The organism is Mesorhizobium sp. LSJC280B00, from assembly GCF_000502835.1.
GTDB lineage: Bacteria > Pseudomonadota > Alphaproteobacteria > Rhizobiales > Rhizobiaceae > Mesorhizobium.
Map to the genome: position 1 here is coordinate 228,782 of NZ_AYVL01000008.1, position 55,103 is coordinate 283,884.

General features: G+C 63.7%; 58 protein-coding genes, 1 tRNA gene and 1 riboswitch (2 of these 60 running past the window's edge). Of the genes, 26 read left to right on the plus strand and 33 right to left on the minus strand.

The genetic code is table 11. From position 1 onward, the window contains the following. The 20 genes from proS to X773_RS53540 form a co-directional block, all read right to left on the minus strand. On the minus strand, window positions 1–47 hold the beginning of the coding sequence (gene proS, locus X773_RS53445; protein ID WP_023676612.1) for a proline--tRNA ligase. Its footprint begins 1,282 nt before the window's first position; only the first 47 of its 1,329 coding nucleotides appear in the window; it begins with the start codon at window positions 45–47; the stop codon falls past the left edge of the window. A 560-nt stretch (window positions 48–607) separates the two neighbouring features. Then, entirely contained in the window at window positions 608–892 is a 285-nt protein-coding gene (locus X773_RS53450) for a DUF1467 family protein (protein ID WP_023676613.1), read from the minus strand. Further along, on the minus strand, window positions 889–1,293 hold the full coding sequence (gene mce, locus X773_RS53455) for a methylmalonyl-CoA epimerase (RefSeq protein ID WP_023676614.1): 405 nt from the start codon (window positions 1,291–1,293) through the stop codon (window positions 889–891). The genes X773_RS53450 and mce overlap by 4 nt, the downstream gene beginning before the upstream one ends. Before the next feature lie 140 nt (window positions 1,294–1,433). Continuing rightward, window positions 1,434–3,104, minus strand: coding sequence for a ribonuclease J (locus X773_RS53460; RefSeq protein WP_023676615.1), 1,671 nt, complete (start codon window positions 3,102–3,104; stop codon window positions 1,434–1,436). Window positions 3,105–3,223: 119 nt separating this feature from the next. After that, window positions 3,224–4,045 carry a biotin--[acetyl-CoA-carboxylase] ligase gene (locus X773_RS53465; RefSeq protein ID WP_023676616.1) on the minus strand — a complete coding sequence of 274 codons (822 nt, stop codon included), beginning with the start codon at window positions 4,043–4,045 and terminating at the stop codon, window positions 3,224–3,226. A gap of 4 nt (window positions 4,046–4,049) precedes the next feature. After that, window positions 4,050–5,486 (minus strand): NADH-quinone oxidoreductase subunit NuoN, encoded by a 1,437-nt coding sequence (nuoN, locus tag X773_RS53470; RefSeq protein ID WP_023676617.1) that lies wholly within the window; start codon window positions 5,484–5,486, stop codon window positions 4,050–4,052. A gap of 18 nt (window positions 5,487–5,504) precedes the next feature. After that, window positions 5,505–7,010 (minus strand): NADH-quinone oxidoreductase subunit M, encoded by a 1,506-nt coding sequence (locus X773_RS53475; protein ID WP_023676618.1) that lies wholly within the window; start codon window positions 7,008–7,010, stop codon window positions 5,505–5,507. After that, a complete protein-coding gene (gene nuoL, locus X773_RS53480) occupies window positions 7,010–8,983 on the minus strand; it encodes an NADH-quinone oxidoreductase subunit L (protein WP_023676619.1) in 1,974 nt (657 codons plus the stop codon). The genes X773_RS53475 and nuoL overlap by 1 nt, the downstream gene beginning before the upstream one ends. 10 nt (window positions 8,984–8,993) lie before the next feature. Next, on the minus strand, window positions 8,994–9,302 hold the full coding sequence (nuoK, locus tag X773_RS53485; RefSeq protein ID WP_023676620.1) for an NADH-quinone oxidoreductase subunit NuoK: 309 nt from the start codon (window positions 9,300–9,302) through the stop codon (window positions 8,994–8,996). Window position 9,303: 1 nt separating this feature from the next. Beyond that, the gene (locus tag X773_RS53490; protein WP_023676621.1) at window positions 9,304–9,924 is read right to left on the minus strand and encodes an NADH-quinone oxidoreductase subunit J; all 621 of its coding nucleotides are present in this window, start codon (window positions 9,922–9,924) and stop codon (window positions 9,304–9,306) included. Window positions 9,925–10,042: 118 nt separating this feature from the next. Further along, complete coding sequence (gene nuoI / locus X773_RS53495; RefSeq protein ID WP_023676622.1) at window positions 10,043–10,534, minus strand: NADH-quinone oxidoreductase subunit NuoI; 492 nt, start codon at window positions 10,532–10,534, stop codon at window positions 10,043–10,045. After that, on the minus strand, window positions 10,534–11,577 hold the full coding sequence (gene nuoH / locus X773_RS53500) for an NADH-quinone oxidoreductase subunit NuoH (RefSeq protein WP_023676623.1): 1,044 nt from the start codon (window positions 11,575–11,577) through the stop codon (window positions 10,534–10,536). Before nuoH ends, nuoI begins: the two co-directional genes overlap by 1 nt. A 2-nt stretch (window positions 11,578–11,579) precedes the next feature. Continuing rightward, complete coding sequence (gene nuoG / locus X773_RS53505; protein WP_023676624.1) at window positions 11,580–13,661, minus strand: NADH-quinone oxidoreductase subunit NuoG; 2,082 nt, start codon at window positions 13,659–13,661, stop codon at window positions 11,580–11,582. A gap of 74 nt (window positions 13,662–13,735) precedes the next feature. Beyond that, window positions 13,736–14,431 (minus strand): NADH-ubiquinone dehydrogenase subunit, encoded by a 696-nt coding sequence (locus X773_RS53510; RefSeq protein WP_023676625.1) that lies wholly within the window; start codon window positions 14,429–14,431, stop codon window positions 13,736–13,738. An 80-nt stretch (window positions 14,432–14,511) separates the two neighbouring features. Then, window positions 14,512–15,816: an NADH-quinone oxidoreductase subunit NuoF gene (nuoF, locus tag X773_RS53515; RefSeq protein WP_023676626.1), complete on the minus strand. Its 1,305-nt coding sequence runs from the start codon at window positions 15,814–15,816 to the stop codon at window positions 14,512–14,514. Window positions 15,817–15,826: 10 nt separating this feature from the next. Then, window positions 15,827–16,882 carry an NADH-quinone oxidoreductase subunit NuoE gene (gene nuoE, locus X773_RS53520; protein ID WP_023676627.1) on the minus strand — a complete coding sequence of 352 codons (1,056 nt, stop codon included), beginning with the start codon at window positions 16,880–16,882 and terminating at the stop codon, window positions 15,827–15,829. Between the two features lie 434 nt (window positions 16,883–17,316). Further along, the gene (locus X773_RS53525) at window positions 17,317–18,507 is read right to left on the minus strand and encodes an NADH-quinone oxidoreductase subunit D (RefSeq protein WP_023676629.1); all 1,191 of its coding nucleotides are present in this window, start codon (window positions 18,505–18,507) and stop codon (window positions 17,317–17,319) included. After that, complete coding sequence (locus tag X773_RS53530; protein ID WP_023676630.1) at window positions 18,508–19,110, minus strand: NADH-quinone oxidoreductase subunit C; 603 nt, start codon at window positions 19,108–19,110, stop codon at window positions 18,508–18,510. Window positions 19,111–19,115: 5 nt separating this feature from the next. Further along, window positions 19,116–19,697 (minus strand): NADH-quinone oxidoreductase subunit B, encoded by a 582-nt coding sequence (locus X773_RS53535; protein WP_023670824.1) that lies wholly within the window; start codon window positions 19,695–19,697, stop codon window positions 19,116–19,118. Beyond that, window positions 19,688–20,053 (minus strand): NADH-quinone oxidoreductase subunit A, encoded by a 366-nt coding sequence (locus tag X773_RS53540; protein WP_023676631.1) that lies wholly within the window; start codon window positions 20,051–20,053, stop codon window positions 19,688–19,690. Before X773_RS53540 ends, X773_RS53535 begins: the two co-directional genes overlap by 10 nt. Window positions 20,054–20,388: 335 nt before the next feature. On the opposite strand from X773_RS53540, the gene X773_RS53545 reads away from it, so the two are divergent. The 8 genes from X773_RS53545 to X773_RS53580 all read left to right on the plus strand — a co-directional run bounded on the left by X773_RS53545 (window position 20,389) and on the right by X773_RS53580 (window position 30,623). Beyond that, the gene (locus tag X773_RS53545) at window positions 20,389–21,588 is read left to right on the plus strand and encodes a winged helix-turn-helix domain-containing protein (RefSeq protein ID WP_023676632.1); all 1,200 of its coding nucleotides are present in this window, start codon (window positions 20,389–20,391) and stop codon (window positions 21,586–21,588) included. A gap of 29 nt (window positions 21,589–21,617) precedes the next feature. Then, a riboswitch (cobalamin riboswitch) is annotated at window positions 21,618–21,822 on the plus strand. A gap of 37 nt (window positions 21,823–21,859) precedes the next feature. Next, a complete protein-coding gene (locus X773_RS53550) occupies window positions 21,860–22,294 on the plus strand; it encodes a DUF1636 family protein (protein ID WP_023676633.1) in 435 nt (144 codons plus the stop codon). Then, on the plus strand, window positions 22,291–23,331 hold the full coding sequence (cobW, locus tag X773_RS53555) for a cobalamin biosynthesis protein CobW (protein WP_023676634.1): 1,041 nt from the start codon (window positions 22,291–22,293) through the stop codon (window positions 23,329–23,331). The genes X773_RS53550 and cobW overlap by 4 nt, the downstream gene beginning before the upstream one ends. Before the next feature lie 18 nt (window positions 23,332–23,349). Next, window positions 23,350–26,997 (plus strand): cobaltochelatase subunit CobN, encoded by a 3,648-nt coding sequence (locus tag X773_RS53560; protein ID WP_023676635.1) that lies wholly within the window; start codon window positions 23,350–23,352, stop codon window positions 26,995–26,997. Then, window positions 26,994–28,463, plus strand: a complete 1,470-nt coding sequence (gene cobG, locus X773_RS53565; protein WP_023676636.1) for a precorrin-3B synthase — start codon at window positions 26,994–26,996, stop codon at window positions 28,461–28,463. The genes X773_RS53560 and cobG overlap by 4 nt, the downstream gene beginning before the upstream one ends. A 2-nt stretch (window positions 28,464–28,465) precedes the next feature. Next, window positions 28,466–29,107: a precorrin-8X methylmutase gene (locus tag X773_RS53570; RefSeq protein WP_023676637.1), complete on the plus strand. Its 642-nt coding sequence runs from the start codon at window positions 28,466–28,468 to the stop codon at window positions 29,105–29,107. After that, the gene (locus X773_RS53575) at window positions 29,104–29,862 is read left to right on the plus strand and encodes a precorrin-2 C(20)-methyltransferase (RefSeq protein WP_023676638.1); all 759 of its coding nucleotides are present in this window, start codon (window positions 29,104–29,106) and stop codon (window positions 29,860–29,862) included. The genes X773_RS53570 and X773_RS53575 overlap by 4 nt, the downstream gene beginning before the upstream one ends. Then, window positions 29,859–30,623 carry a precorrin-3B C(17)-methyltransferase gene (locus tag X773_RS53580; RefSeq protein ID WP_023676639.1) on the plus strand — a complete coding sequence of 255 codons (765 nt, stop codon included), beginning with the start codon at window positions 29,859–29,861 and terminating at the stop codon, window positions 30,621–30,623. Before X773_RS53575 ends, X773_RS53580 begins: the two co-directional genes overlap by 4 nt. On the opposite strand, the gene X773_RS53585 is transcribed toward X773_RS53580, so the two are convergent. Beyond that, window positions 30,587–31,369 (minus strand): cobalt-precorrin-6A reductase, encoded by a 783-nt coding sequence (locus X773_RS53585; protein ID WP_023676640.1) that lies wholly within the window; start codon window positions 31,367–31,369, stop codon window positions 30,587–30,589. The two genes, X773_RS53580 and X773_RS53585, sit on opposite strands and share 37 nt — an antisense overlap. Window position 31,370: 1 nt before the next feature. On the opposite strand from X773_RS53585, the gene X773_RS53590 reads away from it, so the two are divergent. The 8 genes from X773_RS53590 to X773_RS53625 are packed head-to-tail and all read left to right on the plus strand — an operon-like array spanning window position 31,371 to window position 38,423. Beyond that, window positions 31,371–32,612 (plus strand): bifunctional cobalt-precorrin-7 (C(5))-methyltransferase/cobalt-precorrin-6B (C(15))-methyltransferase, encoded by a 1,242-nt coding sequence (locus X773_RS53590; protein WP_023676641.1) that lies wholly within the window; start codon window positions 31,371–31,373, stop codon window positions 32,610–32,612. Then, on the plus strand, window positions 32,609–32,989 hold the full coding sequence (locus X773_RS53595; RefSeq protein ID WP_023676642.1) for a cobalamin biosynthesis protein: 381 nt from the start codon (window positions 32,609–32,611) through the stop codon (window positions 32,987–32,989). The genes X773_RS53590 and X773_RS53595 overlap by 4 nt, the downstream gene beginning before the upstream one ends. Then, window positions 32,986–33,750 (plus strand): precorrin-4 C(11)-methyltransferase, encoded by a 765-nt coding sequence (cobM, locus tag X773_RS53600; protein ID WP_023676643.1) that lies wholly within the window; start codon window positions 32,986–32,988, stop codon window positions 33,748–33,750. Before X773_RS53595 ends, cobM begins: the two co-directional genes overlap by 4 nt. Continuing rightward, window positions 33,747–34,553: a uroporphyrinogen-III C-methyltransferase gene (gene cobA / locus X773_RS53605; RefSeq protein ID WP_023676644.1), complete on the plus strand. Its 807-nt coding sequence runs from the start codon at window positions 33,747–33,749 to the stop codon at window positions 34,551–34,553. Before cobM ends, cobA begins: the two co-directional genes overlap by 4 nt. Then, window positions 34,550–35,863, plus strand: a complete 1,314-nt coding sequence (locus tag X773_RS53610) for a cobyrinate a,c-diamide synthase (RefSeq protein ID WP_023676645.1) — start codon at window positions 34,550–34,552, stop codon at window positions 35,861–35,863. The genes cobA and X773_RS53610 overlap by 4 nt, the downstream gene beginning before the upstream one ends. Further along, a complete protein-coding gene (cobS, locus tag X773_RS53615; protein ID WP_023676646.1) occupies window positions 35,860–36,621 on the plus strand; it encodes an adenosylcobinamide-GDP ribazoletransferase in 762 nt (253 codons plus the stop codon). Before X773_RS53610 ends, cobS begins: the two co-directional genes overlap by 4 nt. 24 nt (window positions 36,622–36,645) lie before the next feature. Further along, window positions 36,646–37,656, plus strand: coding sequence for a nicotinate-nucleotide--dimethylbenzimidazole phosphoribosyltransferase (cobT, locus tag X773_RS53620; RefSeq protein WP_023676647.1), 1,011 nt, complete (start codon window positions 36,646–36,648; stop codon window positions 37,654–37,656). Between the two features lie 26 nt (window positions 37,657–37,682). Next, the gene (locus X773_RS53625) at window positions 37,683–38,423 is read left to right on the plus strand and encodes a hypothetical protein (protein ID WP_023676648.1); all 741 of its coding nucleotides are present in this window, start codon (window positions 37,683–37,685) and stop codon (window positions 38,421–38,423) included. Between the two features lie 101 nt (window positions 38,424–38,524). On the opposite strand, the gene X773_RS53630 is transcribed toward X773_RS53625, so the two are convergent. Together X773_RS53630 and X773_RS53635 are read right to left on the minus strand one after the other, a co-directional pair. Next, window positions 38,525–38,600: transfer RNA gene (locus X773_RS53630), tRNA-Lys, on the minus strand. A gap of 344 nt (window positions 38,601–38,944) precedes the next feature. Beyond that, window positions 38,945–39,850 carry a PhzF family phenazine biosynthesis protein gene (locus tag X773_RS53635; protein ID WP_023676649.1) on the minus strand — a complete coding sequence of 302 codons (906 nt, stop codon included), beginning with the start codon at window positions 39,848–39,850 and terminating at the stop codon, window positions 38,945–38,947. A 111-nt stretch (window positions 39,851–39,961) separates the two neighbouring features. Here X773_RS53635 and X773_RS53640 point away from each other — a divergent pair, with 111 nt between their 5' ends. The 4 genes from X773_RS53640 to X773_RS53655 all read left to right on the plus strand — a co-directional run bounded on the left by X773_RS53640 (window position 39,962) and on the right by X773_RS53655 (window position 43,540). Continuing rightward, window positions 39,962–41,254 carry an efflux RND transporter periplasmic adaptor subunit gene (locus X773_RS53640; protein WP_023676650.1) on the plus strand — a complete coding sequence of 431 codons (1,293 nt, stop codon included), beginning with the start codon at window positions 39,962–39,964 and terminating at the stop codon, window positions 41,252–41,254. Window positions 41,255–41,256: 2 nt separating this feature from the next. Beyond that, complete coding sequence (locus tag X773_RS53645; protein WP_031211754.1) at window positions 41,257–41,964, plus strand: ABC transporter ATP-binding protein; 708 nt, start codon at window positions 41,257–41,259, stop codon at window positions 41,962–41,964. Between the two features lie 2 nt (window positions 41,965–41,966). Beyond that, on the plus strand, window positions 41,967–43,184 hold the full coding sequence (locus tag X773_RS53650; protein WP_023676652.1) for an ABC transporter permease: 1,218 nt from the start codon (window positions 41,967–41,969) through the stop codon (window positions 43,182–43,184). Between the two features lie 113 nt (window positions 43,185–43,297). Further along, window positions 43,298–43,540: a hypothetical protein gene (locus X773_RS53655; RefSeq protein ID WP_023676653.1), complete on the plus strand. Its 243-nt coding sequence runs from the start codon at window positions 43,298–43,300 to the stop codon at window positions 43,538–43,540. Here X773_RS53655 and X773_RS53660 read toward each other — a convergent pair. Further along, on the minus strand, window positions 43,537–44,265 hold the full coding sequence (locus tag X773_RS53660) for a hypothetical protein (protein ID WP_023676654.1): 729 nt from the start codon (window positions 44,263–44,265) through the stop codon (window positions 43,537–43,539). The genes X773_RS53655 and X773_RS53660 overlap by 4 nt on opposite strands. A 7-nt stretch (window positions 44,266–44,272) precedes the next feature. Continuing rightward, entirely contained in the window at window positions 44,273–45,385 is a 1,113-nt protein-coding gene (locus tag X773_RS53665) for an endonuclease/exonuclease/phosphatase family protein (RefSeq protein ID WP_023676655.1), read from the minus strand. Here X773_RS53665 and X773_RS76370 point away from each other — a divergent pair. The 3 genes from X773_RS76370 (at window position 45,384) to X773_RS53675 (ending at window position 46,618) form a co-directional block, all read left to right on the plus strand. Then, window positions 45,384–45,521 (plus strand): hypothetical protein, encoded by a 138-nt coding sequence (locus X773_RS76370; protein ID WP_156937338.1) that lies wholly within the window; start codon window positions 45,384–45,386, stop codon window positions 45,519–45,521. The genes X773_RS53665 and X773_RS76370 overlap by 2 nt on opposite strands. Before the next feature lie 51 nt (window positions 45,522–45,572). Continuing rightward, window positions 45,573–46,157, plus strand: a complete 585-nt coding sequence (locus tag X773_RS53670) for a BA14K family protein (protein WP_023676656.1) — start codon at window positions 45,573–45,575, stop codon at window positions 46,155–46,157. Window positions 46,158–46,333: 176 nt separating this feature from the next. Continuing rightward, window positions 46,334–46,618: a PilZ domain-containing protein gene (locus X773_RS53675; protein WP_023676657.1), complete on the plus strand. Its 285-nt coding sequence runs from the start codon at window positions 46,334–46,336 to the stop codon at window positions 46,616–46,618. Window positions 46,619–46,630: 12 nt separating this feature from the next. Here the strand turns inward: X773_RS53675 and X773_RS53680 are convergent, their stop codons facing one another. From X773_RS53680 to X773_RS53705, 5 genes are all read right to left on the minus strand, one after another. Beyond that, the gene (locus tag X773_RS53680; RefSeq protein WP_023676658.1) at window positions 46,631–47,254 is read right to left on the minus strand and encodes a hypothetical protein; all 624 of its coding nucleotides are present in this window, start codon (window positions 47,252–47,254) and stop codon (window positions 46,631–46,633) included. Next, the gene (locus tag X773_RS53685; protein ID WP_023676659.1) at window positions 47,247–47,768 is read right to left on the minus strand and encodes a hypothetical protein; all 522 of its coding nucleotides are present in this window, start codon (window positions 47,766–47,768) and stop codon (window positions 47,247–47,249) included. The genes X773_RS53680 and X773_RS53685 overlap by 8 nt, the downstream gene beginning before the upstream one ends. Window positions 47,769–48,267: 499 nt before the next feature. Next, complete coding sequence (locus X773_RS53695; protein ID WP_023676661.1) at window positions 48,268–49,245, minus strand: DUF3592 domain-containing protein; 978 nt, start codon at window positions 49,243–49,245, stop codon at window positions 48,268–48,270. Window positions 49,246–49,502: 257 nt separating this feature from the next. Beyond that, window positions 49,503–50,522 carry a ketol-acid reductoisomerase gene (gene ilvC, locus X773_RS53700; protein WP_023676662.1) on the minus strand — a complete coding sequence of 340 codons (1,020 nt, stop codon included), beginning with the start codon at window positions 50,520–50,522 and terminating at the stop codon, window positions 49,503–49,505. 135 nt (window positions 50,523–50,657) lie between these two features. Further along, window positions 50,658–51,311 (minus strand): TetR/AcrR family transcriptional regulator, encoded by a 654-nt coding sequence (locus X773_RS53705; protein ID WP_023676663.1) that lies wholly within the window; start codon window positions 51,309–51,311, stop codon window positions 50,658–50,660. A 153-nt stretch (window positions 51,312–51,464) separates the two neighbouring features. Here X773_RS53705 and X773_RS53710 point away from each other — a divergent pair, with 153 nt between their 5' ends. Further along, complete coding sequence (locus tag X773_RS53710; protein ID WP_023676664.1) at window positions 51,465–51,893, plus strand: DUF1772 domain-containing protein; 429 nt, start codon at window positions 51,465–51,467, stop codon at window positions 51,891–51,893. Between the two features lie 37 nt (window positions 51,894–51,930). On the opposite strand, the gene X773_RS53715 is transcribed toward X773_RS53710, so the two are convergent. Beyond that, complete coding sequence (locus tag X773_RS53715) at window positions 51,931–52,383, minus strand: MarR family winged helix-turn-helix transcriptional regulator (protein WP_023676665.1); 453 nt, start codon at window positions 52,381–52,383, stop codon at window positions 51,931–51,933. Between the two features lie 100 nt (window positions 52,384–52,483). Between X773_RS53715 and X773_RS53720 the strand changes: the two genes are divergently transcribed. Beyond that, the gene (locus X773_RS53720; RefSeq protein WP_023676666.1) at window positions 52,484–52,789 is read left to right on the plus strand and encodes a Rieske (2Fe-2S) protein; all 306 of its coding nucleotides are present in this window, start codon (window positions 52,484–52,486) and stop codon (window positions 52,787–52,789) included. 1 nt (window position 52,790) lies between these two features. Next, window positions 52,791–53,516 (plus strand): glutathione S-transferase family protein, encoded by a 726-nt coding sequence (locus X773_RS53725; RefSeq protein WP_023676667.1) that lies wholly within the window; start codon window positions 52,791–52,793, stop codon window positions 53,514–53,516. Here the strand turns inward: X773_RS53725 and X773_RS53730 are convergent. Continuing rightward, window positions 53,464–54,702: an NAD(P)/FAD-dependent oxidoreductase gene (locus X773_RS53730; protein ID WP_023676668.1), complete on the minus strand. Its 1,239-nt coding sequence runs from the start codon at window positions 54,700–54,702 to the stop codon at window positions 53,464–53,466. The genes X773_RS53725 and X773_RS53730 overlap by 53 nt on opposite strands. Window positions 54,703–54,776: 74 nt before the next feature. Then, window positions 54,777–55,103, minus strand: the 3' portion of a protein-coding gene (locus X773_RS53735) for a helix-turn-helix domain-containing protein (RefSeq protein ID WP_023676669.1). It continues 84 nt past the right edge of the window; only the last 327 of its 411 coding nucleotides appear in the window; its start codon lies off the right edge, out of view; the stop codon is at window positions 54,777–54,779.

Genomic DNA, 55,103 nt, shown 5'->3' on the forward strand with positions numbered 1-55,103 from the left:
CGCGGATTTTCTTTGAGAATGGGCAGGAAATAGCGCGACAAACGCATGGACTGGTCCGTGAGAGAGGATGGCGGCGCCGGAATCGGCGCAGCGCAGGCTTGCTTGCCCCGGCTTCATAGCCATTTCATGGCGGAATGGAAACCCGGCCCAGGCGCTGCATAGACGCCGCAATTGCCGCACACGGCTTGCTGGGCGTTTCGCAAGCAACGCCTGCCGTACTATTGTGCACTGCAGCACGAGATTGCCTGTTTCCGGGCAAAATTCTTCGTGACATTTTCACCCGCCTTAGGCTAGTGTGCCCCCATAACCGAGAGGGCGGAGAAAAATCTGCCCTCCTACGCGGTCAAAGTCTTGGGAGGATGCGATCTAGGCGCGGTAACCCGCTGCCGCCGGACACCGGAAACAGATCGGACGCGTTTAAATTGCAAGGCCTCGCGCCTTGCATTTTTTTTGTGCAATCATTTGGTTAGCACGACAGATTACCAAACTACATGACGTTGCGTCAGCCCAAACCCGCCCCGGCCTTTACTTTGGATTGACCTTGCTGGCTCAGCTTGATTTCAGAGCCTCGGCTAGGCTGGGATAGTCGGACACGGTAGGTAGCCGGCTAATGCGCTGGGCTCTGGTTGAAATCCGGCACGATGTGCGGGATGTCGTCGATACCGAGGCCAAGCCCTCTCGTGATGCCGTAGAAGATACCCATGAGGACCAGCGTGACGATCGTCGTGCGCAGCGCCGCGCGCAGCATGTGCGGTCCGCGCGGTGCGCTCGGAACCGTGCCAAGCGTCACGTCCCGATCCTCGTCCTGCGTCCGCATGCTGAACGGCAGGACGGCGAACAACACCACCCACCATGTGGCGAAGAACAGGGCGACAAACGAAACCCAACTCATGCTTGCTCCAGTTCGACCAGCGTGCCGAAGAAATCCTTGGGGTGCAGAAACAATACCGGCTTGCCATGTGCGCCGATCTTCGGATTGCCGTCGCCCAGCACGCGCGCGCCGCTGGCCTTGAGACGGTCGTGCGCCGCAACAATGTCGTCCACCTCATAGCAGACATGGTGCATGCCGCCGGACGGATTCTTCGCGAGGAATGCGGCGATCGGCGAGGCTTCGCCGAGCGGCTCGAGCAACTCGATCCTGGTGTTGCCGACGTCGACGAACACCACCGTAACGCCATGCTCCGGCAGCGCCTGCGGCGCGGTCACGCGAGCGCCAAGCGTATCGCGATAGACCGCCGCAGCCGCGGCCAGATCCGGCACCGCAAGCGCGACATGGTTGAGGCGTCCGAGCATAGCGTACTCCCGGGTTAGGGGAGTAGGGGAGTAAGGCAGTAGGGGAGTAGGGAAAAAAGGATCTAGAAGTGCATCTGTTTGCGCTCCTACCTCCTACTTCCCTACTCCCTTACTGCCCTACTCCCCTACTCCCTTGTTCGTCACCTCGTGACGAACACCGTCACCAGCGGCTTCTTGCCCCAGGCTTCGTTGGCCGCGCCGCGCACCGCGCGCCGCACTGCCTCCTGGACCAGGTCGAGGTCTTTTCGGCGCTGGCGGGGGATGGAGTCCACGGCGCCGATTGCCGCATCGATCATCAGGTCTTCCAGGCTCTCGCCGCTGCCGTCGGCCTCGGCGACGCCGATGGCGACGAGATCGGGATCGCCGGCAAGCTCGTATTTGTCGTCGAGCACGACATTGACGGCGACATGGCCGGCAAAGGACAGCTTGCGGCGGTCGCGAATGCCCATCGCCTGGTCGGTGCCGATCAGCCTTCCGTCCTTGTAGATGCGGCCGAACGGCACCTGGTCGATGATGGCGGCGGCACCCGGATACAGCCTGAGCATGTCGCCGTCGCGCACCTGCGCGACCTGGCCGATGCCGGACGTCGACATCAGCGAGCCCTGCGCCACCAGATGCGCCGCTTCGCCATGCACGGGAACGCCGATCTGCGGCCGCACCCATTCATACATCTTGCGCAATTCGCTGCGGCGTGGATGGCCGGAGACATGCACCAGCGCATCGCCGTCCTCGATGATCTTGATGCCGAGATCGATCAGGCGGTTCTTGATTTCGAGGATCGCCTTCTCGTTGCCGGGAATGGTGCGCGAGGAAAACACCACCGTGTCGCCGGCCGTCAGCGCCACCGACTTCATCTCGTCGCGCGACAGCTTGGCAAGTGCGGCAAGCGGCTCGCCCTGGCTGCCGGTGCAGATGATGACGAGGTTTTCGCGCGGGATGAAGCCGTAATCCTCCTCGGCGATGAATTCCGGCAACCCGTCCATATAGCCGAGTTCATCAGCCACATCGATGACGCGCTTCATCGAGCGGCCAATCACCAGGCACTGGCGGCCGGCATCCCGCGCCGCCTTGGCGATGGAGACGATACGCCCGACATTGGAGGAGAAGCTGGTGACGGCGACCCGGCCCTTGGCGTTCTGGATGACGCTCTTGAGGCCCTCGCCCACCGCCACTTCGGACGGCGATTCCCCTTCCCGCATCGCATTGGTGGAATCGCAGACCAGCGCCAGCACACCCTTGTCGCCATAGGCTCGGAAGCGCGCCTCGTCGGTCATCGGCCCGACCGTCGGCGCCGGATCGATCTTCCAGTCGCCGGTATGGATGACGACGCCGGCCGGCGTCGTGATCGCCAGCGACATCGGTTCGGGAATGGAGTGCGCAACAGGGATGGCCTCGATCTCGAACGGGCCGACGGTGAATTTCTCGCCGGCCCGGTAGATCGTCACCGGGATCTTCGGCGCCCCTTGCTCGCCCTGCCGCTTGGCTTCCAGCAGGCCGGCGCTGAACGGCGTCATCCACACCGGCGCCTTGAGCTTCGGCCAGATGTCGTGGAGCGCGCCGTAATGGTCCTCATGCGCATGGGTGATGACGATGCCGCGCAGATTGGCGACATTCTCCTCGATGAAACGCGTGTCGGGCAGAACCAGGTCGACGCCGGGCAGGGTTGCATCGGGAAAAGTGACGCCGACGTCGACGACGATCCATTCGCGCGCTTTGGCCGGCCCATAGCCGTAGAGGGCGAAGTTCATGCCGATCTCGCCGACACCGCCGAGCGGCACGAAGACAAGTTCGGCGTTTTCCGCTATCGCCATGGTCTTTCCTTCCTTGCCGGTCAAAATTGTGGGCCGGTCAAAATTGTGGGCCGGTCAAAATTGTCGGCCGGTCAAATTCAAGCTGGTCAAATACCTGGCCAGTCAAACGTATTGGCCAGTCAAACGCCGGCCGAGGCAACCGCGCCGAAATGCACGTCGCCGGCGGCGATTGTCAGAACCGAACCTTGATCGTCGCGGATCACGAAACGGCAGTCCTCGTCAATGGTCTCGAAGGTGCCGCGCACCACATTACCGTCAATTCTGACAGCAACCTGCCCGCCAAGCCCCGCCGCACGCGCCAGCCAGCGCCGCCTGACGGCGGCAAGCCCACGCCCTTCGTTCCACAGCCGCGCATTCTCGCTCCAGGCATCCGACAGCGCCAGAAACAGCGTCTCGGCATCGCAAGCAGACCCCAGCGCGCTTAGCGACGTCGCTGGATAAGGCAAATCCTGAGGGTATGCCACCACGTTGACGCCGATACCGACAGCCACCGCCGAACGGTCGCCATCCAGCATCGCCGATTCCAGCAGGATGCCGGCGAGCTTGGCGCCCGAGGCAAGCACATCGTTCGGCCATTTCAGTTCGAAACGGTTCTTGCCTTGGCTCGCACCATCGAGGCCGATCGCGATCCTGCCTTTCGGCACGACGGCGTCGAGCGCGTCGGCCAGCGCCAGTCCGGCAACGAAGCCGAGCGTCGCGGCAAGTCGAAGCTCGGTGTTGGTGATCACCAGCAACGTCGCTGCCAGATTGCCCTCGGGCGTCGCCCAGGCGCGGCCACGGCGGCCACGCCCGGCTTCCTGCTTTTTGGAGACGACCCAGAGTTTGCCCGGATCGCCGGCCCGTGCGTGCTCCAGCGCCAGCGCGTTGGTGGAGCCGACCGTGTCGTGCGCCTCGAGCCGGAACCCGTCCGAAGCCGCGGTTGGGGCCAGCCTGAACGTCATTCCGTTAGAAGAAGGTCTTGGCCGCGGCTGCCGCGTAGGTTCCGATCGGACCGCCGATCAGCACGTAGAACAGCACGAAGGCGCCACAGACACCGAGCACGACGCGCAGTTCGGACGCCATCGGCACGAAGCCGCCGACCGGTTCGTCGAACCACATGATCTTGATGATACGCAGATAATAGTAGGCGCCCACCACAGAGGCGAGCACGCCGATGATCGCCAGCGCGTAGAGGTTGGCATTGATGGCGGCGAGGAACACGTACCATTTCCCCCAGAAGCCGGCGAGCGGCGGGATGCCGGCCAGCGAGAACATCAGGATGGTGAGGATCGTCGCCACGATCGGATTGGTCGCCGACAGGCCGGCGAGATCGCTGATCTGCTCGACATTGCCCTCCTTGCGCCGCATGGCGAGGATGAAGGCGAAGGTGCCGAGCGTCATCACCAGATAGATCAGCATGTAGATGGCGACGCCGCGCACGCCGTCCTGGCTGTTCGCGGCAAGGCCGACCAGCGCATAACCCATATGGCCGATGGAGGAATAGGCCATCAGCCGTTTGATGTTGGTCTGGCCGATGGCCGCAAAGGCGCCAAGCGCCATCGAGGCGATCGAGATGAAGACGATGATCTGCTGCCAGTCGGCGGCGATCGGCTTGAAGGCGCCCATGGTGACGCGCACCATCAGCGCCATCGCCGCCATCTTCGGTGCCGCCGCCAGAAAAGCCGTCACCGGCGTCGGCGCGCCTTCATAGACGTCGGGCGTCCACATATGGAACGGCACCGCCGAGATCTTGAAGGCAAGGCCGGCCAGCACGAAAACCAGGCCGAAGACGAGCCCAAGCTGGCGCTCACCGCCGCTCAGCGCCGTGGCGATCTCCTGGAAGCCGGTGTTGCCGGTGTAGCCGTAGACCAGCGAGATACCGTAAAGGAGCATGCCCGACGACAGCGCGCCAAGGACGAAATACTTCAGCCCGGCCTCGGTCGAGCGCAGATTGTCCCGGTTGATCGCCGCCAGCACGTAGATCGCCAGCGATTGCAGCTCGAGGCCGAGATAGAGCCCGATCATGCCGTTGGCCGAGATCATCAGCATCATGCCGAGCGTGCAGAGCAGGATCAGCACCGGATATTCGAACTTGTCGAAACGCTCCACCTGGGCAAAGCGGACCGACATGACCAGCGTCACCGCCGAGCCGACCAGCGCCAGCACCTTCATGAAGCGGGCGAACGGATCCTGGATGAAGGCTTCGCCATAGGCGTTGCCCTGTCCCGGCGAAAAGACCAGCCAGGCGCCGGCGATCACCAGCACGGCGACGGCAAGGCCGCTCACCGTGACAGTGGTGTTGGCGCGCGAATAGGCGCCGAGCATCAACAGCGCCAAGGCGCCGATGGCGAGGATCAGCTCTGGCGTCGAGAGCGACAGGCTTGAGAGAAGGTCCGGCGTCATGGTTCGCAAAACCCCCAGTCAGTTCGCCGCCGCGGTCTGCGCGGCGCCGATGGATGCGGTGACATTGGTAACGAGCGCCTTGACCGATTCGGCGGTCGCGTCGAAGATCGGCGCCGGATAGACGCCGAAGAAGATGACCAGCGCGACCAGCGGATAGATGATCACCTTCTCGCGCGTCGACAGGTCGAGCAGGCCTTTCAGGCTTTCCTTGGTCAGCGCGCCGAAGATCACCTTGCGGTAGAGCCAGAGCGCATAGGCCGCCGAAAGGATGACGCCGGTGGCGGCGAAGAACGCTACCCAGGTGTTGACCCGGAACACGCCGAGCATGGTCAGGAACTCGCCGACGAAGCCGCTGGTGCCGGGCAGGCCGACATTGGCCATGGTGAAGATCATGAACACGGTTGCATATTTCGGCATGTTGTTGACCAACCCGCCATAGGCGTCGATGTCACGCGTATGCATGCGGTCGTAGACGACGCCGACGCAGAGGAACAGCGCGCCGGAGACCAGGCCGTGCGACAGCATCTGAAAGATCGAACCCTGGACGCCTTCCTGGTTCATCGCGAAGATGCCCATGGTAACGAAGCCCATGTGAGCGACCGACGAATAGGCGATCAGCTTCTTCATGTCCTCCTGCATCAGCGCCACCAGCGAGGTGTAGATGATGGCGACAACGGAGAGCGTGAAGATCAGCGGCGCGAACATTTCGGATGCGATCGGAAACATCGGCAGCGAAAAGCGCAGGAAGCCGTACCCACCCATCTTGAGCAGGATGGCGGCCAGGATCACCGAGCCGGCCGTCGGCGCCTCGACATGCGCGTCCGGCAGCCAGGTGTGCACCGGCCACATCGGCATCTTCACCGCGAAGGACGCGAAGAAGGCAAGCCATAGCCAAGTCTGCATATTGGCCGGGAAGTTGTGGGTCAGAAGCGTCGGGATGTCGGTGGTGCCGGACTGGAAGAACATCGCCATGATGGCGAGCAGCATCAGCACCGAGCCGGCCAGCGTATAGAGGAAGAACTTGAACGAGGCATAGACGCGCCGCTTGCCGCCCCACACGCCGATGATGATGAACATCGGGATCAGGCCGGCTTCGAAGAAGACATAGAACAAGACGATGTCGAGCGCGCAGAACACGCCGATCATCAGCGTCTCGAGCAGCAGGAAGGCGATCATATAGGCCTTGACGCGCTTCTCGATCGATTCCCACGAGGCGAGGATGCAGAGCGGCATCAGGAAGGTGGTCAGGATGACGAACAGCATGGAGATGCCGTCTACGCCCATATGATAGGAGATGCCGGAATCCAGCCAGGCAAACTTCTCGACGAACTGGAAGCCGGGCTGCGAATTGTCGAAGCCGGTCCAGATAAACAGCGAAACCACGAAGGTGAACGCGGTCGTGAACAGCGCGATGGCGCGGATGTTGCGGCGCGCGTTCTCGCTGTCGTCACGCACGAAAAGGATGAGCAGCACACCAACCAGCGGCAGGAAGGTGACCAGCGATAGGATCGGCCAGGCGGTCATCAGAGCATCATCCAGGTGACGAGTGCGGCAACGCCGATCAGCATGGCGAAGGCATAGTGGTAAAGATAGCCGGTCTGCAGCTTGACGACCCGGTTGGTGACGTCGACGACGCGCGCCGAAATGCCGTCCGGCCCGAGCCCGTCGATGACGGTGCCGTCGCCGGTCTTCCACAGGAAGCTGCCGAGGCGCTTTGCCGGCCGCACGAACAGGAAGTCGTAGAGCTCGTCGAAATACCATTTGTTGAGCAGGAAGGCGTAGAGCAGGCGATGGTTGGCGGCGACGCTCCGAGGCATTTCCGGCGCGCGAATATAGAACTGCCAGGCAATCGCAAAGCCGATCAGCATGGCGATGAACGGTGACAGCTCGACCCACAACGGCACTTCGTGGATTTCGTGCAGGATGTGGTTGTCCGGCAGCGTGAACAGCGACGCCTTCCAGAATTCGGCATAGCCCTCGCCGAAGAAGGCGCCGTGGAAGATCACGCCGGCAAACAGCGCGCCCGCCGCCAGGATGAACAGCGGCACCAGCATGACCGGCGGCGATTCATGGACATGGTGCATGACCTCGTGGCTGGCCCGCGGCTCGCCGTGGAAGGTCATGAAGATCAGCCGCCAGGAGTAGAAGGAGGTGAAGCAGGCAGCAATGACCAGCAATATGAAGGCAAACGCGGCGACCGCATTGTGGCCGGCGAAGGCCGCTTCGATGATGGCGTCCTTGGAAAAGAAGCCGGCCGTGCCGATGATCGTTACCGGGATGCCGACACCGGTCAGCGCCAGCGTGCCGATCACCATCATCCAGTACGTTTTCGGAATGAGCGTCCTCAGGCCGCCCATCTTGCGCATGTCCTGCTCGTCGGAGACGGCGTGGATGACCGAGCCCGAGCCGAGGAACAGCAGCGCCTTGAAGAAGGCGTGCGTGAACAGATGGAAGATCGCCGCGCCATAGGCGCCGACGCCGAGCGCCACGAACATGTAGCCGAGCTGCGAACAGGTCGAATAGGCGATGACGCGCTTGATGTCGTTCTGGACGAGACCGACTGTCGCCGCGAAGAAGGCGGTGAAGGCGCCGATGAAAGTGACCACGGTCAATGCCGAATGCGACAGCTCGAACAGCGGCGACAACCGCGCCAGCATGAACACGCCTGCCGTCACCATGGTCGCGGCATGGATCAGTGCCGAGACCGGCGTCGGGCCTTCCATGGCATCCGGCAGCCAGGTGTGAAGCGGCACCTGCGCCGACTTGCCCATGGCGCCCATGAACAGGAGCAGGCAGACAACCGTCATCGCAGCCTGCTTGTCGAGCGCATAGCCGAGGAAGGTCAGCACGGCCGGGCCTTGCGGCGCGCCTTCCGCCGGAATGAACGTCGCCGCATTGGCGAAGATGGTGCCGAGATTGACCGAGCCGAACAGCACGAACACGCCGAATATGCCGAGCGCAAAGCCGAAATCGCCGACGCGGTTGACGACGAAGGCCTTGATCGCAGCCGCATTGGCCGACGGCTTCTTGTACCAGAAGCCGATCAGCAGATAGGAGGCAAGGCCGACGCCTTCCCAGCCGAAGAACATCTGCACGAGGTTGTCGGCCGTCACCAGCATCAGCATGGCGAAGGTAAACAGCGACAGATAGGCGAAGAAGCGCGGCCGGTCCGGATCGTGATGCATGTAGCCGATCGAGTAGATATGGACCAGCGACGACACCGTGTTGACAACTACCAGCATCACCACCGTCAGCGTGTCGATCCTGAGCGCCCAGGACGCCTCCAGCCCGCCCGACTGGATCCAGCGCATCACCGGCACGGTGAACACCTCTCCGCCGCCGAAGCCAACCGAGAAGAAGGCGACCCACGACAGCACGGCCGCGATCACCAGGAAGCCCGAGGTGATGTATTCGGAAGCCTTGGCCCCGAGCGAGGTGCCGAACAGGCCGACGATCAGAAAGCCGAGCAGCGGAAGGAAGACGATGGCCTGATACATGGTGGTTCCGTCAACCCTTCATCATGTTCACGTCTTCGACCGCGATCGAGCCGCGGTTGCGGAAGAAGACGACGAGAATGGCAAGGCCGATCGCCGCTTCGGCCGCCGCGACCGTCAGCACGAACAGTGCGAACACCTGGCCGACCAAATCGCCGAGCGCCGCCGAAAAGGCGACGAAATTGATGTTGACCGCAAGCAGGATCAGCTCGATCGACATCAGGATGACGATGACGTTCCTGCGGTTCAGGAAGATGCCGAACACGCCGAGCGTGAACAGGATCGCCGATACGGTCAGGTAGTGCGCGATGCCGACGACCATCTCAGACTCCTTCGCCCGTCTTGACCTTGCGGATTTCCACTCCGGTTGCCGCCGTGCGGCCGACCTGGGCGGCGATCGACTGCCGCTTGACGCCCGGCTTGTGGCGCAGCGTCAGCACGATGGCGCCGATCATGGCGACCAGCAGCACCAGCCCCGCTACCTGGAAGTAATAGAGGTAATCCGTATAGAGGATGTCGCCGAGCGCTGCCGTGTTCGACCGCGCGGCCAGGTCCGGAATGGGTTTCGCGACCGTCGCCGCCAGTTTCGGCGCGAATGTATAGCCGCCGAGCACCACGATCAGCTCCGCCGCCAGGATCAGCCCGACCAGCGCGCCGATCGGTGCATATTGCAGGGCGCCTTCCTTCATTTCGGCGAAGTCGACGTCGAGCATCATGACGACGAACAGGAACAGCACCAGCACCGCGCCGACATAGACGACGAGCAGGATCATCGCCAGGAACTCGGCGCCGGTCAGCATGAACAGGCCGGCGGCGTTGAAGAAGGTCAGGATCAGGAACAGCACCGAATGCACGGGATTGCGCGCCGAAATGACCATGAACGCCGATGCCACCGCGACAAAGGCGAAGAGGTAGAAAAAGGCCGCCTCTAGTCCACTCAGCATGGGTTCCCCCGGGTTTCCTGTCAGAACAGGACGTTCGTCCTGTTTTTTGCCACCGCCTCCGGTCGGCAAGTTGCGTGTTCCTTAAACCAGGCCCCTCGCCCCGTCCATGCGTCAAATATCAGCGGTAAGGCGCATCCAGCGAGATGTTGCGCGCCAGCTCACGCTCCCAGCGGTCGCCATTGGCCAGGAGCCTGTCCTTGTCGTAATAAAGCTCCTCGCGCGTTTCCGTCGCGAATTCGAAATTCGGCCCCTCGACAATGGCGTCGACCGGGCAGGCTTCCTGGCAGAAGCCGCAATAAATGCATTTCACCATATCGATGTCGTAGCGCACGGTGCGCCGTGTGCCGTCGTTGCGGCGTGGGCCGGCTTCGATGGTGATGGCCTGTGCCGGGCAGATCGCCTCGCACAGTTTGCAGGCGATGCAGCGTTCCTCGCCGTTCGGATAGCGGCGCAGCGCATGTTCGCCGCGGAAGCGCGGGCTGACCGGCCCCTTTTCATGCGGATAGTTGATCGTCTCCTTCGGCGCGAAGAACTGGCGCATCGACAGGAAGAAAGCGCTGACGAAATCCTGCAAAAGCAGTGACTTGGCGGCCTGGGATAATGCTGACATCAGGCAAACCCGGTGAGTTTGAGAAAGGCGGCGGTGGCGACCACCATGAACAGCGAGATCGGCAGGAAGACTTTCCAGCCGAGCCGCATCAGCTGGTCGTAGCGATAGCGCGGCACGAACGCCTTCACCATGGAGAACATGAAGAACACCAGGCAGACCTTGAGCACGAACCAGATGAGCCCCGGCACCCAGGTGAAGGGTGCGAAGTCGAAGGGCGGCAGCCATCCGCCGAGGAACAATATGGTGGCCAGTGCGCACATCAGGACGACGGCGACATATTCGCCGAGGAAGAACAACAGGAACGGCGTCGAGGAATATTCGACCATATGGCCGGCGACGAGTTCCGATTCGGCTTCCACAAGGTCGAAGGGCGGCCGGTTGGTCTCGGCCAACGCCGAGATGAAGAAGACGATGAACATCGGGAACAGCGACAGCCAATGCCAGTCGAGGAAGGTGTTGGGCAGGCCGAGCCGCGTGCCCAGCCCGTCCTGTTGCGACAAGACGATGTCGGACAGGTTGAGCGAGCCGACGCAAAGCAGCACGGTGACGATGACGAAGCCGATCGAGACCTCGTAGGACACCATCTGCGCCGCCGAGCGCAGTGCGCCGAGGAACGGGTATTTCGAATTGGAGGCCCAGCCGCCCATGATGACGCCATAGACCTCGAGCGAGGAGATGGCGAAGACATAGAGGATGCCGACATTGACGTTGGCGATCGCCCAGCCTTCATTGACCGGTATGACTGCCCAGGCGGAGATCGCCAGCACCGCCGACACCAAAGGCGCCAGCAGGAAAACGCCCTTGTTGGCGCCGGACGGGATGACCGGCTCCTTGAAGACGAATTTCAGCAGATCGGCGAAGGCCTGCAGTGTGCCCCATGGGCCAACGACATTCGGGCCTCGGCGCAATTGCACCGCCGCCCAGATCTTGCGGTCGGCGTAAAGCACATAGGCGACGAAGATCAACAGAACGACGATCAGCACGACCGACTTCAAAAGGATCAGCAGCGCCGGCAGCACGTAGAAGGAGAAGAAGGTGTCCATGTCTACTCCGCCGCCTGCCTGAAGCCGTTCTTCGCCAAAGCCGAGCATTCGGCCATCACCGCGGAAGCCCGCGCGATCGGGTTGGTCAGGTAGAAATCCTTGACCGGCGAGGTGAAGGTGCCCTTGTTCAGCCGCCCGCCGAGCTTGGCAACCCTGGCGATGTCGGCCGGGTCGCCGGCCGCGACATGGTCGATGCGGGCAAGATGCGGGTATTCCGCATAGAGCTTTGCGCGTAGCTGCGGCAGCGAATCGAACGGTAGCTTCTTGCCGAGCACATCCGACAGTGCCCGAAGGATCGCCCAGTCTTCGCGCGCCTCGCCGGGCGCGAAGCCGGCCCGGTTGGTCTGCTGCACGCGGCCTTCGGTGTTGACGAAGGTGCCCGACTTCTCGGTATAGGCGGCTCCCGGCAGGATGACGTTGGCGCGGTGTGCGCCCTTGTCGCCATGCGTGCCGATATAGACGACGAAAGCGCCGCCGGTCTTGGCCATATCGATTTCGTCGGCGCCGAGCAGGAACAGCACATCGGTCTCGCCCAGCATGCCGGCGACGTTCCTGCCGCCCTCGCCCGGCACAAAGCCGACATCGAGGCCGCCGACGCGTGCCGCGGCGGTGTGCAGCACGGCAAAGCCGTTCCAGTCGGCCCTAGCGGCATTGACGGCGACGGCGAGCTTCGCCGCCTGGCCGAGCACGGCCGCCCCGTCCGGACGCGCCAGCGCACCCTGGCCGACGATGATCAGCGGATGCGTCGCCTTCTTCAGCAGCTGGAAGAACTTGCCGTTACCGTCGGCCAGATCCTTCAGCGATTCCGGCCCGGCGCCGAGCTGCTCGTAATCATAGCGCGTATCGCCGACATCGCCGATGACGCCGACCGGCAGATTGCCGGCCCGCCAGCGCTTGCGGATGCGGGCGTTGAGCAAGGATGCCTCGAAGCGCGGATTGGCGCCGATGATCAGCACCGCATCGGCCTGTTCGATGCCTTCGATGGTCGGGTTGAAGACATAGCTCGCCCGGCCGAGCGACGGATCGAGTGCGGCGCCGTCCTGGCGGCAGTCGGTGTTCTTCGAGCCGAGCGAAGCCATCAGAAGCTTCAGCGCGTAGATCTCCTCGACGGCTGCGAGATCGCCGGCAATGGCACCGATCTTTTCGGGTGCCGCATTCGACACCGCTTCCTTGATCGCGGCAAAAGCCTCGGCCCAGCTTGCCGGGGCCAGTCTGCCGTCCTTGCGCACATAGGGGCGGTCGAGGCGCTGCGTGCGCAAACCGTCCCAGATGAAGCGGGTCTTGTCGGAAATCCACTCCTCGTTCACCGCCTCGTTGGTACGCGGCAGGATGCGCATCACTTCGCGGCCTCGGCTATCGACTCGGATCGCCGAGCCGACAGCGTCCATCACGTCGATGGATTCGGTCTTGGTCAGTTCCCACGGCCGTGCCTGGAAGGCGTAGGGTTTGGAGGTCAGCGCACCGACCGGGCAAAGGTCGATGACATTGCCCTGCAGTTCCGAAGTCATCGCGCTTTCGAGATAGGTGGTGATCTCGGCATCCTCGCCGCGGCCGATCAGGCCGAGCTCGGATATGCCCGCAATCTCGGTGGTGAAGCGGACGCAGCGCGTGCAATGGATGCAGCGGTTCATGATCGTCTTGACCAGCGGCCCGATATACTTGTCTTCGACCGCCCGCTTGTTCTCATGGTAGCGCGAGGAATCGACTCCGAACGCCATCGCCTGGTCCTGCAGGTCGCACTCGCCGCCCTGGTCGCAGATCGGGCAGTCCAGCGGATGGTTGATCAGCAGGAATTCCATCACGCCTTCGCGCGCCTTCTTGACCATCGGCGTGTTGGTGAAGATTTCCGGCGGCTCGCCGTTCGGGCCGGGGCGCAGGTCGCGCACGCCCATGGCGCAGGATGCCTGCGGCTTGGGCGGGCCGCCCTTCACCTCAATTAGGCACATGCGGCAATTGCCGGCGATCGACAGCCGCTCGTGGAAGCAGAAGCGCGGCACTTCCGCGCCGGCGTCCTCGGCCGCCTGCAGCAGCGTGTAATGGTCGGGTACAGTGATCTCTTTCCCGTCGACCTTGAGCTTTGCCATTTCGCCTCAAACCCCTGCGGACGTTCCGCAATCTTTCCTTCCGGGCGCAGCCGAGACCGCGCACGATATTGAATTCACTTTTTGGCCCCGGCCAACGCGGCCGCCTGACCGATCCAGCCGTCACGGCCGATGCGGCCCTTCAACGACAGGTAATCTTCGACCCAGGCGATCTCTTGCGGCGTCCACGCGGCGATCTGGGCGTATGTCCAAATGCCAAGGCCGTTCAGCACCTTTTCCAGTTTCGGCCCGATGCCCGATATCGCCTTGAGGTCGGCGGGCTTGGCTGGCCGATCCATCGGCTTGGGCTGCTTGAAATCCTCCGGCATCAGCCCGGCCGACGCATCCGCTGCAACGGTGCTGCCATTCGCCAAGCTCCGCGCAGCGGTGCTCGTCGCAATATCGGTCACATCGTTGGCGAAGGACTGCGCTTCGGCAATCAGGGTTTTGGTCGCCGCGCGCGCCTTTATCGATGAGCTTTTGCCGGTCGCGGAAACGCGTTCCATTCGCGCCTCGAAATCCTCGGCGACTGGCTGCCAAAGCCGCTGCGAGGTCTCGGCCGCGCCTGAAAGCACGCCCATCCAGATGCCAAAGGCGTGGTTGGCAAGGCCGATGCCGAGTGCCGTCATCGCCGCCGCGCCCGCGACAGGATGCGCCAGGAGATTGACGGCATTGGCCATCTCCTTCGGCATCATCCTGGTCAGATCCTGGTTCATCTTCAACAACGGGTCCATATCGGGCGTAAAATCGTCGGGTGTCGAAAACAGCGACATAGGTGGTCTCCTGGTCGTTTCCGTCTGCCCCGCGCTCGTTTCCTCGTTTCGGGCATTCGCCCGCAATTTTTTGAATTCTTCTATTCCGCCGCCGCCAGCACCGGTTCGGCGCGATGTGCGTTGCGCGAAAACTCGTCGATGCGCCGCTCCACCTCGCCGCGGAAATGCCGCATCAGGCCCTGGATCGGCCATGCTGCCGCATCGCCCAGCGCACAGATCGTGTGGCCCTCGACCTGCTTCGTCACGTCGAGCAGCATGTCGATCTCGCGCTTCTGCGCCTCACCGCGCACCAGCCGTTCCATCACCCGCCACATCCAGCCGGTGCCCTCACGGCAGGGCGTGCACTGGCCGCAGCTCTCGTGCTTGTAGAAATAGGACAGCCGCGCGATCGCTTTCACGATATCGGTCGATTTGTCCATGACGATGACAGCCGCCGTGCCGAGGCCCGATTTCAGGTCGCGCAGCGCGTCGAAATCCATCGGCGCGTCGATGATCTGCTCGGCCGGCACCAGCGGCACCGAGGCGCCGCCCGGAATGACCGCCAGCAGATTGTCCCAGCCGCCGCGAATGCCGCCGCAATGCGTCTCGATCAGCTCGCGGAACGGGATCGACATCGCCTCTTCGACCGTGCACGGATTGTTGACGTGGCCGGAGATGCAGAACAGCTTGGTGCCGACATTGTTGGGCCGGCCGAAGGACGAGAACCAGGCGGCACCGCGGCGCAGGATGGTCGGCGCGACAGCGATGGACTCGACATTGTTGACTGTCGTCGGGCAGCCATAGAGGCCGACATTTGCCGGAAATGGCGGCTTCAGCCGCGGCTGGCCCTTTTTGCCCTCGAGGCTTTCGAGCAGCGCCGTCTCCTCGCCGCAGATATAGGCGCCGGCGCCGTGATGCATGTAGATGTCGAAATCGTAGCCGGATGTGTTGTTCTTGCCGATCAGCTTGGCCGCATAGGCCTCGTCGATGGCGCGCTGCAGCGCCTCGCGCTCGCGGATGAACTCGCCGCGCACATAGATGTAGGCTGCGACCGCGCCCATGGCGAAGCCGGCAAGCAGGCAGCCTTCGACCAGCGTGTGCGGGTCGTGGCGCAGTATGTCGCGGTCCTTGCAGGTACCGGGCTCGGACTCGTCGGCATTGACGACGAGATAGCTCGGCCGGCCGTCGCTTTGTTTGGGCATGAACGACCATTTGAGCCCGGTCGGGAAACCGGCACCGCCGCGGCCGCGCAGGCCCGATGCCTTCATCTCGTTGACGATCCACTCGCGCCCCTTGGCAACGATGCCGGGCGTGTTGTCCCAGGCGCCGCGCGCCATGGCGCCGGCCAGCGACTTGTCGAAGCGGCCGTAGATGTTGTTGAAGATGCGGTCTCTGTCCTGAAGCATTGCTCGTTCCTCAGACCGGCTTCTTGCCGGTCGGCCGGCTCTTGTTTCCGGGCGACGGCTTGGCCGCCTTGGCGACAGCCTTCGCCGGTTTAACCTTGGCCTCCGGCGCCTTGAAGGCAGACGCCGGCTCGGCCTTGTTCTTGGGGCCCTTGCGCTGTTTCGAGACGTCCTCGACCTGCGGCTCGGCCTTATTGGCATTGGCGGCCGAATGCAGAGGCGCTGCGACGCTCGCCGCCTTCTCCACCGCGGGCGCGACTTTTGTCGCCGACGGCGATTTCAGCGCCGGGCTGGTCTCGACCGCATCGGTTTTCGGCTTGCTGGCATTCGAGGGCGCAACCGGCGCCGCAGGAGCAGCTGGCGGAACTGATGCTGCGGCGGCAGCCGCCGGCTCTGCATCCTTGGCGGCCTTGGCCGCCGCCCTGGTTTCCCGGTCGCGGGTCGCCTTGAGGATCGCCTTTTCGCTCTTGAGGGTCGTCAGGCCGCTGGCCGGCTCCGAGGTGATGCGGCCGTTTTGCGGTCCTGGCGTCACCGAAGCACCTTTGCCGGCGTCATAGAGGTCGATGATCTCGGCAAACCGCTCCGGCGTCAAATCCTCAAAAGTATCCCTAAAGATCATCACCATCGGTGCGTTGACGCAGGCGCCGAGGCACTCGACCTCCTCCCACGACAGCGTGCCCTTGTCATTGGTGTGAAACTGGTCGTGATGGATCTTCGAGCGGCACACATCCATCAGCGCTTCCGAGCCGCGCAGCATGCAGGGCGTGGTGCCGCAGACCTGGATATGAGCGCGGCTGCCGACCGGATTGAGCTGGTATTGCGTATAGAAGGTGGCGACTTCCAGCCCACGGATATAGGGCATGTCGAGCATGTCGGAGATCGTCTCGATCGCCGCCTTGGTCACCCAGCCTTCCTGTTCCTGCGCCAGCATCAGCAAGGGGATGACCGCGGATTGCTCGCGCCCCTTCGGATATTTCTTGATCCACTGCTTCGCCGCCGCCGCATTCGCCCGGTTGAAGGCGAAGGAGGCTGGCTGGAGGCTGGCTTCTGCGAGACGGCGGACTGACATTACGATTTCGCTTCTATGTTTCTACTGATTAGAGCTGTAGGCGCGATAGCAATCCTCGGATCGCCCCAAAACGCATACGAACTCTTCATTTCCACGCTTCAGGCGGATGTATCCGTCATAGCGGCTATACACCCAAGCTATTGGCTTGCAACGATATTCTTCGGGGATCAATGACGCTACGAGGTTGTCATGAACCGCGCAGTTGGACGATGTCGACGGCCGGCCATGGACAAGAATGCCCTCATCCATTGCTGGGGTCTGGGTGCTCAAGCCACGGACTGTAAGCAGATCGCCTTCTGCAATAAGCTTGAACCCCTCTTTGAGAAGATCGGTTGACGAGAGACCCTCACCGGACCCAGCAAGCGACACTTCAGCGGAAGCCGCAAGGCATGCCGCGGCCAGAAACGCCTTTGACGGTCGAGCCATTCCCATCATCACCGATCGACCTCACCAAACACGATATCGAGGGAACCAAGCACAGCGGTGACGTCGGCCAGCATGTGGCCGCGGCACAGGAAATCCATGGCCTGGAGATGGGCAAAACCCGGCGCGCGCAGCTTGCAGCGATAGGGCTTGTTGGTGCCGTCGGAGACCAGATAGACGCCGAACTCGCCCTTCGGCGCCTCGACGGCGGCATAGACCTCGCCGGCCGGCACGCGGTAGCCTTCGGTGTAGAGCTTGAAGTGATGGATCAGCGCTTCCATCGAGCGCTTCATCGCCGCGCGCTTCGGCGGCACCACCTTGCCGTCGAGGTTGGACACCGGCCCGCTGCCCTCCTTACCGAGCAACAGGTCGACGCATTGGCGCATGATCTTGGCCGACTGGCGCATCTCTTCCATGCGCACCAGATAGCGGTCGAAACAGTCACCGTTCTTGCCGATCGGAATGTCGAAATCCATCTCGGCGTAACATTCATAGGGCTGCGATTTGCGCAGGTCCCAGGGTGCACCCGAGCCGCGCACCATGACGCCGGAAAAACCCCAGGCCCAGGCGTCGGCCAGAGACACCGTCGCGATGTCGACATTGCGCTGCTTGAAGATGCGGTTGCCGGTCAAGAGTGAGTCGAGGTCGTCGAGCGATTTCAGGAACGGGTCGATCCAGCTGCCGATGTCCTCGATCAGCTTCTGCGGCAGGTCCTGATGCACGCCGCCGGGGCGGAAATAGGCCGCGTGCATGCGCGAGCCGCTGGCACGCTCATAGAACACCATCAGCTTTTCGCGTTCGACGAAGCCCCACAGCGGCGGCGTCAGCGCGCCGACATCCATCGCCTGCGTCGTCACGTTGAGGATGTGCGACATGATGCGGCCGATTTCCGAATAGAGCACTCGGATCAACTGGCCGCGCTTCGGCACCTCGATGCCGAGCAGCCGCTCGGCGGCGAGCGCAAAGGCGTGCTCCTGGTTCATCGGCGCGCAATAATCGAGCCGGTCGAGATAGGGCACGGCCTGCAGATAAGTCTTGGCCTCGATCAGCTTTTCCGTGCCGCGGTGCAACAGCCCGATATGCGGATCGACGCGATCGACGACTTCGCCGTCAAGCTCCAGCACGAGGCGCAAAACGCCATGCGCCGCAGGGTGTTGCGGGCCAAAATTGATGTTGAAGTTGCGAACGGAGGTTTCAGCCATTTACTGCTTTGCCTTTTCATCCCCCGGAAGCACGTAATCCGTACCTTCCCACGGAGACAGAAAATCGAAATTGCGGAATTCCTGCTTGAGCTCCACCGGCTCGTAGATGACGCGCTTGGCTTCGTCGTCGTAACGCACCTCGACGAAGCCGGTCAGCGGAAAGTCCTTGCGCAGCGGATGGCCTTCAAAGCCGTAATCGGTCAAAATCCGCCGCAGATCCGGATGGCCTGAAAATAGCACGCCGTAGAGATCGTAGGTCTCGCGCTCGAACCAGTCGGCGCCGGGATAAATCCCGGTGATCGACGGCACCAGCGTCTCTTCGTCGGCCTGGACCTTGATGCGGACGCGGATATTCTGTCTCGGCGACAGCAGGTGATAGACCACGTCGAAGCGCTTTGCGCGCGATGGATAATCGGCGCCGCAAACGTCGATGATCGAAATGAACTGGCACTTCGGGTCGTCGCGCAGGAAGGTCACCACCTCGATCAGGTCGCGCGGCTCGACCGAGATGGTGAGTTCGCCATAGGCGAGCACCGCCACGCCGATCCGGCCGATCAGCTTCTCGCCGAGATAGGTCGAGAGGTCATTCAACGCCTGGGTCATGCCGCTCACCGCTCGATCGTGCCGGTGCGGCGGATCTTCTTCTGCAGCAGAAGGATACCGTAGAGCAGCGCTTCGGCGCTCGGCGGGCAGCCGGGCACGTAGATGTCGACCGGCACGATGCGGTCGCAGCCCCGCACCACCGAATAGGAATAATGATAATAGCCGCCGCCATTGGCGCAGGAGCCCATCGAGATGACGTAGCGCGGCTCCGGCATCTGATCGTAGACCTTGCGCAGCGCCGGCGCCATCTTGTTGGTCAGCGTGCCGGCGACGATCATGATGTCGGACTGGCGCGGGGACGCGCGCGGCGCGACACCGAACCTCTCCGAGTCATAGCGCGGCATCGACGTATGGATCATCTCGACCGCGCAGCAGGCGAGACCGAAGGTCATGAACATCAACGAGCCGCTGCGCGCCCAGGTGATGAGCGCCTCGGTCGAGGTGACGAGAAAGCCCTTGTCGGCGAGCTCGTTGTTGATCTCCAGGAAGAATGGATCGTCGGACCCGACCGGCCTGCCGGTGTTGGGGTCGATGAGGCCCTTGGGCTTCGGCGCGACGAGCGTGCCGGAACTGTCGTTCAATCCCATTCCAGCGCTCCTTTTTTCCATTCATAGGCAAAGCCGATGGTCAGCACCGCCAAAAACACCATCATCGACCAGAAACCGAGCATGCCGATCTGGCTGAACGACACCGCCCAAGGAAACAGGAAGGCCACCTCCAGATCGAAGATGATGAACAGGATCGACACCAGGTAGAAGCGGATATCGAACTTCATGCGGGCGTCGTCGAACGAGTTGAAGCCGCACTCATAGGCGGAAAGCTTTTCCGGATCGGGGTTGCGGTAGGCCACCAGGAACGGTGCAGCGAGCAGCGCCAGCCCGACGATCAGCGCCACGCCGATGAACAGGACGATGGGCAGGTACGAACCTAAAAGTGCGTTCATGCTGCAGTTTCCGTTGGCGGCCAATCCACTCTGATTACAGCACCGGACCCACTTGCGGAAGCGTGACAGTTTAACCACTGAACCGTTTTAAGGGGGCTCTATGCTGCAACGCGGCGAGGGTTAGCGCAGCGCTTTCGGCGAAGCAAGTCAAACCTTGTTCAAATCGCGGTGCTGGACGGCATATCCGGGAAAACTGGTCCGATCCGCTCCTGTTTGATTTCCTTCACTTTTTACTCCACTTTTCTCTCCTGACATGGATGCCGCCAAAACCCTGCTAGCATGGCACGGAATCGCAGGTCATTTTCTCTGTCTAAAATCGTCCGGATGCCGCCTTCATGAAGGAAAGAATCTCGCTTGCCACGGCCCGTCGCATTGCGCTCGCGGCACAGGGATTCAATGACCCGCGCCCCACCGGCACGCCTGACCGCCGGCATCTGGCCCGGGTGCTTGCCCGTACCGGCCTGCTGCAGATCGATTCCGTCAGCGCCGTGGTGCGCGCCCATTATATGCCTCTTTATTCGCGGCTTGGCCCTTACAAGCTGGCGTTGCTCGACAACGCCGCGGTAACGCGCAAGCGCATGGTCTTCGAATATTGGGCGCATGAAGCCTCGTTCTTGCCGGTCGAGACCTATCCGCTGATGCGCTGGCGCATGCAGCGGGCCGAACGCGGCGACGAAATGTACAGCGGACTGGCCAAATGGGGTCGCGAGCACGCCGCCTATATCGAAGACATCTATCGCGAGGTCGCCGAACGAGGCCCGATCGCAGCGTCGGCTTTCGAAGGGCAGAAGGGTTCGGGCGGCTGGTGGGGCTGGAGCCATGCCAAGCACGCCTTCGAATGGCTGTTCTGGGCCGGCCGCATCACCACGGCGCATCGCCGCGGCTTCGAACGGTTCTACGATCTGCCGGAGCGCGTATTGCCGCCGGCGGTACTCGCGCTACCGATTCCCTGTCCCGAGGATGCTCACCGCGAATTGCTGCGCATCTCGGCCCGCGCCCACGGCATCGCCACGGCAGGAGACCTGCGCGACTATTTCCGGCTCTCGCCCGCCGACATCAAGGGCCGCATCGAGGAGTTGGTCGAGGCCGGCGACCTGTTGCCGGTGAGCGTCGAAGGCTGGAGCAAAACAGCCTATCTCCACAAGGACGCCCGTTTGCCGCGCAAGATCGAGGCGCGCGCCTTGCTCGCGCCGTTCGATCCTGTCGTCTTCGAGCGGTCGCGCACCGAGCGGTTGTTCGACTTCCACTACCGCATCGAGATCTACACGCCGGCCGAAAAGCGCCGGTATGGCTATTATGTGCTGCCATTCCTGCTCGGCGACAGCATCGTCGGGCGCGTCGACCTCAGGGCCGACCGCCCGGCCGGTGTGTTGCGCGTCCACGCCGCCTATGCGGAGCCCGGCGCCCCGCCACAAACCGCAGCCGCCCTTTTCGAGGAATTGAAGCAGATGCAGGGCTGGCTCGGCCTGGAACGCATCGAGGTGACCGCTGCCGGCGACCTCGGCCGGCCGCTCGCGGATATCGCCGCGTCATAGACGTGCGTTGACACGACTGGCTCCACAAGCCTAAATCCGTTCCAGACGGTCCCCTGCCCGCAACGGCAGGGGCCAAGAGGGAATGCGGTGCGAAATCTCGATTTCAAATCCGCGGCTGTCCCCGCAACTGTAAGCGACGAGCCAAGGCCGAAAACCACTGGGATATTCCCGGGAAGGCGGCACCCAGGCGATGACCCGCGAGCCAGGAGACCTGCCGTCTAGGACATAAGAATCCGATCGCCTGGCGGGTTTTCCGGGCAAGGAGCCTGATTTGGAACGCGACAGCAGTTTTCCGGCTGAGACAGCGGATTTATTGTCCGGCCATGGTGATTCCCCGGCCGGCGTTACCGTCATCGTCTGCTCGTCCTGCCGTGACGAGACCGGTTCGGACGCTCATCCGCGCGCCGGCGAACTGCTCGCAGAGGACACGCGCCGCGCCGCTTCCAGCGAAAACATCAAAATCCGCACCGTCGAATGCCTCGGCAATTGCAAGCGCCGGCTCAGCGCGGCCATGCTGCGCGACGGCTGCTGGAGTTACGTCTTCGGTGATCTGACCACGACCAGCGGGGCCGATCTCGTCACCGGGGCAAAGCTGTTCGCCACCGCGACGGATGGGCTCATTCCATGGCGCGGCCGTCCCGATTGCCTGAAGCGCGGCCTGGTTGCCCGCATCCCTCCCCTTGACGTTTTGAAGGACCTGACATGACCGCTGCCTCCCTTTCGCGCGTTCCCTGCACCGTGGTCACCGGCTTTCTCGGCGCCGGCAAGACGACGTTGATCCGCCATTTGCTCGAAAACGCCAAAGGCAAGCGCCTGGCCATCATCGTCAACGAGTTCGGCGACATCGGCATCGACGGCGAGATTCTGAAGGGCTGCGCCATCGACACCTGCCCCGAGGAAAACATCGTCGAGCTGGCCAATGGTTGCATCTGCTGCACCGTCGCCGATGATTTCGTCCCGGCGCTGGACCAGATCCTGTCGCTGACGCCGAGGGTCGACCACATCCTGATCGAGACATCCGGCCTTGCTTTGCCCAAGCCGCTGGTCCAGGCCTTCCAGTGGCCGTCCGTGAAAAGCCGCGTCACGGTCGATGGCGTCATCGCCGTCGTCGACGGGCCGGCGCTGGCTGATGGCCGCGTAGCCAACGACATGGACGCCCTGCAGGCCCAGCGCGCGCAGGACGAGACGCTCGACCATGACGATCCGGTCGAGGAAGTGTTCGAAGACCAGCTCGCCTGCGCCGACCTGATCATCCTGTCGAAGAGCGACCTGATGGACACAGCCGGCGCGGCCCGCGCCAATGCCGTGATCGGAAAGCATGTTGCGCGGGCGGTGAAGATCGTACCGACTTCGCAAGGCAAGGTCGACCCGTCGGTGCTGCTCGGCCTCGGCCTCGCCGTCGAGGACGACATCGAGAATCGCAAGACCCACCACGACGACGAGCTCGACCACGAACATGACGATTTTGACTCGTTCGTCATCGACATCGCGTCTGTGTCCAACCCGGACGAGCTCGCACAACGGGTCGCCACGGCGGCGGAGGAAGAAAACGTGTTGCGCGTCAAGGGTTTCGTCGAAGTCGGCGGCAAGCCGATGCGGCTCCTGCTGCAGGCCGTCGGTCCGCGCGTCAACCACTATTACGACCGCGCCTGGACCGCTGAAGACGACCGCCGCTCGCGCCTGGTCGTCATCGGCCTGAAAGGGCTGAACCGCCCGGCCATCGAGCGTATCCTCGCCGGCTGACCCCAGGCACGAGCCGCGATGCACATCCTCACCACCACATCCGCCTCGCTCGACGATCTCGCCGAGCCCGTCGATCTCAGGCAAACGCCTGCGGATGTCGTGGCGCTGTCCTTCACCGACAGCGACCTGGCCGGGCTGGCGGCGGCGTGGAAGGCAGATGCGCACCGCCTGCCGTCGATGCGGCTCGCCGCCTTGCGCGACCTGCGCCATCCGATGTCCGTCGACCTGTGGATCGACAGCGTCGCCCGCCACGCCAAGGTCATTCTGGTCCGCATCCTCGGCGGCTATGACTGGTGGCGCTATGGCTGCGACCAGCTCGCCGTTATCGCGCGAAATCGCGGTATCAAGCTGGCGCTCCTACCGGGCGAGAGCCACGACGAGGATTTGCGACTGATCGAAGGCTCGACGCTGCCGCGCGAGGAGTTGGACGCCCTGCTTGGCTATTTCCGCGAGGGCGGGCCGGCAAATATGACGGCGCTGGTGCAGAGGCTGGCAAGTCTCGCTGGATCGGGTGCGGCGGTAGCCGAACCTGTTAGCGTGCCAAAGGCGGGATTTTACGAGCCGGGACTGGGGGTAGTAGAACGCGGCGTCCCCCTCCCCCTCGAGGGGAGGGTCCGGCCGCAGGCCGGGGGTGGGGTCCTCTCCGAAGCGCGCCTACACAAAACGTCGCGCACTGCCGTGACGACCGCACCCGGCCCTGCGGGCCACCCTACCCTCGAGGGGAAGGGGGACGTCGTGCCAATTCTCTTCTACCGTTCGATGCTGCTCGCCGCCGATGTCGCGCCCATCGACGCGCTTTTCGAAGCCCTGCGCCACCGCGGCATGGCTCCCGTGCCTCTGTTCGTCTCCAGCCTCAAGGACCCGGCGTCGCTCGCCTTTGTCGAAACCGCGCTCGCAACCCTGAAGCCTGCCGCCATCATCACCGCCACAGCTTTCGCCTCGGGTGCCGAGCCCGGTGTCGAAACCCTGTTCGACCGCGCCGGCGTGCCGGTGTTCCAGGTCATCGTCGCGACCACCCGCCGCGACATCTGGCAAACCAATCAGCGCGGCCTGGCGCCCGCCGACCTTGCCATGCATGTCGTCCTGCCCGAGCTCGACGGCCGCATCCTGGCCGGCGCCATTTCATTCAAGAGCGAAAGCGAAACCGACCCGGCGCTGGCCTTCCGCGCCTTCGCCAACCGGCCTGAGCCCGACCGCGTGGCGCAAGTGGCGAACCGTGTCGAGGCCTTCGTGCGCCTGCAGCGGACGCCGCGTGCGGAGCGCAAGCTCGCCATCCTGATCCCCGACTATCCGAGCGCCCCCGGTCGCACCGGCTACGCGGTTGGTCTCGACGTGCCGTCCAGCGTGCTGGCAATGCTGCACGACCTGAGCGAACAGGGCTACGCCGTTGAAAGGATTCCGCAAACGCCGCGCGAGTTGCTAGAGGTGCTGGAAAAGGACAGCCAAGGGTTGGCCCTACACGACTATCAGACCTTTTCGAAGGAATTGCCTGCAGCGGCAATCGCTGCGGTAGAGGCGGCTTGGGGGAATGCGGCAGATGAGACAAGTTTGTGCGAGGCACCCCCCTCTGTCCTGCCGGACATCTCCCCCTCAAGGGGGGAGATTGGCAGTTTCGCCGACGGCTCTCTCTCAACATCCTTGGTGATTGGCGAAAGCAGAGACAACAGCGCAATCTCCCCCCTTGAGGGGGAGATGTCCGGCAGGACAGAGGGGGGTGTTCAGGCGCCTAGCGCCGCAAAATTCGCCTTCCGCGCAGCCACCTTCGGCAACGTCACCGTGGCACTCGCACCTGACCGCGGGCGCTCAGCCGACCGCCGCGCCGACTATCACGACCCGACGCTGCCGCCGCGCCATGCGCTGGTCGCCTTTGGCCTCTGGCTGCGCAAGTCGCTCGGCATCCATGCAATTGTCCATGTCGGCGCCCACGGCACGCTGGAGTGGCTGCCCGGCAAGACCGTGGCGCTCAGCGAAAACTGCTTTCCCGAGATAGTCACCGGTCCCCTGCCCGTCATCTATCCCTTCATCGTCTCCAACCCGGGAGAGGCAGCGCAGGCCAAGCGGCGCATTGCCGCCGTCACGCTCGGCCATCTGCCGCCGCCGCTGACCGGCGCCGGGCTGGACGAAAACCAGCACAGGCTTGAACGACTGGTTGACGAATATGCCCAGGCCGACGGGCTCGACCGCCGCCGCCGCGACCGCCTGGCGAAGCTGATCGTCGAGACGGCGGAAAAGACCGGCCTCGCCTCAGAGGCAGGCGTCGCCAGGACCGACGCAGCCGACGAGGCTTTGCGCCGCATCGACGCCTGGCTCTGCGATCTCAAGGATTTCGCCATCAAGGACGGCCTGCACATTTACGGCCGCGCGCCGGAAGGCGAGGCTGATCCGTTGCGGCGGCAAAGTGCGGCAGCTGAAAAAACCGCGCTGCTTGCCGCCCTCGATGGCCGCCACGTCGCTGCCGGTCCGGCCGGTGCGCCGGCGCGTGGCCGGAGCGATGTGCTGCCCACCGGCCGCAATTTGTTTACCGCCGACCCGCGCACCATGCCGACGCCGACCGCCTATGATCTGGGCAAGATGGCAGCGGAAGAAGTGGTCCGCAGCTACATGCAATCGCATGGCGACTGGCCGCGCTCGCTGGTCATCGACCTGTGGGGCTCGGCCTCGCTGCGCACCGGCGGTGAGGAGATCGCGCAAGGCCTGGCGCTAATGGGCTGCCGGCCGCAATGGGATTCCGCCACCGGCCGCATCACCGGCATAGATGTGCTGCCGCCGGCAACACTCGGCCTTCCGCGCATCGATGTCACCTGGCGCATATCGGGCCTGTTCCGCGACATGTTCCCGACCCAGATCGCGCTGATCGACGCCGCGGCCAACGCGGTGGCGACCCGCGACGAGGACGATTCGGAAAACCCGCTCGCCGCTAGGACCCGCATCGACGGCAAGATCGGCCCGCGCATTTTCGGCACCTCGCCGGGCACTTACGGCGCGGGCGTCGAGGACTTGTTGTCGAGCGGCGACTGGGCCGCGCGCGAAGAGATCGGCCGCACCTATCTCGCCGCCACCTCGCACGCCTATGGCGGCTCAGAGGGCAAAGGCATTTCGGCGCCCGGCGCGTTCGAGGATCGCCTCGCCGAGGCCGACCTTCTGGTTCATAGCGGCGACGACCCCGGCCGCGACATCCTCGAAGGCTCGGCCGACGTCGCCTTCATCGGCGGCTTTTCGGCAGCACTTGCCGCGCTCGGCAAAAACGCCGACGTGATCGTGCTCGACACCACGGACCCGCAAAGACCGAAGCCGCGCTCGGTTGGTGAGGCCGTATCCCGGGTAGTTCGCGCCCGCGCGGTCAACCCGCGCTTCATCGCCGGCCAGATGCGTCATGGCCCGCGCGGCGCCTCGGAATTCGCCGAGACGGTCGACCGGCTTGTCGGCTTTGCTGAGACTACCCATGCCATATCGGGCACGCTGATCGAGGCGATGCACGACGCCTATCTTGGCGACCCCGTGGTGCGCGCCTTCATACTGCGCGAGAACCCGGCGGCGGCGAAGGTGATTGCCGAGCGTTTGCTGTCGGCACGGCGGCGCGGGCTCTGGCATCCGCTGCGCAATTCGATCGATGACGATCTCGCCGCACTGATTGCCGAAGCGCAAGCTCTGGGAGTGGCGGCATGAACGCTTTCTCGCGCCGTGGCGCCTGCCCTGCCTTGTCCGCGCCGATGCAGACCGGCGACGGGCTGCTGGTGCGGCTCAATCCGGTCGCTGGAGGACTGTTGCCGAAATCGTTGATCGGACTCTGCGAATCTGCCTTGCGCCATGGCAACGGTATCATGGAAGTGACCGCCCGCGGCAGCCTGCAGATCCGCGGCCTGACGTCGGCAAGCGCGCGGCTGCTGGCGATGGAGGTCGATGCGCTCGGCATCGCGGTGCGCACCGGCGTGCCGGTCGAGACCGGCCCGCTGGCCGGGCTCGACCAGGAGGAGATAGCCGACCCGCGCCCAATGGCGCAGCGGATTCGGGCGGCAATTGAGGACGCCGGTGTTACGCAACGGCTTGGCCCGAAGGTGTCGGTGATTGTTGACGGCGGCGGGCAGCTGACAATGGATGCGGTTACGGCCGATGTCAGGCTGGTCGGGGTGCGGGCCGCCGACGGAATTAAGTGGCGGGTATCGCTCGCCGGAGATGCGCAGGGTGCCACGCCGCTGGCGATGTCCGAGGAAGATGCGGCTTGTGACATCGCCGTCGCCATTCTCAGGATGGTTGCCGAAAAGGGCCGCGATGCCCATGCGCGGGATTTGACGGCGAGGCAGCTGAGATCTCTCGCAAGTTGGCGATCCGTCGCGCCCCCCTCTGTCCTGCCGGACATCTCCCCCACAAGGGGGGAGATCGGCAGCTTCGCCGGCGGCTTCCCCCCAGCACCTTCGGCGATTGGCGAAATCGGAGACGAAGGCGCAATCTCCCCCCTAGAGGGGGAGATGTCCGGCAGGACAGAGGGGGGCGCGAAGGATCGCCGGCCCATCGGAGTTTTCGATCTGGCAGCCGGCAGTACCTCCCTCGGCATCGGCCTGCCGTTCGGCAGCATACCAGCGCAAAAACTTATCGATCTCACCCAATACGCCCTCATCCTCGGCACCACCGAAATCCGTCTGGCGCCGGGTCGCACGCTGCTTTTGCTTGGCCTCTCCCCAGCCGCATGTCTTTCACTCCAGAAAACCGCCGCAACCCTCGGCTTCGTCACCGACGCAGCCGATCCGCGCACCAGGATCGCCGCCTGCCCGGGTGCTTCCGCCTGTGCCTCGGGCCGCATCGCGACACGCAACATCGCCGAGACCATCGCCGTGGAAGACCGCGATATCCTCGATTCCTCGCTGACGCTGCACATCTCCGGCTGCGCCAAGGGTTGCGCCCATCCCGGTCCGGCGGCGCTGACCCTGGTCGGTGGCGAAAACGGAGCCGGACTTGTCGTGGACGGGACGGCAAAGGCATTGCCCGCCGGATACAGGCCGGGCTACGACGCCGCGCACGGCATCGGCCGCGTTGCAGCGATGATCCGCAGCGCACGACATCCCGGCGAAACCGCTACCGCCTGCCTGGCGAGGCTCGGCGCGGCCGGCATCACCGAAATCTATCGACAGGAATGAGCATGCCCGCCCAGAACGCCTACGACTACATCCGTGACGGCACGGCGATCTACGAGCGCTCCTTCGCCATCATCCGCGCCGAGGCCGACCTGTCGCGCTTTTCCGAAGCCGAGGCCGACGTCGCCATCCGCATGATCCATGCCTGCGGCCAGGTCGACGCTTGCAGGCACTTCGTTTTCTCGAGCGATTTCGTTGCCGCGGCGCGCACGGCGCTGGGGGCCGGCGCGCCGATCTTCTGCGACGCGCAGATGGTCGCGCATGGCGTCACGCGCGCCCGGCTTCCGGCCGGCAACGAGGTGATCTGTACGCTGCGCGATCCGCGGACGGCCGACATCGCGAAAAAGATCGGCAACACCCGCTCGGCCGCGGCGATCGACCTGTGGGGCGAGCGCATGGCCGGTTCGGTCGTCGCCATCGGCAATGCGCCGACAGCCCTTTTCTATCTGCTGGAAAAGCTGCGCGACGGCGCCCCGAAGCCGGCGGCGATCATCGGTATGCCGGTCGGGTTTGTCGGCGCCGCCGAATCGAAGGATGCGCTGGCCGAAAATTCCTATGGCGTGCCTTACGCCATCGTGCGCGGCCGGCTGGGCGGCAGCGCCATGACCGCCGCCGCGCTCAACGCTTTGGCGAGGCCGGGCCTATGAATGCGATTGCAAAAGGCAGGCTTGTCGGCGTCGGCACCGGACCCGGCGACCCGGAACTCTTGACGCTGAAGGCAGTGCGCGCGCTGGCCGAGGCCGATGTCGTCGCGCATTTCGCTAAGCGCGGCAACAACAGCAACGCCCGGGCCATCGTCGAAACCCATTTTCGCTCCGATTTGATTGAACTGCCGCTGCTCTATCCGGTGACGACCGAAATCGACAAGGATCACAGCGATTACCGCTCGCAGATCACCGATTTCTACGAGGAATCGGCCGAAAAGGTCGCCGCGCACCTCAGCGCCGGCAGGATGGTCGCTGTGCTTTCGGAAGGCGACCCGCTTTTCTACGGCTCCTACATGCATCTCCATGTCCGGCTGGCGCACCGCTTCCCGACCGAAGTCATTCCCGGCATCACCGCCATGTCCGGCTGCTGGTCGGCGACCGGCCTGCCGATCGTCCAGGGCGACGACGTACTGACCGTATTGCCCGGCACAATGAGCGAATTCGAGCTGATGCGCCGCCTCGCCGACACCGACGCCGCCGTGATCATGAAGGTCGGCCGCAACCTGCCCAAGATCAGGCGCGCGCTGGAGGCAACCGACAAGCTGGCGCGGGCCATCTATGTCGAGCGCGGCACCATGCCGGGCGGTGTCTCGATGCGGCTTGCCGACAAAAAGGATGGCCAGGCGCCTTATTTCGCCATCGTGCTGGTGGCCGGCTGGTCGGGCCGGCCAAACGCATTGAGAGCCGAAGCATGAGCGGCCGCCTCACCGTCATCGGCCTCGGGCCCGGCGGCGCCGACCAGGTGACGCCGGAGGCAAGCCGCGCCGTTGCCGAGGCAAAATTCTTCTATGGCTACAAGCCTTATCTTGACCGGCTCGATCTGCGCCCCGACCAGATTCGCGTCGCTTCCGACAATCGCGAGGAACTCGCGCGCGCCAAGGACGCGCTGCTGAAGGCTGCGGAAGGCCACGATGTCGCCGTCGTGTCGGGCGGCGATCCCGGCGTCTTCGCCATGGCCGCGGCCGTCTGCGAGGCGATAGAGGCGGGCCCACCCGAATGGCGCGCGGTCGACATCGCCATCGTGCCCGGTATCACCGCCATGCTCGCCGTCGCCGCCCGCATCGGCGCGCCGCTCGGCCATGATTTCTGCGCCATCTCGCTGTCCGACAATCTGAAGCCGTGGGACCTGATCGAGCTACGCCTGCTGGCGGCAGCCGGAGCCGGCTTCGTAATCGCGCTCTATAACCCGATCAGCAAGGCGCGCCCATGGCAGCTAGGCCGCGCGTTCGAATGCCTTGCTGCGATCCTGCCCGGCACCACGCCGGTGATCTTCGGCCGTGCCGCCGGCCGTCCCGACGAGCGCATCGAGGTTTTTCTGCTGGCCGACGCCGATGCCGCGAAGGCCGACATGTCGACCTGCATCATCATCGGCTCGCCGGAAACCAGGATCATCAAGCGGGGTGACAAGGCCGCGCTGGTCTACACGCCGCGTTCGGCAGCTGGCCCAAGAACATGACCGACCAGAAAATGATCGACCATCTCGGCAAGAGATTCGACGGTCTCAGCCGACGTGACGTCCGGCAGCGCCGGCCTGCGGATCATCACCACCTCGATTCCCAGCGCTCGCGCCGCCGCGATCTTGCCGTAGGTCGCCTCGCCGCCGCTGTTTTTGGAAACAACGACTTCGATGTGGTGTTGCAGAAGCAGTGCATGTTCGTCGACTTCCCGAAACGGCCCGCGCGCCAAGAGATAGCTCGCGTCGGGCACAGCGAGCCTGGGCTCGACCGGGTCGACACTGCGGATGTGATAATGATGCTGGGGAGCGGCCTTGAAGGCAGCGACCTCCTGTCGCCCGAGCGCCAGGAACACGCGGCGCGGCACCGATCCCAAAGCCGTCACCGCGCTGGCAACGGTGTCGACCAACATCCAGCGATCACCTTCGACCGCCTCCCATCCGGGACGCCTGAGCGCAACGATAGGCACGCCGGTCATGCGCGCTGCTTCCGCCGCATTGGCGGAGATTCGCGCCGCATAGGGATGCGTGGCGTCGATCAGCAGGTCGATCTTGTTCTGGCGGAGATACGCCGCCAGCCCGGCGGCACCGCCGAAGCCGCCGACCCGCACCGGCACCCCCTGCGCGGCCGGGTTTTCGGTGCGGCCGGCCAGCGACAGTATGACCGAAATATCCGCGCGCGCGGCCAGCTTTCCGGCCAGTTGCCGGGCTTCGGTGGTTCCGCCGAGGATCAGAATGCGGTGGGTCATCATGCCTGCTGAAGCTCCGCGCGGCGCCAAGCTCACCTCAAAGTGGCTCACGATCATCGGCATCGGCGAGGACGGTGTAGCGGGTCTCGGCGACGAGGCCAAGCGGCTGATCGCGGAGGCCGAATTCGTCTTCGGCGGCAAGCGCCATCTTGCCCTCGTCGCGTCGCTCGCCAAAGGTGAAGCGCGCGCCTGGCCGACACCTTTCGATGCCGAGCTGCGCGACGTGCTGGCGCTCTCCGGCAGACGCGTCTGCGTGCTGGCCTCCGGCGATCCCTTCTACCACGGTGTCGGCGTCACCCTCGCCCGCAAGGTCGCGGCAGAGGGTATGCGGGTGATCCCCGCGCCCTCGGCCTTTTCGCTGGCCGCCGCCCGCCTTGGCTGGCCGCTGCAGGATATCGAGACCGCCTCGCTGCATGGTCGCTCGCTCGACCTGATCCGGCCGTTGCTGCATCCTTGCACCCGCATTCTCGCGCTGACCTCGGACAGCGATGCACCGGGAGCGATTGCCCGTCTCATGACCGAACTTGGCTTCGGCGCTTCGCGGTTGACGGTGCTGGAGGCGCTGGGTGGGCCGAACGAAAGGCTGCGCTCGGCGAGCGCCGGCACTTTCGATCTCGAAAAGATCAACCCGCTCAACGTGCTCGCGATCGAAGTTGAATCGACTTCGCAAGCACGGATCCTGTCGCTCGCCGCCGGACTTGCCGATCACCTGTTCGAGCATGACGGCCAGATCACCAAGCGCGAAGTGCGCGCCGTCACCCTGTCCGCTCTCGCGCCAAGGCGCGGCGAACTGCTGTGGGACATCGGTGCCGGATCGGGCTCCATCGGCATCGAATGGATGCTGGCGCATCCCTCCATGCGCGCCATTGCCGTTGAGGCCGATCCGGCCCGCGCCACCCGCATCCGACGCAACGCCGCGGCCTGCGGCGTTCCCGGTCTCACCGTCGTCGAAGGTTCGGCACCGCAAGCGCTTGCCGGGCTGGAGACGCCCGCGGCGATCTTTATCGGCGGCGGCGGCAGCGATGCCGGCGTGCTGGAAGGAGCCATCGATGCCTTGCCTGCCGGCGGCCGCCTCGTCGCCAATGCGGTGACCCTGGAGATGGAGGCGCTGCTGCTTTCCCGTCACGCCGCGCTCGGCGGCCAGCTCACCCGCATCGCTGTATCCCGTGCTTCGCCGGTCGGTTCGATGCAGGCGTGGCGGCCGGCTATGCCGGTCACTCAATGGAGCTGGGTGAAGCCATGATGGTCGCGGGCATCGGCAGCCGCAAAGGCGTCAGCGCGCGCGACGTGCTTGCCGCGGTAGAAACCGCCCTGGAAGCGCACGGGCTTGCCCTGCCCGCGCTTTCAGCCCTCGCGACCGCGTCTCTCAAGCAGGATGAAGCGGCAATCTTCGCCGCCGGACGCGAACTCCGCCTTCCGGTGATCGTCGTCGAACAGGATGAACTCAAAGCCGCATCTACGACCAGCCGTTCCGACCTATCGCAGGAGCATGCCGGCACGCCGTCGGTTTCCGAAGCCTCGGCGCTTGCCGCCGCCGGCAAAGGCGCAAAACTGCTCGGGCCGCGCACCGTGCTCGGTGCTGTCACTTGCGCCATCGCCATCAGCGGAGATGCGGCATGACCGTTCACTTCATCGGTGCCGGCCCGGGTGCTGCCGACCTCATCACCTTGCGCGGCAGCCGCCTGCTCGGCAGTTGTCCCGTCTGCCTCTATGCCGGATCGATCGTCGCGCCGGAGCTGTTGCAGCACTGCGCGCCCGGAACGAGGTTGATCGACACCGCGCCGATGTCGCTCGACGAGATCGAGGCAGAATATCTGGCCGCCCACGCGGCCGGCAATGATGTCGCCCGCCTGCATTCCGGCGATCTTTCGGTGTGGAGCGCCGTTGCCGAGCAGATCCGCCGGCTGGAAAAGCACGGCATTCCTTACACGCTGACGCCGGGCGTGCCGTCCTTCGCCGCTGCGGCGGCAGCGCTGCGCCGCGAGCTGACCATTCCAGAAGTCGCGCAAAGCCTGGTGCTGACCCGCATCTCCGGCCGCGCCTCGCAAATGCCTCCCGACGAAACGCTGGCCGGCTTTGGCCGCACCGGCGCCACGCTGGCCATCCACCTTGCCATCCACGCTATCGACCGGATCGTCGCCGAACTGACGCCGTTCTATGGCGCCGATTGCCCGGTGGCGGTCGTCTTCCGTGCTTCCTGGCCGGACGAGCGCGTGCTGACCGGCACGCTGGCCACCATCGAGGCGCAACTGGCCGCCGATCCGATGGAACGCACGGCAATCATCTTCGTCGGCCGCTCGCTGGCGGCGGAGGGCTTTGGCGAAAGTTCACTGTACGACGCGCACTACCAGCGACGCTTTCGCGGACGGGACGGATTGTGAGCGGCAGCAACAGAAACACTACGGTCGAGCAGGCGCTCACCCGGCTCAACTTCAAGCCGCGCCAGCTTGAGCCCGGGCATGTCTGGCTGGCCGGCGCCGGCCCTGGCGATCCCGGCTGCCTGACGCTGGAAGTGCTGGCCGCCCTCGGACAGTGCGACGCGCTGGTTTATGACGCGCTGGTCTCGCCAGAAGTCGTCGCTGTCGCCGAGGGCGCGGAACTGTTCTATGCCGGCAAACGCGGCGGCAAGCCGTCGATGAAGCAGGACGACATCACCGCTCTGCTGGTCCGGCTGGCGCGCGCGGGCCGGCGCGTCGTCAGGCTGAAGGGCGGCGACCCCTATATTTTCGGGCGTGGCGGCGAAGAGGCGCTGGCGTTGGCCGGGGAAACTATCCCGTTCCGCATCCTGCCTGGCCTGACGTCCGGCCTCAGCGCGCTGGCCGCGACCGGCATTCCCGGCACCATGCGCGGCATCAACAAGGCGCTGATCCTGGCGACCGGCCATGCCGCCGGCACCGATGATGATCTCGACTGGGCGGCAATCGCCCGCACCGGCCAGCCGGTGGTCGTCTATATGGGTATGGCCAACCTGCCGCTGATCGCCGCTTCGTTGCTCGAGGGCGGCCTGCCGTCTTCGACGCCCGCCGCGGTCATCGTTGCCGCGACGACGCCGCAGGAGCGTATCGTCGTCGCCACGCTCGCCACGATTGCCGAGGAAACGGCCGCAGCCGGCTTGACCTCGCCGGCGCTGATCGTCGTCGGCGGTATTGTCGGGATGCGCGCGGCACTGGCGGGTGAGTCATGACCCGCGCCATCATCATCGGCGCGCCGCGCTCGGGCTCGGGCAAGACCAGCGTCACCATCGGCATTTTGCGCGCACTTGCCCGGCGCGGCCTGAAAGTGCGCGGCGCCAAATCCGGCCCGGACTATATCGATCCCGGCTTCCACACCGCAGCCACTGGCCTGTCCGGTGTCAATCTCGACAGTTGGGCAATGCCGCCCGCCCTGCTCAACGCACTGGCCGGCGAAGCGACCGAAGATGCCGATTTTATCTTTCTCGAAAGCGCCATGGGCCTGTTCGACGGGATCCCTGCTGCTCCAGGCCGTTCCGGCTCGGCTGCCGACCTTGCCCGGCTTTACGGCCTGCCGGTGCTGCTTGTGCTCGATGTCTCCGGTCAGTCGACCACGGCAGCGGCCGTCGCCAGGGGATTTGCCACCTATGACCCGGATGTACGCATGGCCGGGGTCGTGCTCAACCGGCTGGGCAGCGAGCGCCACCGCCGGCTATGCGGCGATGCCATCGAGGCACTCGGCCTGCCTGTCGTCGGCGCCATCCTGCGCGATCCCTCGCTCAACCTGCCCGAGCGCCATCTCGGCCTCGTCCAGGCCGGCGAATATGAGAATCTGATGGCGCATCTCGACCGGCTGGCCGACATGGTCGAGCGGTCGCTCGACCTCGACTCCATTATGGCGCTGGCGGCGCCATTCACGCCCGCGCCGGGCAATTTCGACGACGGGCTGCCGCCGCCCGGCCAGCGCATCGCATTGGCCGAGGACGCCGCCTTCACCTTCCTCTATCCGCACGTTGCCGCGCATTGGCGCAAGGCCGGCGCCGAGATCGTTCCGTTCTCGCCGCTCACCGATGAGGCGCCAGGCGACGATTGCGATGTCTGCTGGCTGCCCGGCGGCTATCCCGAGCTTCATGCCGGCCGCCTCGCGGCCGCGGCGAATTTCAGGGCCGGCATGGCGCGGTTCGCCGGCACGCGGTCGGTGCACGGCGAGTGCGGCGGCTTCATGGTGTTGGGCGAAGCGCTCGAGGACGCGTCGGGCGAGACGCATCGGATGCTTGGCCTCCTCGGCCATTTGACCAGCTTCGCCAAGCGCAAGATGAATCTCGGCTACCGCGAGGCGCGGCTGCGGTCCGGCTGTCCGCTCGGCAGCCAAGGCACGCTGATCCGCGGCCACGAATTCCACTACGCGCAGATGATTGCGACCGGCAATGACGAGCCGCTGGCCGACCTCGCCGACGGTCAAGGAAATCCGCTCGGCGCCTCGGGCTACCGGCGCGGCAATGTCAGCGGCACGTTCTTCCATGCCATTGCGAGGGGCGCATGAACGTCTCGCAACGGCAGCTTACCGACGACATCGCGCTTTGCCTCGTCTTCTTTACCCGGCTGCCGCTGCCGAGAGCCGACTTCCGTGGCCGCAGCCTTGCCGCTGCGATCTGGGCTGCACCCGTTGCCGGTCTCGCCGTCGCTCTGGCCGGTGCGCTGGTCTACGCCGTCGGGACGAGGCTCGGCCTTGCCGAGGGTCCTGCTGCAGCGCTGACCCTTGCCGCGATCTTGCTCGCTACCGGCTGCCTGCATGAGGACGGGCTTTCGGACGTGGCCGACGGCTTTGGCGGCGGCAAGACGCGCGGCAGGAAATTGGAGATCATGCGCGACAGCCGCATCGGTGCCTACGGCGCTTGTGCACTTGCTGTCTCGCTGCTGATCCGCTGGAGCGTGCTCTCTGGATTCGCCGGCCCGGCTCATGTCTTCTGGGCTCTCATTGCAGCGCATGCGGCCTCGCGCGGCCTGCTCGGCGCCTTCATGCACCTGCTGCCGCCGGCCCGCGCCGACGGCCTCTCGGCCGATGCAGGCACCGTCTCCACTGAAACCGCTGGTATCGGTGCCGTGCTCGGCGCCGTCGCGCTGCTGGCGCTTGGGTTCAGTGCTGCCATGTTCGCGCTCATCCTGCTTGCGTTCTTGTTTGCCGCATTTCGAGCGCTTTGCCTCAACCAGATCGGCGGCCAGACCGGCGACACCGTCGGCGCCCTGCAGCAGCTCGGCGAGATCGCAATCCTGCTCGTCGCTTCCGTTTCCCTGTCTTGACTCTGTTTCGGAGATTTTGCCCCCATGCCTTTCAAATCGCTCGATGAACTGCGCGCCGCCTGCCTCGACCTGCACAGCGGCAGCGACGCCGCGGCCAACGCCGTCGCCCACCGCCAGGACACGCTGACCAAGCCGCAAGGCAGCCTCGGCCGGCTGGAGACAGTAGCCGCCTGGCTGGCGCGCTGGCAGGGCCGCGACATACCAAAGCTCGACCGCGTCAAGGTTTTCGTCTTTGCCGGCAACCACGGCGTCACCGCGCAAGGCGTGTCGGCCTTCCCGTCGGAGGTCACCGTGCAGATGGTGGCGAATTTCGCCGGCGGCGGCGCCGCCATCAACCAGCTTGCCCGCATCGCCGGCGCGGAGCTGGACGTCATCCCGCTCGACCTCGACCGTCCGACCGGCGACTTCACGCAAGAGCCGGCGATGGACGACGAAGCCTTCCTCGCCGCCGTCTCGGCAGGCTACGACGCGATCAGCAGGGATCTCGACCTTGTATGTTTCGGCGAAATGGGCATCGGCAACACCACGCCGGCGGCGGCCATCTCGACCGCGCTGTTCGGCGGCGGCGCGGAGCGATGGACAGGGCGTGGCACCGGCGTCGACGACGCCGGCCTCGTGCGCAAGATCGTCGCCATCGAGGCCGGCCTGAAGCGCCACGCCCCGGCGCTAGCCGACCCCCTGAAGGTAGCGGCAGCCCTCGGCGGCCGCGAGCTCGCGGCGATCCTTGGTGCGACGCTAGCTGCGCGCCACCTGGGCGTCCCGGTGCTGCTCGACGGCTTCGTCTGCACCGCCGCCGCCGCACCTTTGGCAGCGCTGCACCCTGCTGGCCTCGCTCACACCATGGCCGCTCACGTCTCAGCTGAATCCGGCCACCGCCGCCTGCTCGAAGCGCTCGGCCTGCCACCCTTGCTCGACCTCGGCATGCGGCTCGGTGAAGGCTCCGGCGCCTGCCTCGCCGTCAACATTGTTCGTTCAGCGCTCGAATGCCATGCCCGCATGGCAAGCTTTGCTGAGGCTGGTGTTTCGGAGAAGTAAGGCGGAGCCAAGCGCGGATCGCGTTGATGAACAAACTCTCACAGATTTTCGGAGACCCCAAACAGGGGCTTCGCGATATTCTTGCTCGGATCATCAGAGATTTCGATAGCAAGAGCGGCGCTTTTGCCGGGCTGAAATACAATTCCCCGTGGATACGCGCCACCGAAGATTGGGCAGAGCGATCGGGCCATACGGTCGAAGAGCTGTGCGAGATGATTTCTCAATGCCGGATTTCGGTTCGCTCTGGGAATCCGACGAATCCGCCAATCATCCAAATTTTTGAAGATCTTCGCAGTGCTGCGGAAGAGTGGAGAACAGAGACAGGTTACAGTGATCCGCCCATCCATCTGACCCCGGAATTGACGAAATTCCCTAATCGCAAAGAACTGAAAGCCCATACCCTGAAGGTATGGAGTTCTTTGGGATTGGCGAGGCAATGGCATAGCTATGATGCCAAGGACCTTAGGTTCTGCGGAATTTTTGAGGACAGATTTGGTCACAATGTTACAGTCAGAATGACCTTTAAGCTTGGATATGGTGGGGCGATTCGGCTGGATTTTCACTTTTCTTACTACGCAGACGGTGAACCTACATTCTTTGAACTGGGCGGTCTCTCGGGCGAGGCGCTATTCCATGCACTTCGACTGCCCAGGCATCCTGAACTCGAATGGATCGCAAGCAAGAGCAAAACAAACTTCGATGCCGTCGACGGCGTGATAGCCATAACGCGAGCAATCCTGACCTATCTGAAGCCCACTATCCAATAGTCGGGCGAGTCAGCTAGCCGCTTGCCGACATGTGCGACGGGCAAAAGCTGTCTCGCGCCGCGGCTCGATGTAAGGTCTTTCCACCAAATCCCGGAGATTTTTGGTGGGTGCGCACAGGATTGAACTGTGGACCCGCTGATTAAGAGTCAGCTGCTCTACCAACTGAGCTACGCACCCACTCGGCCGGTAAAACCGGCGTTGGCGGGCATATAGCCGCCGACATCCGCCATGTCCAGCCCTGCCGATTCATTTCCCGACAAATCGCACCGGGGGTCTCGTCATCCCTGGGCGGAGCGAACGCGAAGCGGAGCGCAGACCCTGGGATCCATGCCGTTACAGTCGTCGAAGAACGCAGCGACGCGGATTAGCATCCGTCCGCAAATGAGCAGAAGACGGCGGCTCGTTGAAGTCCAGCTTGCACCGTCGGCGCATTGCCGTCCGGTCACGGCATGGATCCTATGGTCTTCGCGACGTCGCTTCGCTCCTGGTCCGCCCTAGGATGACGAAACGTAAGGGTAGGATCAGACAAAAAGCCTGCCTTCAGCCACCTTCACCGCATGGCCGCCAATGCGGGCGGCCGCCAGTTTGCCGCCTTCGACATTCAGTTCGAGGCGAATGCGCGAAGGCCGGCCCATCTCCAGCCCCTGCTCGATCCACAGTTGTGAAACACCGTCGGTCGGGCCGTCGAAATGCATGATCGCGCCGGCGAAGGCGGCCGCCGCTGAGCCGGTCGCCGGGTCTTCGTAGGACGGATTGCCGGGCACCATCATGCGGACATGGAAGGCGCTGTCGTGATGCACCGTCTCGCGGCAATAGACATAGGGGCTGGCGAAGGCCCAATCGCTCTTGCGTGGTGCAAGCTCCGACCACGCCTGGTTGTCCAGCCTGATCCGGACGGCCGCCTCCAGATTGGCGACGGGGATGGTCACGTAGGGCACGCCCGCCGACCAGAACGAAACGCGGTGGTTCTCGAAGCCGATCTCGTGCGGCCCAAGGCCAAGGGCCGCGCCGATCGCCTCGGGATCGGCCGACAATGCCAGCTGCGCCGGCAGTTTCGCCAGGTCGAACTCGGCAAAGGTCGAACCGTCGTGCTTGCTGACAGCGCAGCGCACCGGACCGATATTCTCCTCGAGCACGAAGATGCCGGCGGCCTCTCCCGCCATTTCGGCGAGCGCTATCGCCGAGCCGACGGTTGGGTGGCCGGCGAACGGCATTTCATAGTCGGGCGTGAAGATACGGATGCGGGCCCGGTGCTTCGGGTTGTCCGGCGGCAGCAGGAAGACGGTTTCGGACAGGTTGAACTCGCGCGCCACCGCCTGCATCGCCGCAACGTCCAGCCCATCACAGTCGAGCACGACGGCCAGCGGATTGCCGGCCAGCCGGTTGGTGGTGAATACGTCGTAAAGCAAGTAATTCCGCGGCTGCATCTCAGTAAGTCCTCTGCCTCATTCCAAACATGAGCGAAATTTAATTTGAATTTTGAACCATAAGGCCTGATTTGTGCACCGATGGGATATCACTGAACATAGGGGTCTGGCGTGGACCAGATTGTCAATCTGCCAAAGACGGAATCCGCTTCCGCCATCGAGACGGCGCTCGGGCTCGACCACCAGGGCCTGAAGACAAAACGCCGTCGCGGTTGGCTTTACGCAGTGTTCGCACTGCTTGCCGTCGCCGCGAGTGTCGTCGGCTACCAGTGGTATGCGGGCTCGCCCGCCAAGATCGAGTATACCACGACACTGGCCGCCATGGCCGACCTTACCGTCGCGGTTTCGGCTACCGGCACGCTGCAGCCTCTCACCCAGGTCGATATTTCCAGCGAACTCTCCGGCGTCGTCCGCTCGGTTTCAGTCAACGAGAACCATCTGGTGAAGAAGGGCGATGTGCTGGCCGCGCTCGACACCGCAAAGCTGGAGGTGCAGATCGAGCGCGCCCAGGCCTCCGCCAAGGCAGCGGCGGCGAGCGTCGAGGACGCCACCGTGACCGTGGCCGAAAACGAAAAGGGCCTGGTGCGCGCGGTACAACTCACCAAGCGCGGCATGGCGACGGACCAGTCGCTTGAAGCGGCAACCGCCACCCGCGACCGCTCGAAGGCGGCGCTTGATATCGCCAAAGCCAACCTCGCCATGGCCAATGCCGATCTCAAGGCGCAGCAGACGGATCTTGCCAAGAGTACCATCTACGCTCCGATCGATGGCATCATATTGACGCGCTCGGTCGACCCCGGCCAGACGGTCGCCTCCTCGCTGCAGGCGCCGGTGCTGTTCGTCATCGCCGCGGATTTGAAGAACATGGAACTGAAAGCTGCGGTCGACGAGGCCGATATCGGCGCAGTAAAACCTGGCCAGCATGCGCGCTTCACCGTCGACGCTTTTCCTGAACGGCCATTCGACGCCGAGATCCGGGACATTTCCTATGCCTCGGTCACCACCGACGGCGTCGTCACTTACGATGCAAGGCTGGATGTCGACAATAGCGAGCTTCTGTTACGGCCCGGCATGACTGCCACCGTCTCGGTCGTCACCAAGCAGGCCAAAAACGTGCTCACCGTGCCATCGATCGCCTTCCGCTACCGGCCGGCGCAGACGGCGGACCGCGGCTGGAGCCTCACCGACCTGTTCACCGGCCGCATGGGGCGCCCGGGCGGCAACCGCCAGCGGCAGGCGGCGACGAAGCCCATCGACGGCTCGCGCACGCTCTACGTGCTGGAGAATGGCCGGCCGCATCCGGTCAACGTCAGGGTCGGCTCGACAGATGGCGAACTGACCGAAATCGTTTCCGGCCTGGAGGAAGGCGCGCAAGTCATTACCGCCTCGCAGCAGCGGAGCTGATCGTGGCATCGGGCGCGACCCTCATCGGCTTCGACAAGGTCTGGAAAAGCTATGGCCAGGGCGAAGCCCGGGTGCACGCGCTGGCCGGCGTCGACCTCGCCATCAGGCGCGGCGAATTCGTCGCCATCATGGGCCCGTCCGGTTCGGGCAAATCTACGGCCATGAACATCATTGGCTGCCTCGACACGCCGACTGCTGGGACCTACAGCTTCGAAGGCATCGATGCCGGCCGTCTCGACCGCAACCGCCGTGCTCAGCTGCGCAATCTCTATGTGGGCTTCGTCTTCCAGGGCTATAATCTCTTGCCGCGCACTACGGCGGCGGAGAATGTCGAACTGCCGCTGATCTACCGCGGCGTTGGTGCCCGCGAGCGTCGCGGCCTTGCCATGCAGGCGCTTGCCGAGGTCGGCCTTGTCGGCCGCGAGCATCATACGCCAGCCGAGCTGTCCGGCGGCCAGCAGCAGCGCGTGGCGATCGCCCGCGCCATCGTCACCAGGCCGACGCTGCTCGTTGCCGACGAGCCGACCGGCAATCTCGACACCGCACGCACGCACGAGATCATGGAACTCCTGACGCAATTGAATACCGAACTCGGCTTGACGATCGCCATGGTCACGCACGAAGCCGACGTTGCCGGCTATGCCCAGCGCACGATCCGTTTCCTCGATGGCCATGTCGCCTTGGACACAGCCAATCTCGAGATGGCCTAGCCATGATCTGGGAAACCGTTCGCCTCTCGCTCCGCTCCATCCGCCGCAACGTGCTGCGCTCGTTCCTGACGCTGCTCGGCATCGTCATCGGCGTTGCCGCCGTCATCGCCATGCTGACCATCGGCTCGGGCACCACCGAAAAGGTCAAGTCCGATATTTCCAAGCTCGGCAGCAATCTGCTCGTCATCCGTTCCGGCCGTCCGGCCGGGCCTGGCGGACCTGGAGGGCTCGATCAGGTCGTCCGACCGCTGGGCGACAAAGATCTTGCAGCGCTTGCCGCGCATCTGGACGGCTCGCGCGCCATCTCGCCGGCGTCGCAAAAGCAGGTGCGCGTCATTTTCGGCACCGAAAGCCTGACCTCGGGCGTCACCGGAACCGACAGCGCCTATCTCGATGCCCGCGACTGGAAGCTGGTTTCGGGCCGCCCCTTCAGTGATTCGGAAACCCGCTCGGGCACCGGCGTCTGCCTCATCGGCGAGACGGTGCGCCAGCAGTTCTTCGGTGCCGGCGACCCCGAAGGCGAGATCATCCGCGTCAACCGCACCTCCTGCAAGATCATCGGCCTGCTCGAACCGAAGGGCTATACCGGTTTCGGCCAGGACCAAGACAATGTCGTGCTGATGCCGCTCGCCGCCTATCAGCGTCGCATTGCCGGCAATCGCGACATCGAATCGATCTATGTCGCCGCCGACGACGGTACGCCAACCACGGTGCTGCAGCAGCGCGTCGAGGACATCTTGCGCGACACACGCCGCATCACGCCCGACCGTGACGATGATTTCTCGATCCGCGACATGACCCAGATCGCCGATGCCATGGCCAGCGCCACCACCACCATGACTGGCATGCTCGGCGCCGTCGCCGGCGTCAGCCTGCTCGTCGGCGGCATCGGCATTATGAACATCATGCTGGTGTCGGTAACCGAGCGCACGCGCGAGATCGGCATCAGGCTCGCCATCGGCGCCCACGAAAAGCACATCCTCATCCAGTTCCTGGTCGAGGCAACCGTGCTGTCGCTGCTTGGCGGCATCATCGGCATCCTGATCGGCCTGGCGCTGGCCGGCCTCGCCTCGGTGACGCTGACGATCCCGTTTGCGCCGAGCCCGGCGGTCATCCTGCTTGCCGTCGGCTTTTCCGCGCTGATCGGCATGGTGTTCGGCTTCTTCCCGGCGCTGCGCGGCGCGCGGCTTAACCCGATCGACGCGCTGAGGCATGAATAGGCATTGCAGCAAGTGTCGCCTCCAGACGCTGCCGATTTTTTATGCAACCTGCCCTTGTCGCAGCACATTCTGCAATGATAACAATGCTGTTGGGGACTAAGGGGGAACAATGGATGAGCAAGAAAGCGCGACTGGCTCTGGCGATTGTGATCGTCGAAGCCGCCTTGGCAGGGCTTTGGTGGAATTTGATCCTTTATGGGATGGAGAATCCCGATCGCGTCACCGCTGACTTCCAGCAGGTAATTGGGCAGACGATGGGAACGACGATGGGCGCGCTCCTGGGTCTCGGCGTGCTGTTGTATTTTGTTGCCGCCCGCAACGACCGCAAGGCTATTGAAGGTAGGCTACGACGTTAGAGTTGGAAACCTTGCTCGCTCGCAAAGTGCCATTCGATCAGCGGTCTCATATGCGGCATCAACCCGTCCGGCAAGTCGGCTGCATTGCGGATGATGACGGGGCCTTCGATTTCAGGCTCTGACTCGGCCGCGACGAAAGCGCTGATCCGCTGTGCCAGGTCGTCGGCGGAGGCCGTCTCTCGGTAGCGGCGAAAGATCACCGTGCCGCTTGCCGTCGACAGGGCGTAATGGCGCCTGCCGCGTGTCGCGCCTGACAGGTCGAGACCGGTCTCTTCGCGCACCTCGCGGATCATGTTGAAGTCGACGTCGACAAGGCCATCGCGGAAATCGCTTGGCTCGAACGAACCGGCGGCGAAGTAGACGCGCCCCGCATTGACCGTATGCGGCGCCATGCGGATCGCCACAAGCGCATTGTCGCCGGCGACCAGCATGGCATGGGCATAGGCGTGCTCGGCCCCGGCCACCTGTCGATTGCCGCGCCAAAGCATGAAGGTCGAATACCGCACCGCATGGCAACGGCCGACTAGGCGATTGTCGCGATAGCTGAGAGCGGAAAGCAGCACCACGGTGCCGTCGAAAAGCGCCGGCTTGGCCGCGGTCTCACGCCGCCAGTTCTCGGCGATCGCGTCGGCATGATCGCGCTCGAACGGATGCGGGCCGGAATCGAGCCTGACGTCGATGGCATCGACCGGCAGGATGACGTTGCGCGGCAGGTCGAAACTCACGCCTGTCTCACGCCATGTCGAGGGTAATTGCTACCGGGCAATGGTCGGATGCCTTCGGCCGGTCCCACCCGGCGCGTGGGAAGCGCTCGACCTCCTGGCCCGCCGGAAATATGGTGCGCCAAGGCTGGCCGTTGCGGATGATATCGGGAACGGCGGTGGCGTTCTGCCTGGCCAGCGCCCTCGACAAAAGGATGTAGTCGAGCTGGCAGAGATGCCGCTCTTCCGGTCCGCGTGTGTGATAGAAAGTCCAGCGGTCCATTTCCGGCCGCCGCTCGACCGCGTTTTCACAAAAGCCGCCGGCAGTGAGCACATCGATGCAGGACCGGCTCTCGTCGATGACCTCGAAACGGTAGCCGTCGACGGCATCGCCGGTAATCTTCACGCGCTGCCGGTAGTCGTTCATATCGCCGCAGATTGCCCAGCGCTTGTCGGCGGCATGGTCCTTGCCGAAGCGCTCCTCGATGATCCGGCGCACTGCTTGAGCTTCGGCGATGCGCAGCGGCATTGTCGCTTCACGGCCGTCGAGGCCGTTGCGGGGCGAGCCCATCGACTTGAAATGAACGAGGTAGAGCGTCAACGGCGCGCCAGCCACCGTCAGATCGATTTCCAGGCAGTCGCGCCGGAAGATGCGTTCATTGGCCTGGTAACCAAGCGCTGCCAATTCCGCCGTGTGCAGCCCGAATTGCTCGAACGTGACATAGGCGTAGCTGGTCATGCGCACGAATTCGATCGGCTGGCCCTGCGCGGTCTCGTTGCGCATCATCACGGCGACGTCGATGCCGCGCGAATCATTGCCGGCGGTGGTGTATTTCTGTCGGTAGCCTTGCCCCACCATCTTGAACAGATAGCCATATTCGAAGGCCCTCAGCGCCTCGATATTGTCGACCTCCTGCATGCAGATGATGTCGGCGCGGGTGGCCGCGATCGCCAATGCCGTCAGCTGCCGCGTGTCGTCGGATTGGGCGATGGCCCGCGCCTGCTCGAGCATCTTGTATTCGGCCTCGCTCTGAATGTCGAAAAGCGCCAGTGTGCGGTCTTCGTTGAGTTGGTTGCGGTAGCCGGAATAATCAAACCTGTTCATCAGGTTTTCGACGTTGAAGGTGGCAAGGCGCAGCGACATGGCTTTGACCTTTGCCCGCAAGCGCGCCCGAAAACAAGGGCGCAGAAACCAGGCGGCTCTGATTGATCGCGCGCTCGCCATGGTTGACGGAACCTTTTTGTTCATCTTCCGTTCAGATGGAAAGTTCCATCAATAGGCCCTTCCCCGGGGTATTCTGGGCGTGGGGCCTGAATCTTCGGAGAGTGCGATGAAACCGCTCTTTTTATCTTCTGTCGGATCCGGGCTGATGGCCCTCGGTCTGATCGCCGGCCTCTCGGCCCCCTCGCTTGCCGGGCCGATACCCAAACCCCTGCTGCCGGTGGCGGGCAATGCCGCCGACATCGTGCAAATTCGTGAAGATTGGGCAGGCGGCAACGACAGGCAGATCTGGCGTTGGCGCAATCACGGCTTTCGGCAATGGCGCGGCGACGATGGTTGGAGATGGCGGTCCAACAATTTCCGCGGCCGTCATTTCTCGAGACACTGGGACAATGGCGACTGGAATGACAACTGGCGTTGGCGCCATCACCGCCGCCATTACCGCGGCGGTTACTACGATGATGGTGCCGGCGCCGCGATTCTTGGGCTGGGCCTGGGGTTTGGCCTCGGCAGCCTATACAACAATTACAACTACTACGATGCGCCCGCACCGCGGCGCTACTACCGGACACAGCGGCTTTCCAGCGCGCATGTCCAATGGTGCTACAATCGCTACCGGTCGTACCGCGCCTGGGACAACACGTTCCAGCCCTATAACGGGCCGCGCCAGCAATGCTACTCGCCCTATAGCTGAGCAGGCCGGTAATAATATCGTCTGGCGCCGCGCGTTGCGGCGCCGATTTTTTCTTACGGCCAGCAACCGCGAAAAATCGCCAGCCTCCACTGCTGATAACGCTATTTTTATCAGGCAGGTCTAATAATCCTCCCGATCAGAACGCCCGAGACGCGAAGATGGCTGGATTGCGTGCGATGGCCGAGGACGAACAGAGGGACAAACACCGGCAGCGCGTCTTGAAGGGCGCGACGATCCTGACCGGCGTGAGCAATTCCGAGGTCACATGCACGCTGCGCAACATGCATGCCGGCGGCGCCGAATTGAAGATCTCGATCGACGCGCGCGTGCCCGATGAGTTCCTGCTCTATGTTCCGACCGACGGCATTGCCTACAAGGCGGTGGTCCGCTGGCGCCGCGAGGACCGAATTGGGGTGATGTTCACCGGCACCGAGCCAAAGCCAAGCTGGCACTACGGCTGATATCTACCGGCGCTATCCGGGTGGCAGGACTTGCAGTGTCTGCTCGTCAAACAGCGGCTCTTCCTGGCCAACGCGAACGAATAGAAGCTTTCGCAGTTCGGGTGATTGCACCTCGAAATACTGAATGCCGTCCGGGGCTTCGCCCCATTCGCCGCACGGCGGTTCGCCGACCTCGTCAGGGTCGGCAACGGCTTTCAATTCACTGAGATAAACGGCATCGGGACTGAAGACATACCGCAGGGTGCCCGTGGGCGTGACCCCTTCGGTGTAAGGCATGAACACGCAACGTGTGCTGACAGCCTTCTCGGTCTTCTGCGAGTATATGCGCTGTAATGCAGCATCGGCGGCCTCGCCAGGCAGCATATCGAAGACTTCGACGACGGGATCGGCCGGCCCGCCGTCGCTGTATTTGATGGCAAGAGCATTGCCGCCAAGCTCGAAATGAATCCGGCGAAAACCGAAATCGCAGCGCTGCACCCAGGCAGCCAGCCCAACATCCTTGTCCGCCAGCCGTTCCCAAGCGCATTTGTCGACAGGCGGACGCGACGGCTTGCTTTGGTCGGCACGAGCGCCGGTTGCCATGGCCATAAGGACCGGCAGGGCGAAGATGCAGGCCGGCAGTCTCTTGCTATTCATCGCTACAACCCGTCAAGCTAAAGGCGTCCCAGGCTGAACCGTCGGGATTGGCTTTGGCGAAATCGGGCCATTCGGTAAAAATCGCGCCGAAGTCAGGCAACAGCAACCCTGCCGGTGCCGGCGAGGCTTCGCGGGAACTCAACTGCTCGGCACCGCCTGCATTGAACGCATAGACCTGCCCATCCCACACTCTGCACAGCCCGGTGCCGTCCTCGAGACCAGCCTCACGATCGTCGTCGGTGCAGGTGTGCCGGATCGTGCCCACAGGAAACGAGTACTTGCCATTGGTCCAGGTAATGTCCGACGGCAGACGAATGTCGGTGTTGGGCACGATCAACGAAAAGACCTCGGTCGTCAGCGCGGCCGGCTCATTGTTGGTTGGCCGGAACTGTATCGTCGCTCCCGAACGCGGCTCGCGATAGGTCGCATGGCTGAGCGAACATTCTGTTGCGTTCGCTGCTTGCAACAGGCTCAGCATGCTCAGAAAAATAGCTGCTGCTTTGTGGATGATCATTTAAGTCCCTTGGAGCAGCATCATTGTGAAGTCTGAGCATCGATGCTTTAGCATGGCCCAAGGCCACGTCGAAAAGAAGAATCAATCATGCGAAATCTCTTGATGCTCATTTCGATCCTAGCATTTTCGTGCGGCCACGCCTTCGCCGCGGAACAGTATGTGGGTATATGGTCCGGGAACAGATCGAACTGTACCGCCGTTGCGGATGTTCAACGCCAGACTGTCTACACATTATACCGCGACGCGCTGTCGGTCCCTGCTCTCGGCTGCGAACACGCAACGTTCCTCAAGACGCCCACGGGCTGGGTGGCGCGGGCCAGCCAATGCTACGGATCCGACCCGTCGGCCAAAGAGCCGTTCTCCCGTGTCATCCATATTGTGGTCGACGGGGCGACGGTGAGATTGACATGGCCTGGCTTCGACAGCGGAGTTCTTGTCAGATGCTGAAGACAAGTGCCCTTCCTCTGGATCTACAGCGTCTAGGGCGGCAGCTTCAGCATTAGATCACCCCGACAAGCAGCGCGGCTCCACCTATCAAGCCAACGGCGCAGACCCACAGGAGCCAAAGCCCGCTCACCCTGCATTCGAGAACCGCTGCAACTGGGTTGTCGGGATCGTAGTGGACCTCAACCTTGTCGCCCTGGAGGTAGCGCTGCGATTGACCGCTGACGAGCCTCGGCAGCGAAGCCGTCACGTTTGCGCCGAAAGCGATGCGATCGGCGGCGTAGCGCTGGCCGGCGACGCTATAGCTGTAGACGATGCGGGATTTGAAGACTGTTCGCCAGGGCCGATAGCCGCCTCCGGACCTGTCGCGGGTCTCGAATTTCTGCAGGCCCGAGGCGTCGATGCGTCCTGCCGTGATGGGCCATTTGGCCGCCTGTTCCGCAAGTGACTTCTGGGCAAAGCCCATGCGCAGGACAAATAATCCCATGAAAAGCAGCAGGGCCGCGGCGCCGAGGTTCTGCGGCTTGGGCAAAAACGGCCGGACCGCTTCGAGGACGCCGCCGACGGAGAAGACCAATACAAGCGCGCCGACCACCAGCCCGGCCGAAAGCTGGACCATGAACTTGAAGGAGCCGTCGGGCATGGTGCGTTCGATCACGGCCTTGGCTGGATCGGCCGGATTGTAGAAGACGGTTACGCCGGCCCCGTTTGGAAATTTCGCAAGGGTTTCCGCCACGGCAAAGTTTCCAAGGTTCTCCTGCACGCTGTAGTGCGAACTGCGAAATGTCTTGCCGTTCACTTTGTATTCGAAGGTGATTGCCGGGAAGTTGCGGATTTCGGTCGACCCTCTGCTGTCCGAACCGGATCCCGAACTGGTCACCTCGCGAGCCTCGACCCGCGACGAGATGATCTTTCCCGGCGTAGGAGACCAGTGGCTGACCACCCTCACCTCCCACCACTTCAGCAAGGTGACGAGGGAGAGCATGCCGGCAACCGCGCAGGCAAACCCGACCAACAGAAATTTGAGTTCCAACTCTCACCCCCTTTGGCACTTTTGTGCCATGCCCCGCACAGGCATATCACGGTGATGAGGATAGTGCGCCTGTGCAGAAGCCTGGAAACCACACAATCTTGATGCGAAAAGGCCGGCGGATCGCTCCGCCGGCCTTTCTTGATTGGCAATGAAATTGCGATCAGTTCTTGGCCTTGTCGACCAGCTTGTTCATGGAAATTCCCACGCGCCCGCAGGGCGAAGCCCGAGGACGGGTAACGAAACGAACGTGGATTCCTTCAGTTCTTGGCCTTATCAACCAGCTTGTTCTTCGAGATCCACGGCATCATCGCGCGCAGCTTGGCGCCGACTTCCTCGATCTGGTGGCTGTCGTTGTTGCGGCGGATGCCCTTGAAGCGCGACATGCCGGCGCGGTATTCCTGCATCCATTCCGAGGTGAACTTGCCGGTCTGGATATCCTTCAGCACGCGCTTCATCTCGGCCTTGGTCTCGGCAGTGATGATGCGCGGGCCCGAGACATATTCGCCCCATTCGGCGGTGTTCGAGATCGAGTAGTTCATGTTGGCGATGCCGCCTTCGTAGATCAGGTCGACGATCAATTTGACCTCGTGCAGGCACTCGAAATAGGCCATTTCCGGCGCGTAGCCGGCTTCCACCAGTGTCTCGAAGCCGGCGCGGATCAATTCGACCAGGCCGCCGCACAGCACCACCTGCTCGCCGAACAGGTCGGTCTCGCACTCCTCGCGGAAATTGGTCTCGATAATGCCCGAGCGGCCGCCGCCAACGCCGCAGGCGTAGGAGAGCGCCAGGTCGAGCGCATTGCCCGAAGCGTCCTGGTTGACCGCGACCAGGCACGGCACGCCACCGCCCTTCTGGTATTCGCCGCGCACCGTATGGCCAGGCCCCTTCGGCGCGATCATCACGACGTCGACCGAAGCTTTGGGCTCGATCAGGCCAAAATGCACGTTGAGGCCGTGGGCGAAGGCGATTGCCGCGCCATCGCGGATGTTTGGCGCGATCTCGGATTTGTAGATGTCGGCCTGCAGCTCATCCGGCGTCGCCATCATCATCAGGTCGGCCCATTTGGCGGCATCGGCTACGCTCATCACCTTGAGCCCGTCGGCCTCGACCTTCTTGGCGGTCGCCGAGCCGGCCTTGAGGCCGATGGCGATGTCCTTGACGCCGGAATCCTTGAGGTTGAGCGCATGCGCCCTTCCCTGGCTGCCATAGCCGATGATAGCGACCTTCTTGCCCTTGATCAGGTTGAGATCGGCGTCGCGATCGTAATAGACACGCATTTTTCTTCCTTCCCGTTTTGAACCAGAGCATGATGCCGAAAAGTGTGAAGCGGTTTTCGGACGACATCATGCTCCATCTTTTAGTGTAGAGCCGGATTCAGATTTCAGGTCGATTTGACCTGAAATCATCCGGCTCTATGGGCCCTGCGGCCCGGTTTTTGCCCCGAAAAGAGCGAGAAACTGCTGCGTCGCCCGGACGGCGTCGCCGCCGATCGCCACATCAGTCAATTCCAGCCGGTCGCCAAGCAGCAAGCGGATCTGCACGTCACGGGCGACCAGCCCGAAAAAGGTGCGGAACGCCGTCTCCGCGTCCGAAAATTCAAGGAACCCGGCCTGTCTCCCGGCCTCCAGCACCGGCTTGAGGCGCTTGGCCAGCGCAAATCGACCGTTCTCCAGCACGATGACGCCGAGATCGTCCTTCCCCGAACTAGCATGGCCGACCGCCACCCTGTTCAGCGCGATCGAGGTGTCACTCGAAATTACCTTGAGCCAGTCCGAAGCGAAGCGTTCGAGGCTCGCCGTCAGCGAAGGGAGGTCGAGCCCCTTGCGGTCGACCGGCACTACCCGCACCTTGGACGCCTGCCATTGTACCGTTGCCGTCAACAGCCCGTCGCGATCGCCGAACCATTTGTAGAGCGTCTCCTTCGAGCAGCTCGCCCGCCGCGCCACGGCGGTCATGGTCAACTGATCGCCCTCTTCGACCAGCAGGCGAAGGGCGGCGTCGAGCACGTCCTTCTGCCGCTCCGTCAGCGCCTCGCTGGTGTCGATGTCGGTCACAGCGTGCAACACAGTTTTTCCTCCGGAGGCAAACTCACCCGCAGTTCAGATACGAGCTCGATGGCGTACCGTACGTTACGGTTCGGCTTTATGGCGTATTGCCCGACCCGACGCAACCCTTTATTTCTGTTTGCTCCATGCGGGGCATCACGGGAGACACGGATCATGCTCGCCGGATTGCTTGCCTTGACCGTTGCCGCAGTGTTCGCCGGCGCGGCTATCTACGTCAGCGTCGCCGAGCAGCCGGCGCGGCTTCGCCTCGATGACAAGGCATTGCTGCAGGAATGGCAGCCTTCCTACAAGCGCGGCGCCGCCATGCAGGCCTCGATCGCCGTCATCGCCTGTATTCTGGGCCTCGTCGCCTGGTGGCTGACCGGCAATCTCGCTTATCTGGTCGGTGCCTTGCTGATCATCCTGCCTTGGCCATGGACGCTGCTGGTGATGATGCCGGCAAATAGGTTGCTGGAGGCGATGGACGCGAACTCCGTCAATCCTGAAGCTCGGACATTGATCGCCAAATGGGGCAATCTACATCTGGTCCGCGTCGGTCTTGGCGTTCTGGCGACGTTGGCATTCCTCTTGGGCAGTGCCTGACCTCGCCAATCGGTGCCATCTTCGTCATGAAGGCGTGTCACTCCAGGGCGGGCGGATCTCGCAGGCGCCCAAGCAGAGCTGACAGCGCGTCGAGCTCATCATTGGAAAGCCGGGAGCCGACCAACTCCGCGATCGACCGGCCGTAGACAGCCCACATGCGGCGGCGCGTCTCGCGTCCCTTGTCTGTGACGCGGACTGTTTGCCCGCGGCCGTCATCGGCAACTGGAAGCTTCTCGACCTGCCCGTCGGCTTCGAGCCGCGCCAGCAGCCGGGAGATGTTGTACTGCGCAAACAGGGTGCGCTCGGTGAGTTGGAACGGCCGCAATCCGCCCTCGCCCGCCTCGGCAAGCTCATGCAGGACGTCGTACCAGGCAAGCGGCGGCAGGCCACTGTCCTTCAGCGCGTCCTCGGCTCGTTCCAACAACTGGCGCGAAACCCGCATCAGGCGGGCCCAGGCCTTGATGGCTGGAGGTGAAGGAATCCCGGTCATGATTGCATCGTAGGCGATAGATGCAATTGCATCAAGCTTGACGATCGATGCAAATGCATCTATATAGATGCAATCGCATCAATCATGAGAGGCAATTCCGATGAAGCATGAAATCTGCAGGATCGCCGACATTCCGGAAAAAGGCAGCCTCATCGCTCCGTTTTTCGGCCGCGAGGTCCATGTCTACCGCAGCGGCGAGCGTATCCGCGCTGCCGCCAACGTCTGCCTGCATTTCGGTGGCCCGCTCGGCTGCAAGGACGGCAAGCTCGTCTGCCAGTGGCACGGCGCCTCGTTCGACATGGCGAGCGGTGGTCGCCTCGAAGGCCCGGCGCCGAAGGGCTCCCGCCTGATGTTCCTCTCCACCCGCGTCGAGGACGGCGCATTAAACTATGTCTGGGGAGAGTGAGATGATCGACAAGCTCATCCTCGTCAGCCACCATCTTTGTCCCTATGTGCAGCGCGCGGCGATTTCACTTCGCGAAAAGGACGTGCCATTCGAGCGCATCACGGTCGATCTCGCCAACAAGCCTGCCTGGTTCAAGGCGACATCGCCGCTCGGCAAGGTGCCGCTGCTCCGCGTTGAGCATGACGGCCAGGAAACGGTGATCTTCGAATCGCTCGTCATCCTCGAATTCCTCGAGGAAACCCAGCCCGATCCGCTGCATCCCACCGACCCCTATGCCCGTGCCCGGCATCGCGCCTGGATCGAGTTCGGCTCGGCAATCCTCAATGCCATCGGCCGCTTCTATTCAGCACTCACCGAAGCCGCCTTCATCGCCGAACGCGGGGCTCTGGCAGCAATGTTCGATCGCCTGGAAGAGGAACTGGCGAACGGCGCGGCTGGGCCATGCTTCGACGGCGAGCGCTTTTCACTGGTCGACGCGGTCTACGGCCCGATTTTCCGTTATTTCGAGGTCTTTGACCGGATCGGCGATTTCGGCATCCTGGACGGAAAACCGCATGTCCAGGTGTGGCGCGAGGCGTTGCGCAAACGCCCATCCGTGAAGGGCGCGGTCGCTCCCGATTATCCGCAACGCCTCCATGCATTCTTGCAGGCTAAGGGTTCGCACCTTTCGGAAATCAGGCGCCAAGGCGATCCGGCCACAGCGCTTCCGCAAGCCCTATCGGCTTGAATGGATTGAGCACCGTTCCTGTAACCATGGAAGCAAGAAACTGCGGCGCCGGCGGGACTTTTGCCAGCGTCGCCACCAGCCTGTCGCGGACGAACGGCATCACAATCGAATCCGATTGATAAAACGGCGTCAGCACCAGCGACAGCGCCTGGAAGACCCGCACATGCCATCGCCGTGTCCGGACATAGGCCGCCAGTGCAGTATCGATACGGTCCGTTCCTATGAGTGCGTAGTTGAGCGCGGCTGCATCGAGCAGCGCCATGTTCGCGCCCTGGCCGAGCTGCGGGCTCGTTGAATGGGCCGCATCGCCGATAACAGCCAATCGCCGTCCGGCTGGCGTCTTCATCGTGTGATGGCCATAGCGCGCCAGCGAAAGCTGCTCGAAACTGTCGATCTGGTCGATGAAGGCCGCGCATTCAGGCCACAGCCCGACCAATCTCGCCTTCCATGCATCGAGACCTGCCGCCCATACGTGCTCGGCATCCGCCGGCTTGAGGCTCCAGAAGAATGCCGCCATCTTCTGGGCACCGGGCTCAGGCCGGCCGATTGGCAGCACGCCGATCATCACGCTCGCACTGTCGTAGCGCTGCAGCAGCGCGTGCTCGTCGAAACCCTCGCCGCGCCAGCCGAGCGATGCCCAGAACGCGCCATAGGCGAGCGATCGCGGTTCGCCCGGATTGTTCACGCACCGCCGCAGTTTGGAGCGTGAACCGCTGGCATCCACTACCAGGTCGAACGACCCTATCCGTCGTCCGTTGCCGCAGATCAATGTTGCCCGCTCGCCGGTTTCCAGCGTCTCGAGCTCGATACCTGTCTCGATGGTGATCGCCTGGCGCCGGGCGGCGCGGAAAAGCACGCCGAACAGAGCCGCGCGGTGCACCGCCAGCCCGAAGCGACCGCCGCGCTGGGCATCATAACGGACATCGAGCACGGTGCGGCCAGTTCTGGCGTCTGCACCATGCAGGCGGTCTATGCGGCTGCCCAGCGCCAGAATGTCGTCGAGCAGGCCGAGATCGGCAAGCACCGTCAGCCCGGTCGGCTGCAGGATCAGCCCGGACCCGACCGGCTTTGGCTGGTCGAAGCGTTCGAAGATGGTGACCCTATGTTCGGCGCGCGTGAGATAGAGCGCGGCGGCAAGTCCAGCCGGCCCGGCGCCGGCAATCGCGATGTCCAGAGAATTGCCCATCTGCCCGACCCAACCCAGGCCGGACAATCCTTCAGCGCTATCGCTAAATCAAGCCGCTGTCTCGGCCTTGAGGCTCAGCCCTCGGCTGCATCGAAAATCTTCCGCGCCTCGCGTACAGCGCCGTGATTGAGCTCGGCCCATTGGATCAGCTGATGCAAGGGTCCAAACATCGAGCGCCCGAGATCGGTGAGGCTGTATTCGACGCTCGGCGGTTTGGTTGGAAACACCTGGCGATGCACATAGCCGTCGCGCTGCAGATCGTGCAGCGTCTGGGTGAGCATGCGCTGTGAAATGTCGGGCACGAGGCGCCGCAACTCGCCGAAGCGGTACGCCTTCTCGGCCAAGGCCTCCATCAGCAGCGAACTCCATTTATTGCTTATGCCCTGGATCACGTCGCGAAC

What these genes read in the sequence shown, in the direction of transcription:
- X773_RS53450 (WP_023676613.1), bottom strand. Translation starts at nt 892, where the DNA reads ATGAGTTGGGTTTCGTTTGTCGCCCTGTTCTTCGCCACATGGTGGGTG.
- mce (WP_023676614.1), bottom strand. Translation starts at nt 1,293, where the DNA reads ATGCTCGGACGCCTCAACCATGTCGCGCTTGCGGTGCCGGATCTGGCC.
- X773_RS53460 (WP_023676615.1), bottom strand. Translation starts at nt 3,104, where the DNA reads ATGGCGATAGCGGAAAACGCCGAACTTGTCTTCGTGCCGCTCGGCGGT.
- X773_RS53465 (WP_023676616.1), bottom strand. Translation starts at nt 4,045, where the DNA reads ATGACGTTCAGGCTGGCCCCAACCGCGGCTTCGGACGGGTTCCGGCTC.
- nuoN (WP_023676617.1), bottom strand. Translation starts at nt 5,486, where the DNA reads ATGACGCCGGACCTTCTCTCAAGCCTGTCGCTCTCGACGCCAGAGCTG.
- X773_RS53475 (WP_023676618.1), bottom strand. Translation starts at nt 7,010, where the DNA reads ATGACCGCCTGGCCGATCCTATCGCTGGTCACCTTCCTGCCGCTGGTT.
- nuoL (WP_023676619.1), bottom strand. Translation starts at nt 8,983, where the DNA reads ATGTATCAGGCCATCGTCTTCCTTCCGCTGCTCGGCTTTCTGATCGTC.
- nuoK (WP_023676620.1), bottom strand. Translation starts at nt 9,302, where the DNA reads ATGGTCGTCGGCATCGCGCACTACCTGACCGTATCGGCGATCCTGTTC.
- X773_RS53490 (WP_023676621.1), bottom strand. Translation starts at nt 9,924, where the DNA reads ATGCTGAGTGGACTAGAGGCGGCCTTTTTCTACCTCTTCGCCTTTGTC.
- nuoI (WP_023676622.1), bottom strand. Translation starts at nt 10,534, where the DNA reads ATGTCAGCATTATCCCAGGCCGCCAAGTCACTGCTTTTGCAGGATTTC.
- nuoH (WP_023676623.1), bottom strand. Translation starts at nt 11,577, where the DNA reads ATGGACACCTTCTTCTCCTTCTACGTGCTGCCGGCGCTGCTGATCCTT.
- nuoG (WP_023676624.1), bottom strand. Translation starts at nt 13,661, where the DNA reads ATGGCAAAGCTCAAGGTCGACGGGAAAGAGATCACTGTACCCGACCAT.
- X773_RS53510 (WP_023676625.1), bottom strand. Translation starts at nt 14,431, where the DNA reads ATGTCGCTGTTTTCGACACCCGACGATTTTACGCCCGATATGGACCCG.
- nuoF (WP_023676626.1), bottom strand. Translation starts at nt 15,816, where the DNA reads ATGCTTCAGGACAGAGACCGCATCTTCAACAACATCTACGGCCGCTTC.
- nuoE (WP_023676627.1), bottom strand. Translation starts at nt 16,882, where the DNA reads ATGTCAGTCCGCCGTCTCGCAGAAGCCAGCCTCCAGCCAGCCTCCTTC.
- X773_RS53525 (WP_023676629.1), bottom strand. Translation starts at nt 18,507, where the DNA reads ATGGCTGAAACCTCCGTTCGCAACTTCAACATCAATTTTGGCCCGCAA.
- X773_RS53530 (WP_023676630.1), bottom strand. Translation starts at nt 19,110, where the DNA reads ATGACCCAGGCGTTGAATGACCTCTCGACCTATCTCGGCGAGAAGCTG.
- X773_RS53535 (WP_023670824.1), bottom strand. Translation starts at nt 19,697, where the DNA reads ATGGGATTGAACGACAGTTCCGGCACGCTCGTCGCGCCGAAGCCCAAG.
- X773_RS53540 (WP_023676631.1), bottom strand. Translation starts at nt 20,053, where the DNA reads ATGAACGCACTTTTAGGTTCGTACCTGCCCATCGTCCTGTTCATCGGC.
- X773_RS53545 (WP_023676632.1), top strand. Translation starts at nt 20,389, where the DNA reads ATGAAGGAAAGAATCTCGCTTGCCACGGCCCGTCGCATTGCGCTCGCG.
- cobW (WP_023676634.1), top strand. Translation starts at nt 22,291, where the DNA reads ATGACCGCTGCCTCCCTTTCGCGCGTTCCCTGCACCGTGGTCACCGGC.
- X773_RS53560 (WP_023676635.1), top strand. Translation starts at nt 23,350, where the DNA reads ATGCACATCCTCACCACCACATCCGCCTCGCTCGACGATCTCGCCGAG.
- cobG (WP_023676636.1), top strand. Translation starts at nt 26,994, where the DNA reads ATGAACGCTTTCTCGCGCCGTGGCGCCTGCCCTGCCTTGTCCGCGCCG.
- X773_RS53570 (WP_023676637.1), top strand. Translation starts at nt 28,466, where the DNA reads ATGCCCGCCCAGAACGCCTACGACTACATCCGTGACGGCACGGCGATC.
- X773_RS53575 (WP_023676638.1), top strand. Translation starts at nt 29,104, where the DNA reads ATGAATGCGATTGCAAAAGGCAGGCTTGTCGGCGTCGGCACCGGACCC.
- X773_RS53580 (WP_023676639.1), top strand. Translation starts at nt 29,859, where the DNA reads ATGAGCGGCCGCCTCACCGTCATCGGCCTCGGGCCCGGCGGCGCCGAC.
- X773_RS53585 (WP_023676640.1), bottom strand. Translation starts at nt 31,369, where the DNA reads ATGACCCACCGCATTCTGATCCTCGGCGGAACCACCGAAGCCCGGCAA.
- X773_RS53590 (WP_023676641.1), top strand. Translation starts at nt 31,371, where the DNA reads ATGCCTGCTGAAGCTCCGCGCGGCGCCAAGCTCACCTCAAAGTGGCTC.
- X773_RS53595 (WP_023676642.1), top strand. Translation starts at nt 32,609, where the DNA reads ATGATGGTCGCGGGCATCGGCAGCCGCAAAGGCGTCAGCGCGCGCGAC.
- cobM (WP_023676643.1), top strand. Translation starts at nt 32,986, where the DNA reads ATGACCGTTCACTTCATCGGTGCCGGCCCGGGTGCTGCCGACCTCATC.
- X773_RS53610 (WP_023676645.1), top strand. Translation starts at nt 34,550, where the DNA reads ATGACCCGCGCCATCATCATCGGCGCGCCGCGCTCGGGCTCGGGCAAG.
- cobS (WP_023676646.1), top strand. Translation starts at nt 35,860, where the DNA reads ATGAACGTCTCGCAACGGCAGCTTACCGACGACATCGCGCTTTGCCTC.
- cobT (WP_023676647.1), top strand. Translation starts at nt 36,646, where the DNA reads ATGCCTTTCAAATCGCTCGATGAACTGCGCGCCGCCTGCCTCGACCTG.
- X773_RS53625 (WP_023676648.1), top strand. Translation starts at nt 37,683, where the DNA reads ATGAACAAACTCTCACAGATTTTCGGAGACCCCAAACAGGGGCTTCGC.
- X773_RS53635 (WP_023676649.1), bottom strand. Translation starts at nt 39,850, where the DNA reads ATGCAGCCGCGGAATTACTTGCTTTACGACGTATTCACCACCAACCGG.
- X773_RS53650 (WP_023676652.1), top strand. Translation starts at nt 41,967, where the DNA reads ATGATCTGGGAAACCGTTCGCCTCTCGCTCCGCTCCATCCGCCGCAAC.
- X773_RS53655 (WP_023676653.1), top strand. Translation starts at nt 43,298, where the DNA reads ATGAGCAAGAAAGCGCGACTGGCTCTGGCGATTGTGATCGTCGAAGCC.
- X773_RS76370 (WP_156937338.1), top strand. Translation starts at nt 45,384, where the DNA reads ATGGCTTTGACCTTTGCCCGCAAGCGCGCCCGAAAACAAGGGCGCAGA.
- X773_RS53665 (WP_023676655.1), bottom strand. Translation starts at nt 45,385, where the DNA reads ATGTCGCTGCGCCTTGCCACCTTCAACGTCGAAAACCTGATGAACAGG.
- X773_RS53670 (WP_023676656.1), top strand. Translation starts at nt 45,573, where the DNA reads ATGAAACCGCTCTTTTTATCTTCTGTCGGATCCGGGCTGATGGCCCTC.
- X773_RS53675 (WP_023676657.1), top strand. Translation starts at nt 46,334, where the DNA reads ATGGCCGAGGACGAACAGAGGGACAAACACCGGCAGCGCGTCTTGAAG.
- X773_RS53680 (WP_023676658.1), bottom strand. Translation starts at nt 47,254, where the DNA reads ATGAATAGCAAGAGACTGCCGGCCTGCATCTTCGCCCTGCCGGTCCTT.
- X773_RS53685 (WP_023676659.1), bottom strand. Translation starts at nt 47,768, where the DNA reads ATGATCATCCACAAAGCAGCAGCTATTTTTCTGAGCATGCTGAGCCTG.
- ilvC (WP_023676662.1), bottom strand. Translation starts at nt 50,522, where the DNA reads ATGCGTGTCTATTACGATCGCGACGCCGATCTCAACCTGATCAAGGGC.
- X773_RS53710 (WP_023676664.1), top strand. Translation starts at nt 51,465, where the DNA reads ATGCTCGCCGGATTGCTTGCCTTGACCGTTGCCGCAGTGTTCGCCGGC.
- X773_RS53715 (WP_023676665.1), bottom strand. Translation starts at nt 52,383, where the DNA reads ATGACCGGGATTCCTTCACCTCCAGCCATCAAGGCCTGGGCCCGCCTG.
- X773_RS53720 (WP_023676666.1), top strand. Translation starts at nt 52,484, where the DNA reads ATGAAGCATGAAATCTGCAGGATCGCCGACATTCCGGAAAAAGGCAGC.
- X773_RS53725 (WP_023676667.1), top strand. Translation starts at nt 52,791, where the DNA reads ATGATCGACAAGCTCATCCTCGTCAGCCACCATCTTTGTCCCTATGTG.
- X773_RS53730 (WP_023676668.1), bottom strand. Translation starts at nt 54,702, where the DNA reads ATGGGCAATTCTCTGGACATCGCGATTGCCGGCGCCGGGCCGGCTGGA.